Genomic DNA, 57671 nt, shown 5'->3' on the forward strand with positions numbered 1-57671 from the left:
ATTTTCTTTACTGTTTCTCTACTAATATCCACAGGTGTTAGATAATTCTGCTGCTTTTTTGTAACTTACATCAGTAGATTTATCTAAAATATCTCCCTTTAAATTCCCCTCAACTCTTTCGTATTTCTCTATCCCCAATAATTCATCTAAAATATATACATAATTATTTTCATTTATATTTTTATAATATGCCCTTTCAAATTCTAATTCACCAAATTTAGTAATTAAAGTTCTTTCAACTTTTCCTTTATGAACATGGTATTTTCCACTTCTTTCAGGAGATTTTTTAATAATACTATTTAATTCACTAATTATTGCTTGAATAGTTTTAATACCAATATCATTAACCATTTCTCCAACTGAATCTACAATATCATCGAGGTTTCCTTCGCCTTCAAGAACTCTTATTATATTTTCTTCAATTTCACCCTTAACTTTTCCTGCTATTAATTGTATAATATTATTCATAGAGAATATCCTCCTTTTTTGTGATTTCGACGATTACATTATATCAAATTGAGGATTATTCTCTATATTTTTTTGTTTATTTGTCCAACAATTATTTTACACTAAGCTATAATTCCACATCAATATCTACCAATATGGCATCAGTACCAATTCTAACTATATTTTTCCAATCTATTACCATATCCTTGTTTTTCCCAAATACCCCCAGTATCTTTCCGGGCCCTGGTATTATCACCCCAATCACCCTGCCATTTTCTAAATCTATTTCAAAATCATATATAAGGCCTATTTTTGCTCCATCTCTTATATTGATTACCTCTTTTTCTCTCATTTCTGATAAATTTATCATTACCCCACCCCTTTCCATATATATTCTATATTATATATATTAAAATTCTTATCTTAAATATTCCTAATATTTAGTGGGGTAATGTTCTTTATTATATTAGCTTTCTCATCTGCCTTAATGCATTCTTTTCCAATCTTGAAACTTGAGCTTGTGAAATTCCTATTTCTTCTGCAACCTCCATCTGAGTTTTCCCTTCATAAAATCTAAGATTTAGTATAAGCTTCTCTCTTTTATTTAATCTATTTATAGCATCTCTAATAGCAATTCCCTGAAGCCAAACTTCATCTTCTGCCTTTTCATCTTTAACCTGATCCATCACATATATTGCATCCCCACTATCATGATAAATGGGTTCAAATAAAGATATAGGTTCTTGAATTGCATCTAGGGCAAAAACTACTTCTTCCTTTGGAAGATTTAACTCTTCTGCTATTTCAGTAATTGTGGGCTCCTTTAGATTTTTATTTACCAATTGATCTCTGGCCTGCAAAGCTTTATAGGCAATGTCTCTTAATGATCGACTTACCCTTATGGAATTATTGTCTCTCAAATATCTTCTAATCTCACCTATGATCATTGGCACTGCATAGGTAGAAAACCTGACATTTTGACTTAAATCAAAATTATCTATAGCCTTTATTAGCCCAATACAACCTACTTGGAATAGATCGTCTACATTTTCTCCCCTTCTATTAAACCTTTGAATAATACTTAAAACCAATCTTAGGTTACCTTGAATAAATTCTTCCCTCGCTTCCATATCTCCAGCTTTTATTTTTACAAATAATTTCTGCATTTCTTCATTTGTGAGTACTGGTAATTTTGAAGTATTTACCCCACAAATTTCTACTTTATTTATATGCACCGTCTTCATTCCTTTCCTCATGTTTTGCCCCTTTTCATATAAAATTATTGCCTCCTTTATTTTTTTTATTCAATTTTCATCTGGTAAAACCATCCATTTTTTTATTGGTTATTCGATAATATTTATAAGTCAATTTAGATTAAGATAAATTAGTATTTTCCCATAGGGGATAAAAAAACAAGACAGAAGTTAACCTTCTGTCACATTAGTCTTATCATTTCCTTTTTTAATCTTTTGATTATTCTTTTCTCTAATCTAGATATATAAGATTGGGAAATACCTAATATATCCGCCACTTCTTTTTGTGTTCTTTCTTTCCCATTCCTGAGCCCAAATCGCAACTCTACTATGGTCTTTTCTCTTCCAGAAAGCTTATCTATCGCTTGATTTAATAATTCTTTATCCACCTCTTCTTCTAAAAACTTAAAGATAATATCTCCTTCAGTTCCTAAAATATCTGATAATAATAATTCATTCCCATCCCAATCCACATTCAAGGGTTCATCCAAAGAAACTTCAGACCTTAATTTATTGTTCCGTCTTAAATACATGAGAATCTCATTTTCAATACATTTTGAGGCATAAGTAGCTAATTTAATGTTTTTATCAGGATTAAAGGTGTTTACCGCCTTAATTAGGCCGATAGTCCCTATTGATATCAAATCTTCGATACATATACCTGTATTTTCAAATTTCCTTGCAATATAAACTACCAATCTTAAATTCCTTTCAATTAGAATACCTTTGATACTATCATCATATTTCAATCTCTTTAAAAAATAACTTTCTTCTTCGGGCTTTAATGGAGGTGGAAGAACTTCTCCACTCCCTATATAATAAATGACATCCAATAATCTAAACTTTATTAACACCTTGTAAAATAATAATTTAATCCTAATCAGTACTTTTTTCAAAACCTCTCCCCCTAACCTAATATTTCCGGATGTAATAACCCATTATATTGTTCATCTGTTGCTAATTTATCGTTATATATAGCAACAATTATATCTTCTGTGAATTTCTTCGTTTCATTAGCTAAATAGACCTTTATGCTATCTGGTATAAAACCAATTAATATACCATTGTCATTTCCTAATGATTTAAATGGAATCAGTCTAAGTTTAATTTCATCTCCTATCTCTTCCATAATTTTTGCAATGAAGTTTAAATCTAAATCTTTATTATCCATATAAGCTTTATTGACTAACTCTGGAAGTATTGTTTTTAAGGCGTTATACTCTGCAATAATTACTGGCTTTTGTGAAATTGGTTCCTTCAAAGAATTGCCCGTATCGATTAATGCAATTAAATCGGTTTCTTTACTATTTAAACTTATAGTTATATTAGTCAAACAATTTTCCTTATTGATCCTAATTAAGTAATTTTTTATGATATTTCTAATTAGAATAATTGCCAATCCTATGCCCAATGTTAAAAATTTTATCAATTCTTTAGAATTCTTAAATGAAAATTTTACTATTGTAAACTTATTGCTTATTATATAAAAAATTCCAATTACTGTGCCAGCAAATACGAAAGATGTTAAATAGAAAGCTGATAACTGTTTCAAAAAAAGATTAAATTTTTCTGGATTAAAAGCTAGAATGATCATTAAAACAGAAATAGAAAATTTAATTATAAACTTCCCCATAAATCGCAAATTAGGGAAAAACACCACTAATGTATAAAGAGAACCTATTGTTGCAGCAATGAACAACCTTAATTTGCTAGTTTTAGTTCTTGTAATCTTTTCTGTAACATATAATATAATGTAATTGATTATAATGTTTTCAACTAACAGGTATTCAGCATATATATACAATAGAATACCTCCTCTTTTATGAAATTCTTATACTAAAAGCTTATTCAATAAATATCCTATTTATGTCTATTATATATAATCCTTAAGTAAAAATTTGTCATTATTTAATAAACAAAAAAAACGTATCTCAGATTTGAGAAACGTTTTTTGACAATTATTTTGTAATATTTACTTATTATTTTTCCTTAAAAAAGGTGGAATATCCAAATCATCCAGTTGGAAGTCTTTAGATGCAGCACTTTCTTCTTCAAAGGTAAACTCCAACATTTGATCTGCTCTTCTCCTTCTTTCTGCATCAAATCCTGTCGCAATTACAGTTATTTTTATTTCTTCTTTTAATGTTTCATCTATCCCAGCACCAAAGATAATATTTGCATCCTGGTCGACAGCCTGTCTAATTAAATCTGCTGCTTCATTGACTTCAAATAACCCTAAATCTTCCCCTCCGGTAATGTTTAATAGTACGGCTTTGGCTCCATCTATTGATGTTTCTAATAAAGGACTCTTTATGGCTTGTTTAGCAGCATCAACGGATCGATTTTCACCAGAAGCCTTACCAATTCCCATATGGGCTATACCCTGATTGTACATTATAGTTTTTACGTCGGCAAAGTCTAAATTGATTAAATTGGGAACAGCTATTAAATCGGATATACCTTGTATTCCTTGCTTAAGTACTTCATCAGCCATTAAAAAGGCTTGTACCATAGTGGTTTTCTTTTCAGCCACTTGGAGTAATCTATCATTTGGTATAGTAACTAAAGTGTCTACTTTAGTTTTTAATTCTTCTATACCTTTTTCAGCATGCATTAGTCTTCTTCTTCCTTCAAAGGTAAAAGGTTTAGTAACAACTCCTACAGTAAGTATTCCAAGCTCTTTAGCAACTTCAGCAATTATAGGAGCAGCTCCTGTACCCGTGCCACCACCCATACCTGCTGTAATAAAAACCATATCAGCACCCTTTAAAGCCTCTGTAATTTCATTTCTATTTTCTTCCGCTGCCTTCATACCTATCTCTGGATTTGCCCCGGCACCTAATCCCTTGGTAAGTTTTTCTCCAATTTGTAATTTTTGCTCAGCTTTCGACGAATAAAGGGCTTGTCTATCCGTATTCACTGCAATAAAGTCAATTCCTCGAACACCACAATCGATCATTCTATTTACAGCGTTATTTCCCCCACCACCTACTCCAACCACCTTTATCTTTGCAAATTCTTCAACATCCACATCAAAATCAAACATAGAATTAACCCCCTTATAAATTAGTTACAACCTTCCATTACCTTAAATATTAATAAATATAAAAAACTATTAAAATCAATAGTATTCGATTATACTCGTATTTATACTAGAGCTATCTGGTCATTCTTGATTCTTAAACCTTCTCTTAAACAAAATACGTCTGATGCTTGCAAAGTTTTCAAACAACCTTCCCCCAAAAGTAAAGATTGCCGCATAATATAATGGGACTCCAAGTCTATCTCCAATATAAGCTAAAAAGGCAGCTAAAATAGCGTTTCCAAAAAAACCAGACATAAAAATGCTTAAATCAAATTTGTTCTCTAGATTAGCCCTTATCCCTCCAAATACGGAATCTAAACAAGCGAGAATAGCTACTGAAATATATAAAGAGTATTGAACATTGTAGGTATATGGCAATATAAGACCTATTGCTATACCAATTAATATACCTATTGAAGCGAAAAACATATTAATCACCTTCTTTTGATGGTTTTGCATATTTATAATTGAATCTTCCATTATATTCTGGAATTATAATATTATCTTCCATAGTGGTTTCAATATTTATTTTATCGATAGTTTTTAAGGCATAACCATAGGTATTAGGAGCATTTATGGCAGCATTTAGCAATTTAGGTTCACCTATGGCTTTAATATAAAATGGTGTTGCCACACTCTTCCCATTTATCCTAATAATAGGTCCCCCACATTTTATTTCTGATATGGACAATACTCTCTGGTCATTTATACTTATAGCTTCAGCTCCAGCACCTCTTAAATCGTTTATTATCCTTAAAACATCTGCATCATGGATTATATCTAAATCATATTCTTGTCCAAAAGCTTCTTCTGACAAATTATCCTCCATTTTGATTATTATACCTGGCCCTTGAACTTTTTCAAACCCTGCAACCACTTTATTCTTATCCAGTTCAGATATTAGAATATCGATAATATTTTCATCACCATTAGCTATGCTCTCCAACATCTTAATTTGTTCATTTTTATCCTCTAGCATTATTTTAAATTCATCAATTTCTTTGTTCACCATATTTATTTCGTTTCTAGTAGCTTGTATTGAACTTAATGTAACTGGCGCAAGGCTAGGTATGCTTTGTTTAAATTGGATAGCTATAAAAATGCCCAAAAGAACAGAAAAAGCAAAAATTACTAAACTGTATTTATTTATCCTCTTTATCTTCCTCTTCATATAAATCACCCAAATTTTAATTGGTCTCTTCTTCAACAGGTTGTGAATAAACAAATTCTATTAATTTTCTATATTTTGGTATCCTTATATTCTTTTCTTTAGCCAAATGCACATTATAATCATAATATTTCAATGTCCAGACAATACCTCTCTTAATGGATAACGCTGATTCTAAAGTTTCCGGATTCCCAATGGCTTTAATAACGATTGGGGAGTTTATAGAAACTCCATTTACTTCTATATGATCTCCTGCCCTTTCTATTTCAGTAAATGCTGTATATCTTTGGTCATTAATGGAGATAGCCTCTGCCTCTGCTGCATTTAAAACGCTAATAGTTTGCAGGATCAAATCTAAGTCATCTACTATACTATACTCGATACCAAATTGAACATCAGCAGGTGGCTCTTGAATCTCTAAGACTATTCCAGGGCCCTCTAAATCAACATAGCCTGCCAAAATCCTATACTTCTCTAAATCTTTATATAGATTCTCAGCATATACGTTGTTATCAGCTTCTCCTTTTTCATATTGCTTTATCTTGTTTTCGGCCTCATCTAAAGCTTTTATAGCCGCATCCCTTTCCTCTTGAGCTTTTTTTAAATCTATAGCCAATTGTTGGGCTCTTTGAGTTGGCAAAACTCCCTCACCAACAGTTTTATTAACAGTTTTAAACTGTATAGCTAAAATGATACCTAAAAACAAGGAAACTAACGTAATTGCCAATTGACCATTTGTCTTTTTCATACAATTCCCCCTACCTGTCATCCGTCACCACTATTGGATTGTCGCCTTTGTTTAATAATATCTTTTTTACATTTATATCCTTTTCATCAATATCTTCAAGTATATTATTTAGGAAGCTTAACTTATATTTTACATTATTTAAAGGTCCAAAAGCAACCTTAATACCATCTTTTAATTCAATCATTGTATTATTATTATCGGTAAAATTTATATATTTCATTAATGATAAAAGGTTTGATTGTTGACTATAAGCAATAAATTCTTCTATTCCTTCCCTTTCCAGTAAAGAATATAGATTACTCCCTAGCTCAAAATCCTCTAATTTTAAGCCAAATATTTGAGGTAAGCTCGCCTCTTCAATTTTCTTTTCTACTGCCAATATATAGCCTTCCTTATCTACATAAACGAAAGACCCTATATAAGGTATTACTGCAATTTCTTTTCTTTCATCTATCTGAATAATTATCCCCTTTGGCAGCTTTCTCTTTATCCTAGCTTCTCTAATATAGGGTAATCTTTCTAAGCTTTCTTTGCCTTTCTTTTTATTTATTTTAAATATGTTTTCTCCCTTATTACACATCGATGCCTTTATCACTTGATCATAACTAGTCTTTTTATTCCCAACTACCTCAATATTTCTTATACTAAAGAAATTAGTTTTGAAAGCAAATAAATAAAGTAATATTAATATCAAAACAAATAAAAGAAATTTCAATATTCTCTTTCTCTTTTCTACCCTTCTTTTAGAATTTTTCCTCTTTTTCATCTGATTACCCACCTATTCGCTTGTCCTAAGTCCAGAAAGCAGCAAAAGCTGCTATTAATCGATTTTCTTAATATCAGCACCCAATTCTCTTAGCTCTACGTGGAAATTCTCATATCCTCTTTCAATATGGTACATATTTTCCACCTCAGTAACTCCCCTTGCTGCTAAACCTGCTAGTATAAGACATGCTCCCCCCCTTAGATCCTTGGCAGCAGTCTTTGCTCCTGTCAACTCTTTTACCCCTTTGATTACAGCTACCTTTCCAAAGATTTTAATATTAGCACCCATCCTAGTCAATTCTTCTGCATGTTTAAATCTATTCTCAAAAACTGTCTCTGAGATAATACTAGTACCATTAGCAATACTTAATAAAGCCATCATCTGTGCCTGCATATCTGTAGGAAATCCGGGATAAGGCAATGTTTGAATCATCTCTATTGAATTTATTTGTTTCGGTCCTATTATTTTTAAAGAGTTATTATCATTATATATTAAACAACCCGCTTCCCTTAATTTTGCAATAACCGCTTGTAAATGATCAATGATAATATTTTTTACAACTACCTCTCCTTCAGTTATAGCAGAAGCTATCATATAAGTTCCTGCTACTATTCTATCTGGCATGGTATTATGAGTAACATTATTTAACTTATCCACCCCATCAATGATGATTACACTGGTACCAGCACCATTTATCTTTGCCCCAGCCTTATTCAAGTAGCTTTGTAAATCGATTATTTCAGGTTCCCTTGCTGCATTGCGAATAACAGTAGTTCCTTTAGCTTTTACAGCTGCCAACATGATATTTTCTGTTGCTCCTACACTTGGATAATCAAGTTGTATCTCGCAGCCTTTTAACTCATTAGCCTTACAATATATAAATCCATGGGACTCTTCTATCTCTGCACCTAACTCTCTTAAAGCTTTAAGGTGCATATCAATGGGTCTAGGCCCAATTTCACAACCTCCTGGATAAGAAATTATTACTTCACCACATCTAGATAGCATAGCTCCCATAAGTATTATTGATGATCTCATTTCCCTTACTAAATCCTCAGGAATTTTATGATTATTTAAAGGTTTTGAATCAACCCATATCATTTTATCCATCTTTTTTACATTACATCCAAGAGATAATAGTATTCTCTCCATAACTTCTACATCTCTAAGTTCTGGAACATTAAAAATTGTACTTTCATTTGCTCCTATAACGGTAGCAGCTAATATTGGTAAAACCGCATTTTTTGCACCAGAAATGCTAATTTCTCCAGTTAATCTGTTGCCACCAGTAACAATTATTTTCCTCATTATCGCACCTCCAAATATGACTATATAGACGTATATGACTATATTATGCATATTATTTGGAAGTGTGACAAAATAGTTATTTAGTTAATCCATCTATTATATTGACAATCCTATCTACTGCATCTAGTTTTCCTAAGGCTTTGCTTTTTTTACTCATATCAATAAGTTTATCTTTATCCATAACAATCATATGGATAGTTTCATTTAAGACCTCTCCCGTTAAACCCTTCTCTAAAATTAAATAGGCAGCACCCTTCTCTTTGAATACTTTCGCATTGTATTCTTGATGGTTTTCAGCAGTATATCCCTTTGGTATCAAAATGCTAGGAACACCAACGGCGGAAATTTCTGCTAAAGTAATAGCTCCTGCGCTAGTTATAACTAGATTTGCAATATTAAGTCCTTTAGGAATATCATAAAAATATGGCAAAATTCTTATATTATGTTTAATATCTAATTTTTCTTCTTTTAACTTTTCCATGAATCCATCATAAAATCTCTTACCTGTCACATGGATAATTTGTAAATTCTCATTTGATATATTTTTTTTAATCACATGAAACATAGCATCATTTAACTTTTTTTGGCCACCACTACCACCAAAGGAAAGTATGAAAGGAATATTGGGATTAATACCTAAATCCATATAAGCTTGTTTCTTGTCGATATCTATTATGCTTTTCCGGATGGGATTCCCTGTCAATATGACTTTTTCTGGATATTTAAAATACTTTTTTGACTCCTCAAAGGTTATAAGAACCTTATCTACATATCTAGCAAGAATTTTATTGGTTATACCTGGGAAAGCATTTTGTTCATGGATTATCGTAGGAATCTTATTTTTACTTGCAATATATACCACTGGTCCACAAACATAACCTCCAGTGCCAATTACTATATCTGGATTAAACTCATTAATTATCTTTTTTGCATCTGCAAGACCTAAGAACAATTCCTTAATGGCTTTAAATGAATCTAGATTAATTTTTCTAGGCATTCCCATAACTCTGATGGTTTTAAAATCAAAGCCTTCTTTTGGCACTAACTCACTTTCAAGTCCCATCTCTGTGCCCACATATAAAATATTCGCTTCCTTATCCCTATTTTTAATCTCCCAAGCTATTGCTAGAGCAGGATATATATGTCCTCCGGTTCCCCCTCCTGTAATTAAATATTTCATAATTTCAACTCCTATCTAATTTTACATGTCTTGATATATTTAATAGAATGCCTACCGATGACATATAAAGAATCAATGATGTACCTCCATAACTTACGAAAGGAAGAGGGATACCTGTTGTTGGTATTGATGAAGTAACTACTGCAATATGGATCAAAGATTGGACTGTAATCAATGCCACTATGCCTGTAGCTAGTAAACATCCAAATAAATCTTCTATATTTAAAGCTATCCTAATTCCTCTCCATATAAGTACCATGAATAATAGGATCACAGTGAATCCACCTAAAAACCCTAACTCCTCACCAATAATTGCAAAAATAAAATCATTATACGGTTCTGGAATATAAAAAAATTTCTGTCTACTCTTTCCTAAACCTAGACCAAATAATCCACCAGAACCTAAAGCATATAAGGATTGAACTGCCTGCCAGCCAGTATCAGCTTTATCAGCAAAAGGGTCTAAAAATGCTGTTAATCTTCTCATCCTATATTCATTTTCATCGCTAGTAATCGCCATCACTAAGCCAACAGAAGCCCCTATTATCATTAATAAAAGATGACTAGCCTTCATTCCTGCTACAAAAAAGATACTCACTAAAGTCATACCTAGAGTCACAGTTGTACCCAAATCCTTTTGCAAATAGATCATCCCGCAGGATAGACCAATAATTATCATAGTGGGAATAGTTGTTTTTTTAAAATCTTTTATTAGGTCCTTCCTCTTAGATAAAAAAGCTGCTAAAAATATAATTGAGCCTAATTTTATTACGTCTGAAGGCATAAAAGTTGTAAAGCCTAAATCAACCCACCTCCTGGCACCTTTTTTTACAACTCCTAAAGGAGTAAAAATGAGAAGACCACTAGCTAAAGAAATAAAATATATAAGCCTAGACATCTTTTTTATGATTCTATAATCAAAATTCATGAAAAAGAGCATGGCAATTAACCCTAAACCAGCTGCAAATATTTGTTTTTTTAGAAAATAATAGCCGTCGTTCATCCTTATGCCTTCTGGCCAAGATGAACTAAAAACCATAATTATACCAATAAACACAAGGAGTAAAGTTGCTAAAAGTAAAGTAAAGTCGCAAGCCCTCTTTCTAACTTTTTTAGCCATTTTATTCCTCCTTTAAGTCATATACTGCTTTTTTAAAATCATTGCCCCTCATTTCAAAACTATTATACATATCCCAGGAAGCACAAGCTGGGGATAATAATATATTATCTCCACTTTCAGCTAGCCCATAACTTTTTATGACGGCTTCTTCCATGTTATCTACAATATATACATTATTAAACCCATATTTTAGAGCTGTATCTTTAATTTTCTCCTTAGTTTCTCCTAACAATACAATGGATTTTACTTTACCCTTAAAGGATAGAATAAAATTGTCAAATTCACTTCCCTTGTCATGACCTCCTGCTATTAGAATAATGGGAGATTCAACTGCCTCTATCGCTTTTATGCTTGCTTCAGGATTAGTACCCTTAGAATCATTGTAAAATTTAATTCCATCAATTATATCTACATATTCAATTCTATGTTCTACACCAGGAAAAGTTCTAAGTACTTTTTTCATCACATTTATATCTAATCCCATTATCCATCCTATAGCAACGCTAGCAAGAACATTTTCTAAGTTATGTTTGCCAAGAATTTTTATCTCGTTAGTCCTTATGACCTTTTCAGCTTTGTCCCCATCATCTATTACTACATATCCGTTTTCTATATATATTCCCTTTGAAAGTTTATTATCAACGCTAAACCAGGTTAAATTAGCCTTTATTTCATCTTTCATCCCCTTTAACAATGGATCATCATAATTGAGAATGGTGTATTCGTCTTCTGCCTGATTGAGGAATATTTTTTTCTTTGCCTTAATATAATTATCTAGGGTATTATGCCAATTTAAATGATCCGGCGTAATATTTAATATCAAGCTTATTTTGGGATTGAACTCTACAGTGTTTTCCAGTTGAAAGCTACTAGCTTCAACAACAAATACATCTTCCTTACTAGAATTTACAACATCCCATAAAATTCCCACTCCAATATTGCCTGCCACATGGGTGGTAAATCCTGCTTTATTGAAAAATTGTCCAACTAATGTAGTCGTAGTAGTTTTCCCATTTGTACCTGTAATGGCAATAAAATTGCTATTCGGACTGATCCTATAAGCCAACTCTAAATCAGTAAGCACTTCAATACCTTTTGCCTTAGCTTTTTTAATAATATCCAAATTAGGCGGTATTCCTGGGCTTTTAACTATTAAATCAATATGGTTTAATGGAACATCATTAGTTCCTAAATAAAAATCTATATTTAAATTTTCGATTTGAGAAATATTTTCTTGTAATTCCTCTTCCTCTTTTAAATCGCTAATTATTATTTTAGCTCCTAATTTATTTAAAGCTTTTACAGTGGATACTCCACTAATCCCTAGACCTAATATTAGTATATTTTTATTCTTTAAATTCATATTCACACCTTACTTTCCAATTAGTTTAAACTTGCCACGCCTATTAAACATAACATGACAGTAATGCTCCAAAATACAATCACTACTTTGGTTTCTTTCCATCCTTTTTGCTCAAAATGATGATGAAGAGGACTCATCAAAAAAACCCGCTTCTTTGTAAGCTTATAAGAAACAACCTGTATAATTACAGATAAAGCCTCAGCAAAATATATACCTCCCACTATCGGGATCATCAAAGGTAAATTTAATAATATAGCAATGGCGGAAACAGCACCACCTAAAGCCATAGAGCCAGTATCCCCCATAAAAATCTTTGCAGGATAAGCATTATATATTAGAAAGCCAAGACAGGCTCCAGTTAAAGCAGCCGAAAATATAGATATACTATCCATTCCCCAATTAAGAGCAACTAGCCCAAAGAAAGATAGAACTATTAAGGTAACTCCTGAGGCTAATCCATCTAGCCCATCTGTCAGATTTACGCTATTTACTGTGCCTACAACCACGAATGCTATAAAAGGTACATATAGGATTCCTAAATCCAAATATCTATTACTTAAAAAGGGAATAATAATCTTAGTACCAAGCATAGAGGTATTAGATTGATATATGGCTAACAAAGTAGCCAGTATTACCTGCCCAATTAGCTTTTGATAAGCCTTTAATCCTAAAGACCTTTTATTTATGATTTTCATATAATCATCGACAAATCCAATTAGTCCAAACCCAATAGTCGATATCAATAGTACATACATATCGCTATTCAGCAGCCCTGAACTTAACGTAGTTATTAGCAAAGCAATTATTATTATTATACCTCCCATGGTGGGAGTCCCCGATTTAGATAGATGAGTTTTTGGTCCGTCTTCTCTTACATTTTGACCAATATTTAGTCTTTTTAATATTGGTATTATAATAGGTCCTAATATGACAGTTATTATAAAGGCTATAATAACGATTCTAACAATATCTATATATTCAACCATTTATTTTCTCCTCTCTCGTGTCTATTGCTGTTATTTATCTAAATTTTTCAATATGTCTAATACTATTTGTTTTTCATCAAAGGAAATAATTTTATCTTTGATTATAGTATAGGTTTCATGACCTTTTCCAGCTAATAATATTATATCCTTTGGTTTAGCATTTAATAGAGCAAATTCTATTGCCTCTTTTCTATCAGTGATGGCTATATATTTTCCTTTTGCTTTTTCTACTCCTACTATGATATCCTTAATGATTTCATCTGGGTCCTCAAATCTTGGGTTATCTGAAGTAACTATACACAAATCCGCATGTTTTGCCACCGTTTCCCCCATAATTGGTCGTTTTGTCCTATCTCTATTACCACCTGCTCCAAAAATAACAACCTTTCTTCCCTCTGCAAATTGGTCTATAGTAGTTAAAACCTTCTCTAGTCCATCAGGGGTATGGGCAAAATCTATTATAACGCTAAAATCTTCATCTACTGGAACAATCTCAAACCGCCCTTTAATTCCAACCACCGATTCTATACCCATCTTTATAGAGGGTAAATCCACATTATAAGCGATACCACAAGAGGCTGCTGCCAATGCATTATATACGTTAAATCTACCCAATAAGTTTAAATTAATAGGAACGGAACCTTTTGGGGTATTTAAAGTAAAATTTACCCCCTTAATATGACAATTTACATCTGTAGCATATACATCCCAATTCTTTTCTATGCCATAGGTTATTATGGGTATAGAAATATTGATATCATCTAACATCCTCCTGCCAAAGGGGTCATCTCCGTTGATTATATTATATTTTTTTGTTCTATTAAATAGTTTTAATTTGCTATTATAATAATTTTCCATAGTTATATGGTAATCCAAATGATCTTCAGTTAAGTTGGTAAATATGCCTACTTGAAAATCCATATACTCTACTCTTTTTAAGTCTAAAGAATGGGAAGACACTTCCATGATACAATACCCAATATTAACGTCTACCATCTTCCTTAAATGTTCCTGTATAGTTAAGGATTCGGGAGTAGTATTTTTAATATCTACAACATTATCATCTATTATGGAACCTAAAGTTCCAATTAATCCTGCCTTTTCATAGTTCTTATCAAAAATGCTTTTTATTAGATATGTAGTTGAAGTTTTTCCATTGGTACCTGTTACACCTATTAAATCCAATTCCTTAGACGGTTCACTAAAATATTTAGAAGAAAATTTAGCTAAAGCTTCAATGGTATCATCAACTTTTATTAATGTAATATCATCTTTATCTATTTTAACATCCTTTTGTACTACTATACAATTGGCCCCTTTTCCTATGGCCTCATCTATATAGCTATGCCCATCTACGGTAAATCCTTCAATAGCTATAAACATATTGTCTTTAGATATCTTTCTAGAATCATGTTGGATTCCTTGGATATCAATATTTTTATTACCTTTTAAAATCTCACATTTATAACCATCTACTATAGTTTCAAGTTTCAATTTTACCCCTGCTTTCATTCTTATTAATATAATGAATTAAAAGGCAACTTTAAAAGTCGCCCTTAATAATATTACTCTTTCGTATCAGAAAATTCAACTTTAACATTATAATTTATATCAATTTCTGTACCTGGCATTGGATCTTGATCTGCAACTGCACCTTCTCCTTTAAATTCATATTCTAACCCTAATCCATCCAATATTTTAATTACATCTTCTCTAGTTTTTCCTTTAAGATCTGGCATAATTATTTTATCTTCCCTTTTATAATCTTCATCTAAATATAGATCAATTATAGAACCTTTAGTAACTTCACTGCCTGGCAGTGGAAATTGATCTATTACCATAGAGTCTTCAATAATATTAAAAGATTCCGTTGTATATTTAAACCCTAATTCAGATAATACCTTACCAGCTTCATCAATTTTCATATTTCGCACATCTGGGACTTTTTCAATATATTCAAATTGCTCCTTTTCTTCCTCAGTAAATTCTGGTTTGATCTCAAGGTAGGATAGGGTTTCCTCTATTATCTTAGCTGCTACAGGTGCAGCAACACTACCTCCATAATAAACACCTTCAGGTTCATCTACAATAACCAATACAGCTATCTTTGGATTAGAAGCTGGTGCCACTGCAACAAAAGAACCAATATACTTCCCAGGTGCATACTTCCCATCTATTATTTTTTGGGCAGTCCCAGTTTTTCCAGCAACCTTATATCCTGGTACATAGGCATTAGCACCAGTACCTTTTGAAACGACTCCTTCCATCATATCTAGCATTGTTTTAGAGGTATTCTTAGATATGACTTGACGTTTAACCTCTGGTTTGTTTTCTATTACAACATTACCTTCATTATCAATTAACTGGGATACTAGCCTTGGTTTCATAAGATTACCCCCATTAGCAATAGCTGAAACCGCGTTTATAAGTTGTATAGGGGTTACGGCTATTCCGTGACCATAGGACATAGTAGCTAAATTGACTTCCTTTATAACATCTACATTAGCAGGTATTATACCTCCTTGTTCACCAGTCAACTCTATATCGGTTTTTTCTCCAAATCCAAATGCTTTAATATATTTATAAAGTTTTTGTTTACCTAATTTTCTTCCCAAGTCTACAAAAACAACATTACAGGAATTTTCCACACCTTCTCTTAAAGTTTGAGCTCCATGAGGATTATACCACCTGGCACATTTTAATACCACTCCAGGTATATCTCTTATAAAACCATTACAGTAAAATTGAGTATCTACATTCACGACATTCTCTTCTAATGCTGCAGCAGCTACCACCAATTTAAAGGTAGAACCCGGTTCATAAGCATCATTAATAGCAAAGTTACGCCACATATCATACCATTTTTTTTTCACTTCTTCATCAGATAAACTTTCCCATTCTTTTTTCTCTTCTTCATTTATTGGTTCCCTTGGGTTATTTGGATTATATTGAGGTAAAGTTGTCATAGCTAATATATCTCCAGTATCTGGCTCCATAACAATTATAGAGACATTTTTAGCCTTGGTAGTTATCAAGGATTCCATAGCAGCCTTCTCGGCAAAATGCTGTATGGTCTCGTCAATAGTTAAAACTACATTTAATCCATCTTCAGCATCATAAATTCTTTCCCCATCATAGGGCATTTGCCTGCCTCGTGCATCTTCCGTTTTTACCCACCTACCTGGAGAGCCCGTTAGATATTTATCATAAGTCTTTTCAATACCGTATAAACCGTAATTATCTATATCAGTAAAACCAATAATATGACTTGCAAAATCTTCATAAGGATAGAATCTTTTGTTATCATCTACAATTTCAATTCCGGATAATTTTAAATTTCTTAAAGTCTTGGCTTCTTCTTTGGAAATCCATTGTTTTATTTTTTCCACATTGGTTTTTTTAGTAATCTTTTCATGTACTATCCCTTCATCCATTTCCAAAACTTCTGCTACCTGCTTAGCGGTATTTGCTGGATCTTTAATATCAGCAGGGCTAGCCCATACTGTATAGGAACTAACGGAAATAGCTAATTTTTTCCCATTCCTATCATAGATTATACCTCTTTTGGATTTTATTTCTATGCCCTTTGTCCATTGTTCTAAGGCTCCTTTTTTCAATTCTTCCCCTGTTGCAATTTGAATATACCCTAGCCTAACAATAAGGGAAAGAACCACTATTGTAACTACAATAAATATAAATATCAACCTTTTTTTTGAGACATTACTAGGTACTGTCAAATTAAACCCTCCTAAATAAACTCAGTACCAAATTGAAAACATTTTTAAATTGTTGTGCAATAGTAAATTCATCTGGCTCATTTAAATTATCTGAAAGAGCTAGTTCATCTACATCTAAATATACTATCTGTTCTTCTGTTGGATAGTCCATGCCAAGTTTTACTACTGCATCTTCCTCTATTTTAGAAGAACTCTTTATTGCTTCTAGTTCAGCAACTAGAATTTCCTTCTCCTTTTCCAATTCTATTTTTTGTTTCTCTAACTCTGTGATCTCCAACCTTATCTTAGTAATATTAGCGTACCTGTATAAAATAAACAAAGACAATATTAATCCAATCATTGCAATACCCATTAATGCTAATCTATATAGAGCCTTAGTCCTTTTCTTTCTTTTAACTACTTTTTTGTTTCTACTTTTTTCTGTTCTACTCTTTTCTGGGTAATAATCATATTCTTTTTTAACTACTAACAATTTATTCCTACCCCCTTTGTTTTAGAACTTAAACCCGTTCAGCAATTCTCAACTTTGAACTTCTAGCCCTAGGATTCCTTTCTATTTCTTCTGTATTTGGTATTATGGGTTTCCTTGTAATTATTTGAATCTCTTTTTCCTTATCACAAACACATATTGGAAACTCTGGTGGGCATATACAGTCCTTGTTTAATTCCTTAAATTCCTCTTTCACAATTCTATCTTCCAAAGAGTGAAAAGTAATAATACATAGCCTCCCGCCTTTGTTAAGCAATCTACACATGATAGGTATGCTCCTTTCCAATACATCTAATTCTTTATTTACTTCTATCCTAATAGCTTGAAAAGTTTTCTTAGCAGGATGGTGCCCTTCCATTCTAACCTTTTTAGGTATGGCTTTCTTAATGGTATTTACTAAATCTAATGTGGTATCAATAGGTTCCACTTTTCTTTCCTCTACGATAAATTCTGCTATGCGTTTAGCCCATCTTTCTTCTCCATATTCCCAAATAATTTTCTCTAATTCTATCTGCGAGTATTTATTCACTACATCCCATGCAGTAAAATCTCTGGTCTTGTCCATTCTCATATCCAATGGAGCATCTTTATTATAAGAAAAACCTCTTTCTTCCTGGTCTAATTGATGGGAGGATACTCCTATATCCAATAAAATTCCGTCTACCCTTTCAATTTCTAAATCCCTCAATATATCTTTAATATTTACAAAGTTGTTATGAACCAATAGGGTTTTATCAGAATAGTTCTTTAGAACTTCCCTCGCCTTTTTAATCGCGTTCAAATCTTGATCAATCCCAATTAGTTTGCCTGTTGTCAACCTTTTTGCTATTTCTAAAGAATGTCCTCCTCCCCCTAAAGTTCCATCTACATAGAAACCATCCTTTTTTATATTTAAACCATCTATTACCTCTTTTAATAATACAGGTATATGTTCAAATTCCAATTTTTTCACTCCCCTATATTAGATGCCTAATTCCGCCATTTTTTCAGCAATACTATCATAACTTAAGCTATCATCCTCATTGTAAGCAGTCCATTCTTCTTTACTCCATATCTCAATCCGTGCAGCAACGCCTATAATAATAGCATCCTTAATTAATTTGGCATGTTCCCTCAAATTACCAGGTATAAGTACTCTTCCCTGCCTATCTAATACACATTCGGTAGCTCCCGCAAAGAAAAACCTAACAAAGGCTCTAGCATCTCTATTGGTAAGTGGTAATGATCTTAGCTTTTCTTCAAGCATTTGCCATTCCTCTATAGGATAAACAAACAAACAGTTGTCTAGACCCTTGGTCATAATAAAATTTGAACCTAGATCTTCCCTAAATTTCGAAGGCATAATTACCCTACCTTTATCATCAATTGTATGTTGGTATTCTCCTATAAACATACCACTCACCCTTTATGTTTTTTATTACCCCACTTTGTACCACTTTACTCCACTTATTATTAATTCTATACCATTTCATTAATTCCTGCCATAGTTTTAAAATAATTTCTTTATTTTAATAGTTCTTAGGTACTATTTTTACATATTGTTTCTTTTTGTATTATTATTTGACAATTTCTTTATTCTTAAGCAAAAACAAAAAAAATAGGGGTTTCCCCTATTTTTATATAAGCTTATCTTTTCTCCTCTTTTTTAAATAATAAATCCCTAAAATCACTGATAGTAGGCTAATTAGCTGTGCCACTCTTATGGGTCCTAGCATTAGACTATCAGTTCTAAGCCCTTCCACAAAGAATCTGATAATAGAATATAATATCAAATATAATAGAAATACTTCTCCCGTAACTTTCGCTTTATTCCTCCTGTACCATAAAAGGAATAGAAAAACAAAAAAATTACCCACAGATTCATATAAAAAGGTAGGATGGACTTTCACCCCATCTATGATTATTCCCCAAGGCAAATCGGTAGGTGTACCATAGGCTTCTTGATTTATATAATTACCCCATCGCCCTATTGCTTGACCTAGAATTAAACTTGGTGCACATACATCTGCTACTGTCCAAAAGTCTATATTCTTTTTTCTAGTAAATACTACAGCTACTATGACAGCAGCTATAATTGCACCATGGATAGCTAGGCCTCCACCTCTAAAATGGAATATTTCCACTAGGTGGTCCTTATAATAGTCCCAGCTAAAAATAACATAATGTATTCTAGCACCAATTAGGGCTATTGGTATAGCGTATAACAAAAGGTCTATCATGGTATCTTCATCAATTCCCATTCTTTTAGCCTCTCTCAGTGCTAAAACAGTGCCTATAACTACTCCAAGAGAAATTAAAATACCATACCACATTACCTCTATACCAAAAATTTTAAAAGCTACTGGATTCATCTTAGTCACCTTCCCTATGATTATTGATATAGTTAGTATAGCATATAATTTCTCATTTACCCATAAAAAAACCATATAAAAATATATTTATAAAAAGGATACCTTTTTTCAAACTTATGTAAATCAAGTTCTTTTGATAATATCTCTTAAGGTAAAACTTACCTATTCTTTATAAAAATTTTATTTAAAAGAAGCTTGAAAACTTCTAAGAATATAAATGGTATCTAAAGTAAACATATTAGCAGCTTTAATTATTTCATCTCTCGTCACCTTATCAATATCATCTAAAATTTGACTATATCTTCTGTTGTCTTTAGTTAGTACCTTGTCAAAGAAAAATTCAGATATTAATAGATTGTTTTCTTTAATAGATTCAATAGATTGTTTAATAGATTCTTTTGAAATATTAATATCTTCTTGACTAAACTTTCCATTTCTTATTCGATGTATTTCATTTCTAATGGCTTTTATAACCTTTTCAATATTTTTGAATTCAATCTCACTATCTATTAAAATAAAGGATTTATATTTATACACCTTTGAATCAATACTGTTAACAATACCTTTAAGTTCCTTTAGACCTTTTAATAGTTTAGAATTAGGTCCACTACCTAATATTTGGTTTGTAATTAATAACCCATTGTATAGAGGATTTTCATAAGGGATTCCCGTTCTATATCCGATTACCAACCTACTTTTCGCTATATTCCTATCTTCATAGATCATATTTTTAGTCTGTATTTTTCCAGTTATATACTCCCTTTCAAATTCATAAATATTTCCTTTTTCAAAATTAAAAGCATCCTTTAGATAATCTTCTATATATCCTTTATATTCACCAACAAAAAATACTTCCATAGAACTTTGTGATAATATTTTAAGATATTGTTTATATAATGTATTATTATCTATACTATCTAAATCTTCTATATAGCCTAAAGGAAAAAGGCTATACTTTTCATTTTTATACATTTCTTCAATACATCTAGAAATGGAATAATATTTTAAATCCCTTTTCTTTTCCTTTATCAGTCTTTCCAAAACTTCTTTTCCCTCTTCTATATGTTGAGAACTAAAGACACCTTCCTTTAAATAAGGATTAAATATTATAGATTTTAAAAGATCTATCATTTCCAATATATCATTTTTATCCTTAATAGGATTAGGTTTTGATCCTTCTATAGTAAATCTAATTATTTGTTTTTCTCCCTTTTTATCTATATTTACACTCAGTTGGGGGTATAAAATTCCTTCTGTTGAATGATGAATAGCCATATTTGAATTCAATTCCCTCAAACCTTTTTTTAAAACTAAAGGTATTAAAGCATTTTTAGTTACCTGTTCCCTATCCAAAGGTAGTGTAAAATAAACGCTAAGTAGATTAGATTTAGATTCCTCCATACTAATTATATTTAGATTTACCCCCTTTGTAATATTGATTCTTTTAGACATTAAATTCATACAACATACCTCCTTGATCTCCATATTTTACATATAATAATCACACTTAATATAATTGTTATAAATAAAAACCCGGTCTTATGACGGGTTTTTATTTATTCCTTCTTTAATTTTTCAATAATCCTATTTATCTCCTTTACCTGCTCATCATAGGGTTTGCCATTCATCAAAGATAATATAACATTTTCAATTTGATCAAAGTTCTTTTTATTATCTGTTATTAGCACCTGTCTTATCATCGTATCATTTTCTAATACTGTATTTATTATCATTTCCTTCATATCATCTGTTAATTTAGAACCATCTGCCACCTCTATTCCAATGGCTACCACATCATTAAATATGATAGATGTAGCATTATCTATACCATATAGATTTACTACTAAATCTGAAATATTTTCTGAACGGATTAAAATATCCTGGTCCTTTCCTCCAACATCCACGATTATTTCTTCTTCATTTTCTTCCCCCACTCTGTCTTCCTTAACACATCCAGCTATAACACTGACCATAATCAATAAGATCAATAATAGTTTTATTAAGAATAAATTTCTCCCTCTCATTAACTAAACCTCCTCTCACCATATAGTTTTTCAATAATAGAAAAATTTATTACAAAAACCTTAATAGAATTAGTATTAATCTAATATCCTATTAATTTAATCTTACTTAGTGTTGAATTCAACTATTATATAATATATAATAGTTTTTGTTCAAAGTTTATGGATTGTGAAAGGAAGATTTTAATGAAATTAGGAATTGTTGGACTACCGAATGTAGGAAAAAGTACTTTGTTTAATGCACTAACATCTGCTAAAGCAGAAGCAGAAAATTATCCTTTTTGTACTATAGAACCCAATATTGGCATAGTATCTGTTCCAGATAAAAGACTAGATATATTAGCTAATTTAGTAAAACCTGAAAAAATAGTTCCTGCTACTATAGAGTTTTTCGATATAGCTGGTTTAGTGAAAGGTGCTAGCAAGGGAGAAGGACTGGGAAACAAGTTCTTATCCCATATTAGGGAAGTGGAAGCAATAGTCCATGTAGTTAGATGTTTTGAGGACGAAAATGTAACCCATGTGGAAGGAAAAATTAGCCCAGTAGATGATATTGAGATCATCAACTTAGAACTAATGCTCTCTGACTTAGAGATAATTAACAATAGGCTTCATAAAGTTGAAAAACTAGTTAAAGGAGACAAAACTTATAATAAAGAATTGGAATTATTAAAAATTCTAAAAGATTCCATAGAAAAAGAACAACCTTTAAGAAGTATTGATTTTTCGGATGAAGAAACCATATTGCTGAAAAACTTTAACCTATTATCCTTGAAACCCGTATTGTATGTTTGCAATATATCTGAAGAGGATTTACTACAGGGTGAAGATAATGAATATGTTAGATCTGTTAGAAAATATGCATTTGAGGAGAATTCCGAAGTAATTGTGGTTTCAGCAAAAATTGAATCTGAGATATCTCAATTAAATAGAGAAGAAAAAAAAGAATTTTTAGCGGAGTTAGGTTTAGAAGAATCGGGATTAGATAAGTTAATAAATGCTAGCTATGACCTTTTAGGCCTTATGAGTTTTTTAACCTCTGGTCCTAAAGAAGTAAGAGCTTGGACTATTAAAAAAGGTACTAAAGCTCCTGAAGCTGCAGGCAAAATACACTCAGATATAGAAAGAGGTTTTATCCGCGCAGAAGTTGTTAACTATAAAGATCTTATAGAATGTGGTGGAACTGCACAGGCAAAAGAAAAGGGACTTGTACGACTGGAAGGAAAAGATTATATAATACAAGATGGGGATGTGGTACTGTTTAGATTTAATGTATAAAACCGAGGGAAAGTTCATCCCTTGGTTTTATCTATTAATGGATCTTGCCATCCTTCTATAGGTATGCCGCTTCCCTTTAATTGCTATAGAATATATCATAATATTTTCAGGAGTGGCCATTCCTGGAGACATACCGCAATCACCTATGTGGTGAATATCCGTACCTGTCATTTTACTGTTCAATGCTATATTTCTGATAGTCCATTCATCAGCACCCTCTTGGGAGGTACCAATAGATGTCATGGCTAATCTTCCAAAGGAATGAACGTAATCGACTAGTTCTTTGACATAATCAACTGTCATTCCTGGCACAGTTCCTGGTGCAGGTATTAAAATTATATCGCTACCTGCTTTAATAAAATCCTTCACTAGTTCCTTGTTTATTATATTGGCACCCGCTTCTTCTATACTACCCGAGCCATGCATTTTACCTGATGCTATAATTATATGGTCTCCCAGAGCATATCTTATCTTATCTATGGCTTCAGCAATCTGCCTGTTAGTAACTCCTGTCCTGGGATTTCCAGTCAATAATACCATATCTACCCCTTGGCTTACTAACTTCTTTACATTTTCAACTGTTGCCAATCTCCCCTTTGGCAAAGTAGTTCTATCTTGGATTTTCACTTCTAAATCCACTGGCTCTAAATTAACCCCTATCATTCGACCTGTCAGTTTTTTTACAGATTCAATTATTTTAGAGGGATCTTCAGCAGGGATTCCTTTTATTATTGGATTGTCTACATCATAGATATTTAATAAAAGCATATCTGAACCAAAAGCAGAAGCCAACTCTACATTGCTTACATCCCAAAGCAGTGGTGGCGCTACACATATTATTTCACTAATTACTGTTCTTCCCTCGCCAGCCTTTATACTCAGTAGTTTTTCTTCTTTATTCATACTTCTAATATCAGATGCGTCTAAATCTAATATCCTTTTTACCATCCCTTTCCACCTCGTTTCTAAATTAAAGGAATATGGTGACTAAAGGTTAGTCACCATATTCTATTATTTTTTGTTTAATAGGTCTAAATTGTTCTTTATCTCATCGGCAATGATTTCAGCTCTAGTACCAATTATAACTTGAACATTATTAGCAGTAGGTTTTAATACTCCTGATGCACCAAGTTTTTTCAATTCTTCTTCTTTAATTAGAGAACTATCATTTACAACTAATCTAAGCCTAGTAATACATGCGCTAACTTCTTTTAAATTATCAACTCCACCTAGAGCATCTATATAGGCCAATGCTGCCCCACTCATTCCCCTTTCCTCTATTAGGTCATCTAGTCCCTCTCCTTCTTCATCTACCCTACCTGGAGTAGGTAAATCTAATTTCTTTATTGCAAAAGAAAATATTAGATAATAGATTAATCCGAATACTAATCCTACAGGAATTAGAAGCCATCCATTAGTAGCCAGCTTCATATAGAGAAAATAATCTATGGCACCAGCTGAAAAACTAAATCCATGTTTAATATTAAGCAAGTATGCAGCGGACAAAGCTAATCCTGAAAGTAATGCGTGAATAATATATAGAGATGGAGCTAAGAACATAAACATAAACTCAATTGGTTCGGTTATCCCTGTCAAAAATGAAGTAAATCCAACGGAAAACAGGGCTCCGCTAACCTCCTTTTTGTTTTCAGGCTTAGCTGTCTTATACATTGCCAAAGCTGCACCTACTAATCCAAACATCATAATTGGATAGAACCCAGCCATGAATATTCCTGCATTTGGGTCTCCTGCTAAGAACCGACCGTAGTCACCAGTTCTACCACCAAATTCTCCAAAGATAAACCAAACAATATTATTGATCACATGGTGCAATCCTACTGGAATTAAAAGCCTGTTTAAGAATCCAAATGCAAATACTCCTATTGCGCCTGCTCCTATCATCCAATTTGCTGCTGCATCTATTCCATTTTGAATAGGTGGCCAAATGTATCCAAATATAAGTGCTAAAATAATACAAATAAAACCTGTAACGATGGGAACGAATCTTTTCCCTCCAAAGAAACCTAGCCAATCTGGAAGCTTAATATCATGATATCTATTGTATAAGTTCCCTGCAACTATTCCTGCAATAATCCCTCCAAGTACTCCCATATTTATGGTTTCGTTAATAACATTTGCGCCTGCAGTTAAAACAAAGTAACCTGCAGCACCAGCTAACCCTGCAGCTCCTCCATTATCAAAGGCAAGGCCTACTGCTACACCTATGGCGAATATTATTGGAAGGTTGCCTAATATTGCATCCCCTGCTGCAGAAATAAATGGAATATTTAGCACATCATCCTGACCAAGTCTTAGTAATATACCAGCAATAGGTAGGACAGCTACTGGCAACATCAAGGCTCTTCCTAATTTTTGCAATTTCCCAAAGAAACCTCTCATTGAAAATACCTCCTTTAATTATATTTATTAATAATATAACCTCTATCCTCCTTTCTATTAAAATAAAAAAGCATAAGCAATTTAATACTTAATATTTGTATTAAAAAGCTCATGCCTGATCTTAGTCAGTAACACGCTTGGTTTCATAATTTGTTGTCTCTTTAATTCTTTCTATGTGTAGGGCCATATACCCGATTTCATCATCTGTTATAAAGATATTTTTCTCTTTATTTATATATACCCCAATTTTTTTTGCAATATCATAAGAGGCGCTAAATCTTTCTTTTATTATGTCCAGCAATGGATTTTCTATATATTTTCCCTTTTCCATCCTATTAATACTGGCCCTTAGGTGGTTTATTACTCTACTGTATATTAAACCGCTATTATCCAGTTTAACAGATAGTTCTTCTTCAATTATATTGACTAATGATTTCAAAAACTTAGTATCTTTTATGGTTTCGATTACCATTTTACTCTGTCTTGCTGAGTGAATGTGAAGAGCTATAAATCCAATTTCTGATTCAGAAATGAGAATCCCTAATCCATCTTTGATAATCTCTGCTGCTCTTTCCCCTAGTCCATATTCATTAGGGTATAAGGCCTTAATTTCATAGATGAAAGGATTATTTATAGTCAATCCCATTTTTATCCTATCTAATGCAAAACCAATATGATCTGCTAAAGCCACATGTATATTAGAATTTAATGGCCCCAATTCTCTTTCAGCTAAAGCTATAATTTCCTCAGTTAAACCTATTACTTTTCTATTAATATCTTTCACTAGTTGGTTATATTTAAGTTTGGTTTTTTCATCAAAAGCTGAAAAGGATTTTTCTATTTCATCCTCTCCTAATCTAACCCTTTTGCCATCCTTCTTGCCAAATCCAATCCCTTTCCCTACTAGTACTACTTCTTCTTTACTTGTCTCGTCTATAGCAATAACAACATTATTGTTTAGAGATTTGGTAATTAAGTATTCTTTTTTAGCTCTCACAATTTCACCTCCTTGCGTTAATGACTACAAGAAGAGTTGCTGAAAAAAGGCATAAGCCTATAAGTAGTCAAAAACTACTTATGTAGGTTTATGCCTGAAACTCAGTAACACGCCTATAAATTATTTATTTATATTTAAATTATATTCCCTATACAACTATAAGTCAAGCATAGTTATATTTTATAATTTACTATTATGCTTGGATCTAACACCCTGAAAGTAAAGGATTCTGTAATGAAGAATCTAACTTTCTTATTATCATTATATTGATATCCAATAGATAGATCCTCACCTATAGTTAGTTCTAAATCTTCGTGATCATAAGGTACTAACAATACTCCATCTACAACATGGCTATAGACAATTTTATGCCCAAGAAGATCTTCTATCCTTCTTTCTAATGGATAGCCCGTTTCCTTAGATATAATTCTCCTATAAGCTTCTTCTCCGACTATTAAAGTAAAGGGACCTTCTTGATACGCTTCCTTAAGCTTTATCAAACCCTTTGTAATGGAATCCATAATAGAATTAGGATCATTACCAAAATTTAAAATCTCTCCCTCTGCTGACTGAACTAGCCCTTTTATATGTGCACCTTCCAGACCATTATATACTGCATTTTCTTCAAAAAGTGCCATCTTTTTAGCCGCTTCTTCTAAAGGCTCATAATCAATATCCTTTGCGCCTCGGGTTATATTATCTAATTCCCATCTTTCCATTTCAAACTCAATTCTTGCTTCTGTTAAAGGCAAGACGTTATAGACTCCATAGCAAAGATCTCCATCTTCTTTTATATCCTCTAATCTTCCATTAGTTATTACATTGAAATCTCTGCCTTTAGGTCCTTCTACTTTAACTACCTTTCTTGCAGAAAGATAGGTTTTAAAAACTTCCATAAGTCTGTCTTCTATTTCTTGCCAAGCTTCTTTAGTTATTGGTGCAAGTTCTCTGTACAACATTTCCATTTCACTCCCTTATTTTAAATCCCCAACATTTAATCCAGATTTTCCTTCCATCTCTTCCTCTTCAGTTTCTCTACCCATTGCCTTTTCTTCGATACCAGCAATAGGTCCTTCAGTAAATAAGTAAGTTCTTAATTCTTGGTCCCACACAGGCATATTTCTTCTTAACCATTCTAATGTCATACATACATGTTCAATTTCTTCATCCCTATTGTGGGCCATAATAGCTTTTAATTCTTCATCATTAGAAGCTACAACTCTTTGATTATACCAATCTACAGCTTCTACTTCTTCTTTTAAACTATTTAAAGCCCTAACAATATCCTTAGCCTTCTCATCTAATAACTCTACCGGTTCATGATATTGACTCATTAAACATTCCCTCCTGTACTTTTATGCTATATTAATATTACCCAATAACTTCTAAAATAATCACTAATTAAACATAAGAGGGATTACCATTAGGTGTTTTAAAATTAAGAAAATCTTATTAAAATTCATTTAATGAAGTTAATTTTATGATGAAGCTATACTATCCAATAAATTATAAGGAGGGCTTCTATCGAAGCGTTTTTAGGGAAAATTTTCTTGAAACCAATTTATAGAAATTTTCATATTTATTAATATTTTAACAAGTGGCAACTTTCCTATTCCTTATAAAAAAAGCTAAATAGTTAAATAGTACTACTTAGCTTTTAACAAAATAATATTTATTTAGCTCCTTTAACTATATTTACCGAAGCACTAGCCCCAATCCTTGAAGCTCCTGCATCTATCATAGCCATTGCAGTTTCGTAATCTCTTATTCCTCCAGAAGCTTTAATTTGTAATTTGTTCCTTACAATTGTTTTCATTAATTTAACATCCTCTGTGGTGGCACCACCAGTGCTAAAACCAGTAGAAGTTTTCACAAAATCCGCACCAGCTTCCATTGCCATTTCACAAGCTATTTTCTTTTCTTCTTGGGTTAGTAGACAGGTCTCTATTATTACTTTTACAATAGCTTTATTTTTAGCTGCATACACAACAGCTCTTATATCATCCCTAACCCTATCATAATCTTTATTCTTTAAAGCTCCAATATTTATGACCATGTCTATTTCGTTAGCTCCATCTTCAATAGCTTTAGTAGTTTCATAGGCCTTAACTTCCTTAATACTAGCTCCTAAGGGAAAGCCAATTACTGTTGCCACTTTCACCTTTGAGTTCTCTAAAATTCCCTTAGCCAATTTTACATAAAAGGGATTAACACACACAGCTGCAAATCCATATTCTTTAGCTTCCTTGCATAGGTCTTTAATCATATTTTCTGTAGCTTCTGGACTTAGCAGTGTATGGTCAATCATAGAAGCTATCTTTTGCATTAAATCACCCCTACTATTTAATCAATTCCACCAAATCTCCATTTTTCACCCCAGCAGCATTGCCTTCTTCTATGTCCACATGCATTTCTAATGCGAAATTATCCTTTACCCTTACTAAAACATTTTCAAAGACTACAGATCTCATACCTTCAATCTTAACTTTAACTATATCTCCATCCTTAACTCCAAATTTCTCTCCATCTATTGTATGCATATGTATATGCCTCGCTGCAACTATTGTTCCTTCCTCTAGGTTTACTTCTCCTTTTGGGCCAACAACCTTAACTCCAGGAGTTCCCTTTATATCTCCTGAATTTCTAATAACAGGCTTAACTCCAAGTTTAAACGCATCAGAAACTGAAATCTCCACCTGAGTATTACTTCTTATAGGTCCTAAAACCCTGACTCCATTGATTGTTCCTTTAGGACCAACGATATCTACCTTTTCTTCACAAGCAAATTGTCCTGGTTGTGATAGGTCCTTGGTTTTAGTTAATTCATAGTTTTCTCCAAACAAAATATTTAAATCATCTTGACTTAAATGTATATGTCTATTAGACAATGCAATTGGTAATTTAGTGTCCATCCTAATTCCTCCCTCTAAAATTAAGTTTGTCTTCTTCACTAATTATATTAGTTTACAAATAAAAAATCAAACATCTATGATAAAAGCTTGAAAAGGGTATCATAAAAATTTGGATAAGAAATATTTACACATTCATGACCCTTGATCTTAGATTCTCCTTCTGCTCTTAAAGCTGCAATGGATAATGCCATAGCTATCCTATGATCATTATAAGAATTAAGGTTAGCAGGTTCTAAATAGCTTTTCCCCTCAATAATCATCCCATCTAGTTGTTCCCGTACATTTGCACCCATCTTCTTTAATTCCTTAGATATAGCTACTATTCTATTACTCTCCTTATACTTTAACTCCTCTGCACCTTCAATAATAGTAGTCCCCTCTGCTAATGAAGCTGCTACGGCAATAATAGGTATTTCATCTATTAAAGTCCCAACTATATCTCCATCTATTAATGTACCTTTCAACTTAGAATACTTCACTTGAACATCTGCAACTGGTTCATTATTTATATATTTTCTATTACAGACCCTTATATTAGCGCCCATTTTCTTCAATACCTTTATAATGCCAGTTCTTGTTGGATTAATACCAACATTCTTTATAACAATATTTGAACCCTTTATCAAAATAGCTGCAACTATAAAATATGCTGCAGAAGATATATCGCCGGGAATATAGACATTCTTTCCTGTCAAGGTACCCTTAGGATTTACATATATTTGACCTTTTTTGTTTACTACAGGATAGCCCAAATAATTTAGCATCCTTTCAGTATGATCTCGGGTCACTCTCCTTTCAATAATTCTAGTCTGGCCTTCAGCATATAGAGTAGCTAAGAGTATGGCTGATTTCACCTGAGCACTAGCTACTGGTAACTTATAATTAATCCCCTTTAGCTTATCCACAGATTTAGTTACCAATGGAGGATATCTATCTTCTTTGCCTTGAATAAAAGCCCCCATTTCCCTTAAGGGTATTATAATCCTATCCATTGGTCTATAGGTTAAAGACTCATCCCCTATTAAGATTGCTGAAAATTCTTGACCCACTAATATGCCACTTAAAAGTCTCATAGTAGTACCAGAATTACCACAATCAATAATAGAATTAGGTCTTTTAAGTCCTTTTATTCCTACTCCTTCTATATAGACTTTATCCCCTTCCTCTTTAATATTAACTCCCATTTTTTTGAAAGCCTCGACAGTCCTTTTCACATCTTCAGACATTAAAATACCCGATATTAAAGTATCTCCTTCCGCTATAGAACCTATCATTATACTTCTATGGGAAATAGACTTATCCCCAGGAACTATTATCTCTCCTATTAATCTATCTACTTTACCTCTGATAATCAAAACCATCCACCCTTTAAGCTACTAATAATTAATTCTTCATCTATATCATTAAATAAGTCTACTTGTCCTTTACCAGTAGGAAGAACAAAAGTTATTTTCCCGTCCACATTCTTCTTATCATTTTCCATAATTTTTATTAAGCTTTTAATCTCTTCAATATTGAATTTAATCGGCACAATAAGTTTTTTTAGAACTTTATAGATTTTTTCAAAATATCTTTCATCTATTAAACCTAATCCCTTGGCAATATGTGACTCATATATCATACCTAAAATTACTGCCTCCCCATGATTGAATTTATTAAATTTGTAGTAAGCCTCAATACCATGGCCAATAGTATGACCAAAGTTCAGTATCCTTCTTATACCTTCATCATACTTGTCCCTATATACTATATCCTTTTTAATTGCAACGGATCTATTGATTATATTTAAAAGTATATCTTCATCTTTTCTATATATATTTGAAAGATTAATACTAGTAAACTCAAATAGATTATAATCGGCTATTAGACCGTACTTAAATACTTCGCCTAAACCACAGATTATATCCCTATTAGACAGAGTTTCCAAAAATAATATATCTATTATAATCATATTTGGAAAATAAAATGAACCTATAACATTTTTGAGTCCACCATAGTCTATGCCTACTTTACCGCCAATACTACTATCTACTTGAGCTAAAAGGGTTGTAGGAATCTGAATATAGTTTATACCTCTTTTAAAGGTAGAAGCAACAAAACCTGCTATATCCCCTACTACCCCTCCACCCAAACCAATAATTAATGTATTTCTATCTATATTATTTTTTATCAAATTGTCGTAAATGGATAAAACAGTATATATAGATTTACTCTTTTCCCCTGGCGGAAAGGCATAGTTGTTATAATTGTACTCTTTTAGAGCCTCTTGTAAAGAATTATAATAGAGTCTATTTATATTTTCATCGGTTATAATATATAAATTGTTAATCCCTGTATCTTTTAAGTAACCATCTAATTTCCCCAACATATTCTTACCTATTTTTACATTCATATTATCACCTGTTTTTTAAGCTTTCCATATAATTGTTAAAATTTATTTTCATTTCTTCAATACTATCTCCACCAAATTTTAATTTCATTTCATTAGCCAGTATATAGGCAAGCATATTTTCCGCTACTATACTAGCTGAAGGAACCGCACAGACATCAGATCGTTCAAATTGAGCTAACACCTGTTCCTTAGTTTCCATATCAACAGTTTTTAAAGGTTTTTTCAATGTAGGTATAGGTTTCATAACAGCTCTGAATATGATATCTTCTCCATTAGATACGCCTCCTTCAATGCCTCCTGCATTGTTAGTTTTTCTATAATACCCTTCCTCGTCATGGTATATCTCATCATGAACCTGGGAGCCTAATCTGCTAGCTGTGGAAAAACCTAATCCAATTTCAATACCTTTTATCCCCGGAATACTCAATATACTACAAGCAATTTTTCCATCTAACTTTCTATCCCAACTTGCATAACTTCCTAGCCCTACAGGTATATTAGTCCCTATTACTTCAATAACCCCTCCTAAAGTATCTCCTTCCTCTTTAGCTTTCTCTATTTCTGCTATTATCCTTTTCTCTGCATTCTTGTCCAAAATTCTAACAACAGATTCATCTGCTCTTAATAGATCCTCCCTTTTAATATCAGTATAAATTTCTTTTGAAATTTTAATATCTCCGATCTGGATTATATGGCTAAATATATGGATATTAAATTCCATTAACAATAATTTACATATACTCCCTATAGCAACCCTCATAGCGGTTTCTCTAGCACTTGCTCTTTCCAAAACATTTCTACCGCCTTTTTGGTTATACTTTAGACCACCTGCCAAGTCTCCATGACCTGGTCTAGGTCTTGTTACTTCTACCAAATCTATATTAGTTCCCCTATTTCTAATCATGATGGATATTGGATTTCCTGTAGTATAATTCTTATTTATCCCAGATATAATCTGGATTTCATCCTTCTCAATAGCCATTCTACTACTTCTTCCATAACCTTTTTGCCTTCTATTTAGCTCCTTATTTATAAATTCTTTATCAAAAGGTATATTTGATGGAAAACCTTCTATTATGCCTACTAAAGCTTCCCCATGAGATTCTCCAGCTGTTAAATATCTAATCATATCATCACCTTCCATGAAAGAACTTCTACCTGTATAAGGAAGAAGTTTTAAGTATAATAATATTATAACCTATTCTATATAGTTCCTTTCTATATAATGGACCAAATTATATATCCCAATTATTATTCCAAAAGCAATAGATACAAATGACATAATTTTATAATATATGGGATAAGAAACAAAAGAAGAAACCAAGTATAGAACTATTCCCAATAAAATAAATTTATATATCTTATCTTTTCTGTAGAAACTTAATCTTTCTTTAATATTCCCTTTTCTATTCCTATACTTGTCGATTATTAGTTGTTCTATCTCTTCCTTTTTGGGAAATTCTTTAGTTTCTTTAAGCATCTTCTTTATTTCAACAAAATCAACTAAAAGATAATCTGTTTCATCTTTTACCTCATCTGTAAAAGAAGAGTTGGTTACAAGAATTCCCTCTTCAATTTTTTTGTTTTTCATCTCTTCAATATAATGCTCTAAATCCTTCAGAGAAACTTTATTTTCTAATGAACTTTTAAAACATTTGACTCCATAGATTTCTCCATTAACTTGGCCAATAAAGTTAATATGGCTATTATATTCAAAAAAATTAGTATTATAATATTTTTCGAGCAAATCTTTTATATATATTAGAAAGTCTCGATTACCATATTTGGCTATTTCATTAATAATCTGTTTATTTGCAATATCCTCATTTATGTCCTTTATCTTCCTATATCTAGTCCGACCTTTCCAAAGTATCAAAGTTATAATAAAGAAGCCAATTAATATTGAAGTAAGTACTAAGGATAAAATTATTTTTTTAGTAGAGTTGTAAATAGTAATTGCAAAAAATAAAGCTACAGCCAAGATTACAAAGATCCAATCCATTAAAGATGCATGAATGCTTTTCCCGTCTTTCATCCTGTTAGTATAATAACTATTTAGTATAATCTGTCTTCTAATACGTCTAAAATAATCCTTAAAATTTAATAACAATCCCTCCATTATAGTCCTTTCCTTTCTTCATCAATATATAACCAACTATTTGTATTATTGCCAATGTTAATAAAAAAAATAATATAATTCGGATGAATATACTGATAAAGAATTCTTCTGGCAACATCTGTATCAATAAATCTGTACTAGGATTCAATAACCATAGTTCGTTATCGAAAAAAATTAGATGGAAATAAGTAAAATATCTATTAAAATCTATCAAAGACGCTATAAATAGTAGTAAAAACACTCCCCACCATACAAAGGTTCCATAAAATAATGCATTTCCTAAGCTTTTGCCTTTCCTGTATATAATAAAAAGTATCATTGCTAATAGAGATAGAAAAAGTGAAATATTTTTCAATAGGAAACCGCCCTTAAAAAGTAATTGTACATCTTCCATATGCTCAATTTCCTTATCGTTAAAATAAGGTTTTAGAACTTGTCCATCCAATCCTTCTCTCAAGTATTTAAAAATCACTATAGTTATTTCTTCTAATTCTTCAATAGACCTTCCTGTTGTATCTGTAACATTGTATTTTTCATAGGAATCTATATATATGTTCTTATTGAATGTATTTATCTCAATACTTAACAATAAAAGGTAAAAAGGCAAAACTATTATCAATATAGCCATTAGCATTCTTTTCAAAATAATCCCCCCTTATCTTTATTATGCATTTTATGGATAATAAAGTCTATAAAAAAAGATTGAAAGATTACATTCTTTCAATCTCTTCAATTTATCCCATGGCTTTCTCTAATCGATCTAAATATTTAATGGGAAACATTCTTAGCAGTTCTTTATACTGTTCAACGGTAAGACCTTGTACTGTAGTATATATCTCTATTTTCCCATCTACATCGGCTTTTCTGAATCTTTCTTTTATTGATTCAAAGGTTTGGTTGACTACCATATATTCACTCCCTATATTCCTTTTTATATAACACTTATGAAATTATTATGTTTAAAGAAATATATTTTATACGGAGACAACCTTAATTTTTGTTACAACTCTAAATCATCAGGGATTTCCCAATTATGATAGATATCTTGAACATCATCATTATCTTCTAATACTTCTATTAGTTTTATCATGTTCTTAATATCATCATCATCATTTAACCCTGTTGTATTTTGAGGCAAAAATCCTAATTCTGCTACTGCAAATTCATAGCCTACTTCACTTAACGAATCCCTAATTTCATTAAAATCTTCTGGACTGGTAATGATTTCATAACCATCATCATCGCTGCTAAAATCTTCAGCACCTAAATCGATTACTTGAAGCATCAACTCTTCCTCATCTAATTTATCATTTTTTTCTATTGCTAAAATTCCTTTTCTATCAAACATAAAAGAAACACAACCCGATTGGCCTAAATTACCACCAAATTTATCAAAGGCATGTCTTATATCAGAAGCTGTTCTATTTCTATTATCCGTCAAACAGGATACAAATACTGCTATTCCTCCAGGACCATAACCTTCATATATAATATCCTCATAGCTATCGGCTCCCAATTCTCCACTGCCCTTTTTAATTGCCCTTTCAATATTGTCATTTGGCATATTGGCAGCTTTAGCCTTTTCAATAGCAGCTTTTAAAGCTGGATTATATTCAGGGTCTGCTCCCCCTTCTTTTGCTGCCACCATTATATATCTACCTAGTTTTGTAAATTCCTTAGCTCTTCTGGCATCTTCTTTGCCTTTTCTATTTTTAATATTACTCCATTTAGAATGACCTGCCATTTTAACTTCACCATCCTTAAATTATTGCTAATCCATTTTAACACAATATTGAAGATTAAACACTATAATTATTAATGTTTTGATAAAAAATTGGTGGAAATTTCCTCTTGTGTTCACTCGTCCTATTCATTTTTTCAATCTTTTCCACTATATTTTCAGGACCGGTATTATTTACAATATAATTGTCTAAAATATCATAACCAAATCCCATTTCATCTTCATCAGTTTGATTTTCCCACAAACCTGCTGTTGGTGGCTTTTCAATTATTATTTCAGGAATATTCAAATACCTAGCCATTTTCCAAATATCAGTCTTTGTAAAGGAGGCTAAGGGTAATAAATCTACTCCACTATCACCATGTTTGGTAAAATAACCAATAGTAAACTCACTTTTATTACTAGAACCCACAACCAGGTAATTGTAATTTTGTGCAAAATAGTATAATGTAGTCATCCTAAGCCTAGGTTTTATATTGGCCAAGGCTAGCTTATTAGTGAGTTTAATATTTACTGATTGGATAAATTGGTCATATACTTTTGAAAGATCTACCCTTTCAGTTTTTAAATCCAAACTTTCTGCAACCAGTAGTCCATGCTCTTCATCTATTGGATTGCTATGACAAGGCATAATAATCCCTAAAGAACTCATTGGAAAAGCTTTTTTAGATAATCCAGCCACTACTGCAGAATCAATACCACCACTTAACCCAAATACCAATCCTTTTCCACCGGCTTCTTTTACTTTAATTTTCAACCATTCTATAAGATCCTCACAAACTCTTTCAAGATTTTCCATCTTACTACCTCCAAGGTTTACACTTTTAAGTATAAGTTATGTATTTATGGTAAGATTAATAGTTAATAACATTAGATATTTAAACCTAATTAATTATACCATAAAGGAGTCGATTATGCATTCAAAACCTATTAAGTTGATTGGATTAGGATTAATAACAGGCGTGGTCAATGGATTGTTTGGCTCTGGTGGAGGAACCTTAGTAGTCCCTGCTCTAGTGTTTTTACTTGGAATAGAAGATTATAAAGCCCATGCAACGGCTATCTCCATAATACTACCCTTGTCACTAATCAGTTCCTTTGTTTATTTAAAAAATAAAATAATAAGGTTAGATATTTCATTAATTGTAGTATTAGGTGGAATTTTAGGCAGTGCTATAGGTGCAAAGCTACTAAAAAAAATTCCCATACCAATACTTAGAAAAATATTTGGCAGCCTAATTATCTATACTGCCATAAGGATGATAATTAAATGAAATTGTTCATAATCGGATTTTTTTCTGGAATAATTAGTGGTATGGGTATTGGAGGAGGTACCATTTTAATCCCTTCCTTAGTTTTTTTTAGCTCGTTAAAACAGCAAGAAGCCCAAGGAATAAATCTAATAGTGTTCATACCTATAGCCCTAGTAGCCCTAATCATCCATACTAAAGAAAAGAATGTAGATTTTAAACATGCTAAATGGATTGTTTTAGGAGGCATTGGTGGTGCTATTATTGGTTCAATTATAGCTATTAGAACAAACTCAGATTCCCTTAGAAAATATTTTGGTGTTTTTCTTCTTATCATTGGAATATATGAGTTTTTCAAAAAGAAATAGGTCTAAAAAGACCTATTTCTTCTCAAGTTCAATTAATGTGGCTAAAACACAATCATCATAGAGGATTTTAAAACCTAGATCTTTAGCTTTTTCTATTACTACATCGTCAAAGGTGCCTGGTTGAAACCATATATATTCAATCCCCAGCTCTTTAGCCTCAGCTAAAGTATTTAGACTAATTTCAGGATGCACAACTATATCGATTACATCTATCTTTTTTGGCACTTCTTTCAAATTTGAGTATATCTTTTCTCCGTAAATAGAATCATAGTTAGGATTGATACCGTAAGTTTCATAGCCGTGGTCTATTAGTTTTCTCCATATTTTATATCCGTACTTTTCCTTATTTGGAGTTGCTCCTACTACAGCCCAAACTTTTTTATCTAACATCTCTTTTTTCACCATAAAATCACCTCAAGATTTTTTTACCCAATGGGCCTATGTTTATTTAGGTTATTTTACCCTTTTCCCATTCTTCATGGATACATACTCCTCACCTTCATATTCAATAACTACATTTCCACTGGTCATATCAGTAATAGTCTTTTTAAAATAGCTCACTTCCGAAAATTTAATATAAAGATAAATATTTACTGCATCATCATATACTATGTCATCTATTAAATAACCCTTGGTCATCAGATAATTTTCGATAGTCCCATATACAGTATAATCTATTCTAACCTTTAACTTAGTATGGAGTACCTTATCTATTATTATTCCTGCTTCCAACCCAATTTTTGCTCCTTTGGTATAGGCTCTTATTAATCCTCCAGTCCCTAGTTTAACGCCTCCAAAATATCTTGTAATAACTACTGCCACATTCCTAAGATCTTCTTTTTTAATAACTTCTAATGCAGGTATACCTGCTGTTCCAGAAGGCTCTCCATCATCGCTAAAACGTTGTACATTACTGTCTTGACCAAAAACATAAGCATATACATTGTGGGTTGCATCCCTATGTTTAGTTTTTATCTTTTCAATGAAGTTTAAGGCTTCTTCTTCTGAATTAATGGGCATTGCATATCCTATAAACCTTGATTTATTAATTATTATTTCGTCTTCTCCGTATCTATGTATGGTTCTATAAATATTATACATCCTATATCTCCTTTCGTTTATAAATCAAGTAAAAGAATAAATCAAATTTAAAAGAATAAATTCCTATCTACTAAAAATCTTCCTATCATTATCCGTTAACATTATATCATATATTAACTCTATAATTCACTCTTTCTAGTGTAATACAGTAAAAAGCAGACTTTACAGATTAAAGCCTGCTTTTAACGCTATACTCCTTTATGCATAAATTTGGTCCATTTCATAATCTTTAAACTCAAGATATTTTTTGTAGGATAGACTTACTAAGGATTTATCCTGACTGTAAGTAATCATTTCTATTGCTTTATCTACTGGATAAAATCCTCCTTCTTTAAAACCTTCTTCTTTATTTATATTATAATGATCACCTAGTGATTCCATCACATACCAAATGATAATATTACATACTGCTTGTTTTCTAGACAAAGAAAAAAATTCGTAACTAGTTTCTCCTGCAGTAGAAACGATATTAGCATCTACGCCCGTTTCATACTTAACACGGCTAATGGCCGTTTCTGTTGGAAGAGAACCGTTACGAATTTTCCCTTTAGGTAATACCCATTCATTTTTTTCATTTTTTAAAATCAAAACTCTATCTCCGCTAAAAACCACACCACCTGCACAATTTCTAACAATCATAGAAATCAGCCTCCTTTTTTATCTTACTATTATCATACCCAAAATCAATTAATTATTCAATTATTTTTTTGTTTTTGTTGATATAAACTAATTATTTAAATGTTCGAACTATATAAGTTGAATATTTTTCATAATCATTTAAATTAATATTTAATCCTATTTCAGTACCATCTTCTTTATATTCTATATAATTTACTTTATAATTTTCTAAAAAATAGTTAACTAAGGATTGATTATCATAAGGTATTAGCAAAACCACTCCTTTATATTTAATTGGTAAATTATCTTGGATTAGTTGTAATAATCCGTCTAAATCAGTCCCATTTTTACTAGAAATAAATATTTTTTTGTTTACATATCTACTATCATATAATAAATGGTTTACACCTACTTTATCCATCTTATTAAATACCGTAATTATTGGTTTATCCAATACTTCTAAATCTTTTAAAATGTCTACAGTTGTTTGTACCTGAATATCTAAATCCTCATTGGAAGCATCTACAACATGGAGAATCAAATCTGCAAATCTAACTTCTTCTAAAGTTCCTTTAAAAGCCTCTATTAAATGGGTTGGCAGTTTGCTTACAAAACCTACAGTATCGGTTATCAAAAAATATTGGCCATTTGGCAATTGTCCCCTTCTTAAGGAAGTGTCCAACGTGGCAAAAAGCATATCATAAACGAATACTTTTTTGGATTCATCATATTCTTCGCTCATCCTAATAATGTGGTTTAATAATGTAGACTTTCCAGCATTTGTATATCCTACTAAAGCCACTATGGGGAGATTAGAATCTTTCCTCCTTTTTCTTTTAATATTCCTTGTCTTTTCCGCTTCTTTTAAAGCTTTTTCTATTTGATTTATTTCTCTTAATATATGGCGTCTATCCGTTTCAAGTTTTTGTTCTCCAGGCCCTCTAGTTCCAATACCTCCACCTTCTCTAGATAGATAATCTCTAAATCCTACTAATCTAGGCAACCTATATTTAAGTTGGGCCAATTTTACTTGCAATTTGCCTTCCTTAGAAGTAGCCCTATTAGCGAATATATCCAATATCAGATTGGTTCTATCAACTATCTTCTTGTCTATGACTTTCTCTAGATTTCTAAGTTGAGCTCCGGATAGTTCATCGTTAAACACTACTGTATTAATTTCTAGCTCTTGACAATAATTTTTTATTTCTAAAGCCTTCCCTCTTCCAATAAAGTATGCTGGATCTATTCTATCCTTTCTCTGTGTAACCCTAGCAATGACTACACCACCTGCTGCCTTCACTAGTTCTTTCAGTTCGTCCATAGAATTATCTATATCTATAATATCCGTTGCTAATTCTACTCCAGCAATCAAAGTCCTTTCCTTTTTGATATTGGTTTCTACCAATCTATCACCCTTTCAAGTTTATATGGTAAAGTTTACTTAATAATATTATACCATTATTTAACTATATTTAATATACCCTCCTTAGGTACATTTATATATTGTTCTGGTACATCGCCTACTATTATGGTTTCAGCAATAGGTATATTGGTTGTAATCCTTATATTTTCAGATACTAGAGGGACTATAATTCTAATATCAGTAACTACTATGATATATATTCTATGCCTAGTTTGATTTATGCCTGATGATTCAAATTCTGTGGCAAAATCTACTGCTACAGAACCTTGGGGAATTATTTGTACGCTTATACTAGGTAAAGTGATAAGTCTAGTATCAAAAGCGTTGCTCAATGGCACCTTTATATTAGATTGGGATATTTCTTTCAGCTGTTCTTGCACTTCTAGTGCTACTTCAGAAGCTATACTATTCATCAAAATGGTATTAGCCTGCATTAAAGTTACTTTCCCTTCATTATCATACTTAACAAAAATTAAATCATTATAGTTTATATCCCTTTTTATTTTGTTCTTTATGGTATCATTTATAGCTTCGCTAGTTACCGATTTGGCTCTTATTTCTGCAATAGCTATCACAGTAGGTGCAATATTCTTATCGATATATCTATATATGTATAACCCTAATAGTAATAAGGCCATAATCCAAAATATCAATCTTTTTCTTTTTATTATATATAAATAATATTTCACAAAAATCCCTCCTAGTATATAATATATGTATAAAATATAAGTTAAGGATTATAATTAAGGAAACTAAACAAGATATTTTAATTATTCATCTTGTTAACATTCACATATTTGTGTGGTATAATTAATTTGTTTACTACCTTTTTTTAAATTAAGGAGGTATTTTAATGTCAGAGGACAACAAGAAAAAACCAAAGCCTAAATGGAAAAAAAGACTTAAAATTTTCTTTTTAGTATTGTTTTTATTAGCTATTATAGCAGCAGGTGCAGTTAGTGGTATGGTTATTGCCATTGCTAAAGATGCACCGAAGATTAATCCAACAAATATTACTTCTTTATTAAACCAAACTTCTTTTATTCTTGATCAAAATGGTAATATTATTGAAAAAATACAAAATAAAGGATATGAATATAGAACAATTGTAAGTGTAAATCAAATGCCTAAGCATTTAAAAGATGCTTTTATTGCAATTGAAGACGAACGTTTTGAGGACCATATAGGTGTAGACCCAAAAGGGATTGTTAAATCAGCTATAGACAATGTTAAAGCAGGCCATATTGTAAGAGGTGCCAGCACTATCACCCAACAACTAGCAAAGAACCTTTATCTTACATCTGAAAAAAAATGGGATAGAAAAATAAAAGAAGCTTACTTAGCTCTACAAATAGAAAAAGCATTAACAAAAGATCAAATTTTGGAAGCCTATCTAAACAGAATATTTTTAGGCCAAGGTGCTTACGGTGTGCAGGAAGCTGCTGAAACTTATTTTTCAAAAGATGTAGAAGAGCTAACTATTGCTGAGTCTGCAGTTTTAGCTGGAATCATAAAAAGCCCTGCAAAATATTCATTATTTCAAACCCTAAGACCTGAAGATTTTGATAGTGATAAACATATTGAAGTAGGTCAACTGGATATATTAGGTGAAAAATATATTGCAGTCTATAATGAAGAAGCTATAAATCGCCAAAGAATTGTTCTATCTAAAATGTTGGAGCTAGGAAAAATTACTGAAGAAGAATATAATGCTGCCTTAAATGAAGATATCAAATCCAGTATAAAGCCAGGTGAAAAGAAAATTCAAGGAATATCATCATATTTTAATGATTATATTAAAGTTCAAGTTATTGAAGCCTTGATGAATGAATTAGGCTATTCTAAAGAAGAAGCAGAAAAAGAGTTATATACTGGTGGTATAAAAATTTATTCAACTATGGACCTAGAGCTTCAAAAAAAATTAGAAGATATATATAATAACTTTACTGAAGTATTATTGGGGAACCCAGAAAAAATAAAGGGCCCTGCCCTAATTAGCTGGAGATTAAATAAAGCTCAAAATATAGTTGATGAAAGAAATAATATCCTATTTTATAAGCAAGAAAATATACTGGATGATAACTATAACCTTATAATAGAAAAGGGCACCTATGAAATAGTTGATGAAAGGTTAATAATAAAGAATTCAAAATTAGACCCTTATAAAAGCAATGTAGATATAGCCGATTATTATACCATAGATAATCGAAAAAATTTAGTAACTCACAGGATGGGCTCCCTTACACTGCCTGAGAAGGAATTCTCTATAGGAGAAGATAGGTCCATAACTATATCTGATAATTATCTAAAAAACAATTCAGATTTTTATACTATTGATGGAGAAGGCAATCTACTGGTCAATGAAAAATACTTCTACAGACAAAAAGATGGTATAGTCCAACCTCAATCGGCAACTGTGATAATGGATTATAGAACCGGTCAAATAAAAGCATTAGTTGGAGGCCGTGATGTAGAAGGCAATAGAATATTAAATCGTGCTACCTCTTCTGCAAGACAACCTGGCTCAACTATTAAACCATTAGCTGTATATTTACCTGCATTAGATAATGGATTTACTGCAGCTTCACCTATTGATGATATACCATTCTACAGTAATGGAGAACTTTGGCCAAACAACTGGTATACTGGCTATAGAGGTATTCACACTTTGAGACGTTCCGTTGAACAGTCTGTTAATGTAAACTCCGTTAAAACTTTAGAAGCCATTGGAATAAATACTTCCATGGAATATTTAAGTAGAATGGGTCTTATAAATAAAGAGGATCCATCAAAGGACAATTTTATTACATCAGTGGAAAATAAAGCTAGTAATGATGAAAATCTATCTGCCTTGGGACTAGGTGGAATGACAAAAGGGTTAAGCCCATTAGAGATAACTGCAGCTTATGGGTCTATTGCGAATAATGGTATCTATATTAAACCTATTTCTTTTACCAAAATTTTAGACAAAGACGACAATATATTATTAAACAATACACCGAAGGAAACTACCGTTGTTTCACCTCAAGTTGCTTATATAATGTCTGATATATTAAGAACTACTGTATCAAATGGTATTGCAGGAAGGGCTCAGGTGCCTAATATGCCTACAGCAGGTAAAACTGGTACAACCCAAGATAAAGCCGATGCTTGGTTTGCAGGGTATACCCCCTACTATGTTATGGGGCTATGGATAGGCAATGACTCTCCTCAGATTAAATTGAATCAAGGAAGTGCAATGGCTGCCCAACTATGGAAGATTATAATGACTAATGTCCATGAAGGATTAGAAACAAAAAGTTTCGAGCAACCAGCAAATATAGTATCAGTAAATGTTTGTACTCAATCTGGCAAATTACCAACGGAACTGTGCAATCATGATCCTAGAGGCAGTACCGTTAGAAAGGAATTATTTGTACAAGGCACTCAACCTACTGAGTTTTGCGATGCTCACGTGGAAGTGGATATTTGCACTATTACTAATAAAATAGCCAATGAATATTGTCCAGAAGATAGCGTAGCAAAAAGGGTATTTATTAAAAGGGACCCCCCTTATGATCCTTCAAAACACGGAGGGGTAGTACCATCTGATTATCAACATACTGCTCCAAAAGAAGTATGTGACGAGCATAATCAAGATAATTGGATAGATGACTGGTTAAATGATTTAATAAATAATGGAGATGGTGATAAGGACAATGATGAACTAGAAGATAATGATAATGATGATAATGATAATAGTAGTAATGGCAATGGCAATAGCAATGGTAACAATGACAATAATAATAACAACAATAATGGCAATAATGAAAATGGAGATGATTAAAGAGGAGCTTATAATGAGCCCCTCTTTAACTTTTTGTTTTTGGGTTAGAAACTATAGCCATAATATAGCCAAATATAATAGCTGCAGCTATACCCCCTGCCGTTGCCTCCAACCCTCCCATAAAAGCTCCAATAACTCCTTTTGATTTAGCTCCATCAATAGCTCCCTTGCTCAAAGCATAGCCAAATCCAGATATTGGTACTGTAGCTCCTGCTTCTCCAAACTTTACTAAAGGTTCATATAATCCTATAGCGCCTAAAACAACTCCTGCAACTAGAAATATGACCAGAATATGGGCTGGAGTCAGCTTAGTAGTATCTAAAAGGACTTGACCAATTACGCATATAAATCCCCCAACTAAAAATACCTTTAAATATTCCATCCATACCATCCTTTCTATTCAACAAGTTTATCTATGGTAACAGCATGTGCTATCCCTGGAATGGATTCACCTTGCAAAGTAGAAATTGGTGAATGCAATGCCCCAGTGGCAATTAATAACACTCTGTTTAAATTACCCTTCATCATTTCTTTATAGATATAACCGTTAAAAACTACAGCTGCGCATGCACAACCGCTACCCCCTGCATGGGTATCCTGTTCTACACCATCAAATATCTTTATTCCACAATCAGAGTAGTTCTCAGATAGATCATATCCTTCCCTTTTCATTAAATCTAATAATATTTTCTTCCCTACCAATGCTAAATCTCCTGTAATTATCAAATCATAATCATTAGGATTATATCCGGTATCCTTAAAATGTTGGGATATAGTGTCTATTGCTGCTGGGGCCATAGCTCCTCCCATATTATTAGCATCCGTTATACCTAAATCTTTAATCTTACCGGTAGTAATATAGGTTATATAAGGACCATTTCCAGTAGATGACAACACAGTAGCTCCAGCACCTGTTACAGTCCATTGAGAGGAAAAGGGTCTTTGGGCTCCATATTCTAGTGGAAACCTATATTGCCTTTCTGCAGAACTAAAGTGGCTAGAAGTTGCACATACTACTTTGTTAGCAAATCCTCCATCTATTATCATGGCCCCTAAACTTAAAGATTCCGCCATAGTTGAACAGGCGCCATATAAACCAAAGTATGGAATCGCAAGTTGTCTTGCAGAATATGAGGAAGATATAATCTGATTTAGCAAATCTCCGGAAAAAAGATACTCTATATCATTAGGAGACATATTAGCATTTGAAATAGCTAATTTAATTGCTTCTTCCTGTATACGAGCCTCTGCTTTCTCAAAGGATTCCTGTCCCCACATATCATCTTCTAAAATGATGTCAAAATAATCTTTTAGAGGCCCTTCCCCTTCTTTTGGTCCCACGATTGATGCAGTACCAATAATAGACGGAGGATTAGCAAGCTTTACTGTCTGTTTTCCAACGCGCTTAATAGACATAATATCACCTTCCTTTTGAAAGTAATAAATACAGAATTCCAACTATAATCGAACTGCTAACCCCATAAACTAAAACAGGCCCTGCAATACTAAACATCCTAGCTGCTACTCCAAAGATAAATCCCTCCCTTTTAAATTCCATAGCTGGAGAAACAATTGAATTAGCAAAACCAGTAATAGGTATGGCAGCTCCTGCTCCACCTATTTTCCCTAACTTATCATAGAATCCTAGCCCAGTTAAAAAAGACCCTAAAAAAACCAATAATATAGAGGTAGCAGATGTTACTGTCTTCTCATCTAATCCATATTTAAATAATATATTTCTTAAAATTTGCCCAAGAACACATATAAGTCCCCCTACAATAAAAGCGTATAAGATGTTTTTAAAGTAAGTAGGTTTTGGTATCTTTTTCTCCGCATATTTTTGGTATTCTTTATTTGTCATCTTATCCATCTATATTCACCCCTAAACTTTTTTAAATATTAACCAATAGTATAAGGCTCCTACTACTTTCCCAAATATTAATGCTCCAATAATATATTGCAATTCATGTTTAGCTTTAAATTTTTTTGCAAACACGGGTACTACGTTTAGAACTTCTGCCAAGGCTGAAGCAAATAAGCCGAAAAATATACCAATTGTAATACCAACTGGAATAGCAAAAAATTTACTAATACTTAATTTAAAATTTGAAAAATATATAAAGCTAGCAATAGTACCACCTATAGTGATCGAATACTCGTACAGCTTGATATAATCATCTGTATCCGTTGCCTGTGTTGCCCTTGGTACAATTTTTAATAAGGTCAAAAAAGCTGCAGCTGCACTGCCTATCGTAATTCCAGTAGAAGCACCAATTAAAGAAACTAGAAATGCTTTCCCATATTTTCACCGCCTATTATTGAGAATTTTTTTGTTTTTTTAAGTCATTTAATATATTGTCTTCTATATCTTTATCATAGAGATATAGTTCCAACTCCATTGGTCCTGGTTCCTGTCTTCTTCGTTTACTGAAACTGAATATTCTGCTGAAAAATGCAAACATACCCAATCCAGTCCCTAATGATAAAGGAATAGTAAGTATAAGTGGATTATCTTTTTTTACTCCAGTAATTGTAAAATATATCTTTTCCATGGATTTACTCATATTCACATCTTCGTAGAAGTTTACAATGGCTGCTGCAGCACCAAAGAATAAAACTAATATAACAAGAGTAATTTTAAAGAAATTTAAAAGCTTATTCTCTTCTTCTTTGCCCTTTATTTCCAATAAAACATCAGGGCCTCCTATTATTGTAATATCTATATTATCTATGGCTTCCAATACCTTTGTGGTTACCTCATTTCCCGAAATATAATCATACATTTCCTTGTCTTTCCCATTATAAATTCTTATCTTTTCCACCTTTTTTTTAATTCCATCATTATTACAATACACTTGGGCTACATCTTCTATAAATACATGGGTATTTAAATCTACTGAATATTTGGTCTCAAGATTGATATATACTTGTTCTTTATCGATAACTATCACCCTTTATTAAAAAGTTACTCACTAGTTTAGCTCTTTTAGGAACCTCCCTATTAGTTCCTAGTTCTCTATACCATAAAACACAACCAACTAAAAGTAGAATTATTATTAGAACAGACAATATATTTCTTTTATTGTTATGTAATTTTATTTTTTTTTCCATCTAATCACCCCATACTACAATTATTATTCTCTTATATTTATTTTTAATACAAAAAAATAAGGCATTGTTTCATGCCTTAACTAACATTTTTTTCATCTCTTCAATTATTTTCTTCTCTATCCTAGAAACTTGGACTTGGGATATTCCAAGTAGTTCGGCCACTTGAACTTGGGTTTTATCTTTAAAATATCTTAAAATAATAACTTGTCTATCCCTTTCTTTTAACTGGGATAACATTTCTTTTAAAATAATCCTCTCTATCATATCTTTTTCGCTATCTTCTTCTGCACTAATCTTATCAATTAAATAAAGCGGATTCCCTTCATTTTGGTGAATTACATCATATAGATAGTCTGGATGATAAGAAGACTCTAAAGCCATTACAATCTCTTCTTTATCAATATCCAATTCATCGGAAATTTCCTGTATAGTTGGTTCTCTGCCCAATACCTTTGAAAGTCTATCCTGAGTATATTTTATTCTATTAGCAGTTTGTTTCAAAGATCTACTAACCTTAATAAGCCCATCATCCCGTAAGAACCTTTTAATCTCACCTGCAATCATTGGGACTGCATAAGTCGAAAACTTTACATCATAAGAGGTATCAAATTTATCTATGGCCTTTAAAAGCCCAATACTACCTATTTGAAATAAATCATCCATTTCATAACCCCTGTTGGTAAATCCTCTTAAAACACTTTTAATAAGACCCAGATTATGCTTAACCAATTTATCCTTTGCTCCCTTGTCTCCATTTTGAGATTTAATAATTAATTTTATAGTTTCCTCATGGGTCAATAAAATATTATCCCTATTCCCTTTTTCCATAGTATCTACTCCCTATCTGAGAGGCTTTTAAAAGTCTTTGTCATTTTAACTTTTGTCCCTTTACCAATATGGCTTTCAACAATTAACTCATCCATAAAAGTTTCCATAACGGTAAATCCCATACCAGACCTTTCCAAATCGGGCTTAGAAGTATAAAAAGGTTCCATGGCTTTATCTATATCTTCTATGCCTTTACCATTATCTCCGATAATAATCTCGATTTTGTCTTTTTCAATTACTGCCTCAACTATTACCAAACCTTCTCCATATTCATAACCATGAATGATTGCATTAGTAACCGCTTCTGAAACTGCCGTCTTTATATCTGATAATTCTTCTATAGTAGGATCTAATTGAGAAGCAAAAGCAGCTACAACAACCCTAGCAAAGGATTCATTATTGGATTTGCTTAAAAATTCTAATTTCATATAATTTCTTTCTACCATTTTTTCATCCCCCTAATCCTTTATAGCCTCATCAATAGATGAATAGATATTAATAATTTTTAGTAATCCTGACATTTTTAATATTCTATCTATATACGGATTTGTACTAACAATAAAAACTCTTCCTTTTCTTTCCTTACAATTTCTATATCTCCCAATAATAAGTCCAATACCAGAGCTATCCATGAAACTTAAACCCCTTAAATCCAATATTATATTCATCAAATTATTATTATAATACTGTTGATCAATTTTTTTTCTTACATCTTCCGATGTATGATGATCTAACTCCCCCTTTAGTTTAACAATCAAATAATTTTTCAAAATATCCATTGAAAATTCCAATTTATCCCCTCCTAAAGATACTCCCTATATATTTCTACTAGTATACCTTTTTCTCCTTCATAGAAAAACCACTATTTTTGTTGTAAAAAGAAAAAAAGAGTCTTAATACTTATCAAGACCCTTTTGAAAATTCATATTAAATATTCTTACAAGCCAAAACAACCTGACTCAATAATATGGAAGTAGTAACGCTACCTACCCCCCCAGGAACTGGAGTTATTTTATTTACTATTGGGGATAGTTTATCATAATATGCATCTCCACTCAATTTTCCATTTTGATCTAAACTAACTCCAACATCGATAACAATGGAATTTTCATTAAAATATTTTTCATCAAAAAATTTTGCCTTTCCTAAAGCTACAACGACTACATCTGCCCTATTTGTAATTTCTTCTAAGTTTTTGGTTCTAGAGTGACAAATAGTAACGGTGGCATTTTCTTTTAATAACATCATTGCTAGAGGTTTGCCTACTACCATACTTCTATTTACAACTACTACATTTTTCCCTTCTAAAGGTATTTTATAATGCTTTAACATTTCCATGGCAGCCTTAGGAGTACATGGTGCAAATCCATCCATATCTCCTTCAAAAATTCTTTCCAAATTTAATGGATGCATGCAATCTACATCCTTTAATGGACTAATAGTATTTCTGATGATTTCTTCATCAATATGGCTTGGTAATGGTCTAAATACTAAAATACCCGAAATATTATCGTGCTTATTCAATTCCTCAATTAATTCTATTAGTTCTTCCGTCTTAATATTTACATCTCTTTCAAAAACTTTGGATTTAATACCTATATTATCGCAATTTTTTATTATACTTTTTTCATAGGAAACATCCCCTGGATTGTTTCCTAATCTAACAATTGCTAATGTAGGTATTTTATCATGTTTTGCCAGCTCCTCAATATCCTTCTTCATCTTCTCCTTAATCTGAGCAGCCACCACATTGCCTTTCAAAATTTCTGCCATACTCTTGCCTCCTTAAAATATTATATTATTTAAAATATCCTTTCTACTAATAAATTTGTCAATTCTACTTTGAATAATTTACCAACCAGTTAACGATTTTATTATATCATAAAAAGCTGAATAAACAAGAAGCTGTTAGAAGTTCTAACAGCTTTTGTACTTTTGTATTAATTTGGGGTAACTTCCTTTTTTAAATCTTCCTCTTTCACTGATTTGCCAAAATAACTAACAACTCCTATGATAATGGCTGTACCAATCAATAAAATAATTACTGGATGCGCCGAGAAAAAACCTGCAAATATATAAGATATTCCAGCAATAATCGCTACTGTAATGGCATAAGGCATTTGGGTCTTCACATGGTCTAAATGGTCTGCTCCTGAGGCCATAGATGACATGATGGTAGTATCAGAAATTGGCGAACAGTGGTCACCAAAGATTGCACCAGATAAAACTGTTCCTAGTGTAACAGTCATCATATGTGGATCTCCACCACTTTGAACAAAAGCGTAAGCCATTGGAATAGCTAATGGAATAACTATAGCCATAGTGCCCCAGGCAGTACCAGTAGCAAAAGAAATTATAGCTGAAATAACAAATATTATTAAAGGTAAAATAGCAAATGGGAAATTCCCAGGAACTATTCCTATTAAGAATTCGGCAGTCCCTACATCACCTGTTACACTGCCTAATGACCAAGCTAATACTAAAATCATGCAAGCAAACAACATGGATTTTGCACCATCAACCCAAGCATCAAAAGCTTCATCTACTGAAAATATTTTTTGGAAGACTCCCATTCCTATTGCTACAATACTAGAAATTAGAGATGCCCAAAGAAGTACTATACTAGAATCCGCTTCACCAAAACAGGTTCTAATGCCTTCCATTGTGAAAGGATTTACCGTTTCTTCTAAAAGAGTATACCCATTGTACCACAAACCAAAAAAGGCAATCATGATTAAAGTAAGAATTGGTACTATAGCGTTAGAGGCTTTATATTTAATATCCTTCCTTATTTCCATCTCTGTAATTTCATCACTAGTCATTGGCTTTGCACCATCGGCAATTAATTTCCCTGTAACTCTTGCTCTCTTTTCAGCTTCATACATAGGCCCATAGTCCTTTTCAATTACCAATAATACTAAAAGAAAAATTAATGAATAAATACAATAGTAGCTATAAGGTATAGTTCTAAGAAATACACCGTAATAATTGGCATCGATGCCTAAACTTTGGTAAATATTCCTAATAACCCCAATTTCATAACCAACCCAGGTCGATATCAGTGCAAGCCCTACAACTGGAGCAGCTGTGGAGTCAATAATATATGAGAACTTTTCCTTTGAAATTCTATTTTTGTCGGTAAGAGGTCTCATAGTTGGTCCAACTATTAGAGTATTAGCATAATCATCGAAGAAAACAAACACTCCCAATAAATAAGTATATAGCTGAGCAGATCTAGGGTTCTTTATCTTCCTCCCCAACGCCTCAGCTACGGCAATGGTTCCCCCCATCTTATTTACTACTCCAACCATTCCTCCTATAGCTAATAAGAAAATGATAATTGCTGCATTCCAAGAATCGGCTAAGGAACCAATTAGATAATTATCCATAGTTCTTAAAAAACCATAGAAAGGGTTCCAGCCATTTAACATGGTAGCTCCTATGAAGATTCCCAAAAATAAGGATACTAATACTTGTTTAGTTACAAATGCTAGAACAATTGCCAGCAAAGGTGGTAAAACTGACAACCATCCAAAATTAGTAGCTTTCTCTTCCTCTGCAAAAGCTGGAAAAGCTAAAACTAAAATTAAAAACAGCACTAGAATGATGGTTTTAAATCTGTACATTTTTATACCTCCTTATAAGATTTTATTAATAATATTTATAAAACCGCCCTCCTTTCTTAAATTGATAATTATAAGAAAGTTTTTGAATATAAATAAAACAGTAGCATCGTAAATTCTAATTACTGGTACTACTGTTGTCGTTATAATTACAATTTATAAAACCATTTATTTAATTATATTACATATCCTTCCCACTATCAAGAAATGTTACAAAATTATTACAAAATTTTAAATATTAAATATTATCAATCTTTATTAAGCTAAATAATTTAATACTATTCTATTTCTTAGTTCCTATCTCCGGTTCTACATGTACCATACAATGTTTAACATCATCTATGCTTTTTTCAATTAAATCGTGCACCTTTTCTGCAATTTCATGGCCTTCTATAACTGTAAGAGTTCCATTTACCAAAATATCCACATCCACATATATTCTATTTCCAAATATTCTAGTCTTTAAATTTTTAATATCTTTTACACCTTCTACAGAAAAGGCCAGTTCCCTAATCTTTTCGATAATTTCATCATCTGCTGCTTCATCTACTAATCCCTTTATGGATTGCAGGTATAAATCTATTCCTACCTTTATGATAAAAAGGCTAACTATAATTGCAGCAATAGGGTCTAATATCCTAAGACCCATTCTAGCTCCTAATATTCCAACAAAAGTTCCTATTGAAGACATAGCATCCGTTCTATGATGCCATGCATCTGCCTCCATTGAAAAACTTTTAACTTTTTTTGCCGCCTTTATTGTATACCAAAACATACCTTCTTTGGTGATAATTGATATAAGGGCGGCAATAAGAGCTATTGTACCAGGTGTTTTAATTTCACCAGTTATCAATATTTTAATGCCTTCATAACCAATTAAAATTCCAGTAACAGCCAAAAATATACTCAAAATCTTAGCAAAAACAGGTTCGTATTTTTCATGGCCATAAGGATGGTTTTCATCTGCTTCCTTTGATGATATTTTTAGTCCTAGCAGTACAACTAGAGTAGTGAGTACATCAGATAAGGTGTGGACTCCATCAGCTAGCATAGCACTACTCTGACCTATAACCCCAGCAATAATTTTGGCTGCAGATAAAACAATATTTATAATTATTGTAATTATCGAAACCTTTACCCCTAATTCATAATTTTCCATATAATTCCCTCCATAGTAATATAGTATGCTATAAATCAATTTATTATCAAACTAAATAGTATTAATTGATAATTTATATAACTATCATTATATACCCTTAATATCAGTAAATCCACTATTTTCTCTAAATAGAAGTTCTTATCATTTGATACTAATTATAGTTTTCTATTCATGAAAACTAAAAAACTACTGAACGATTTGCCCAGTAGTTTCCATAGAAATATAGACTCTATCTCCTATATTATAATCATTTTGTCCATCATTATTTTTTTGCACTCTATAGATTTGAGATTTTGTTTTAATTTTATAATGGATAAATGAGCCTAAAAACAACTTTTCTTCAATAACTCCTTCTATTTCCCCTTTCTTTGAATCAATAATAATTTTCTCTGGTCTAATGAAGTCTAAATTTCCATTTCTACTTTTAATTAAATTAGACCACCCGATAAAATTTAATACAAATTCAGTTCTAGGATTATTATAGACTTCCTCTGGTGTTCCTATTTGTTCTAGCCTTCCTTTATTCATTATCAATATTCTATCAGCAATAGATAAAGCTTCTTCTTGATCATGGGTTACAAAGATCATTGTAATATTAAATCTCCTTTGAATTGCTTTAATCTCATCTCTCATCCTTATCCTTAATTTGGCGTCTAAATTTGATAAAGGTTCATCTAATAGTAATACTTTTGGATTGATAATTAATGATCTAGCTAAAGCTACCCTCTGCTGTTGTCCTCCACTTAGCTGGGTTACTTTCTTATTTTTTTCTTTTCTTAATCCAACTATATCCAAATATTCTTCTCCTTTAATTAACGCTGCTTTTTTAGAAAAACCTCTAAATTTTAATCCATAAACAACATTTTGTATTACCGTCATATGTGGAAAAAGCGCATAAGATTGAAATACAGTAGATACAGGCCGTTTTTCTGGAGATAGATATGTTATATCTTCACCATCTATATATATTTCACCAACTTCAGGTTTTAAAAAACCACCAATAGTCTTTAAAACCGTAGTCTTTCCACAGCCACTAGGTCCTAATACGCATATAAGTTCACTTTTATTTACTTCAAAACTCAGATTATCTACTGCTGTCAAATCCCCAAATTTTTTAGTTAAATTATCTACCTTAATAAACATTTTTTTCCTCCAACAAGAATTTTGAAAAGATAATATTTACAACTAAAGTAATAAGAATTAGCATACAGGCAATTACCGACCCTATCCTATACTTACCACTTTGTATAGCATCAAACATTACAAGGGTAGCAAGTTTCTTCCCAGGATACACTAAAAATATTATCGAGCCTATAGTAGTCATAGTTGCAGTAAAGTTGTTGACAAAAGATATTAAAAATGCTGATTTTGACATAGGAGTTATTACATCTTTTAATATATATATATCATGAGCTCCTAAATCCTTACAAGCCTCTGTTACTTGAGGATTTATTTGGGAGATAACTGCACTACTAGCCTTTGTAGGTAATGGCAGCTGTTTAAAAATACAATTCAAAATTACTATTAAACCAGTTCCTGTAAGTTCTAATGGATATTTATTAAAAGCTAAAATATATCCTAATCCAAAAAATGTTCCTGGAATAATATAAGGCATTGTAGAGATAAAATCTATAATCTTCATTCCTTTAATCTTTCTAATTTCTAAATAATAGGAAATTAAAAAGCCTATAATACTTCCAACAACACCAGTAATCAAAGAATATATAATACTTCTTAAAAAACTTCCCGAAATATAATTTTTAGATTCTTTTATATTATCGAAAGTAAAATACATGGTTCCAAATCTTTGTTTTGTCATAGCAGAAATAAAGATAGATAGATACTGCAAAATCATCATAGTTAAGAACAAATATGATATTATCTGTAGTAACCTAGGAAAAAATCCTTCTATTCTGAGCATAGTTTCATCAGATTCTTCACGAAAATTAGTTCCTGTTATAATATTGGAATCCTTTAAAAATATTCTATATAAAATAAAAGCTATAATTGCAGGTATAAATAATAATATACTAATAGCTGCAGCCATAGGTAAATTCGAATAGGCTACTACATTTAAATAGGCCTGAGTAGCTAATACGTTAAAGGAACCCCCTATAATAATGGGCGTGCTAAAATCTGCTAAAGATCTAACAAAAGTAAGCAACCCCACTATAATAATCCCGTGTCTCATCAATGGTATAAGAATCTTTGAAATAGTATGGGATGAATTCCCTCCTAAATCCAAAGAACTATTAAATAGACTTTTATCTATGCCGTTAATAACTCCAATTAACATCAAAGCATTTAGTGAAGTAAATCCAAGGGATTGCATAGCTACTATTCCTTGCCAACCATAGGTATTAGCAGTAAACCCTAATATATTATGAGTAATAAAGCCCCGCCTACCAAATAGAGATATATAGGCTAAGGAAGAAACAAATGGGGGTGATATCATAGTCAACATTAAAATTGTAGTAAGTATTTTTTTATACTTACTATTAGTAAAGCTAATATATATAGAAACAGCTATCGACAAAAGGGTGGATATTAAAGTAGTTAATATTGCAACAAAAAGGCTATTTTTAAGTAACATAATATTTTTATTTAATAAACTCTTATAAATATCTAATGTAAACTCTCCATTAACAATAAAGCTTTTGCTAATTACAGATAACATTGGATAGAAGATAAATATTATAACAAGAAATAAGATTGTTAGAAGTATCAGTTTATCAATAAAATTTAAAAAATGGGTACCTATTTTATTAGATACCCTATTTTTTTCTATTTTCATATTATTTATCACCTACAAGTTCTGACCATCTTTCTAGTATTGGCTCCCTATCCTTACCAAAGGAAGACAAATCCTGTTTAATAAATCTTTTTTCTGGTACACCTAAATCATACCCTTCTACCCCTGGTTTAACCATTTGTGCCCCATCTTTTCCATCTATTTGTGCAAGAATTTGTTGATTTTCTTTTGAAAGCATAAAATCTATAAAAGCCTTGGCTCCTTCTAGATTTTGACTATTTTTGAATATGGCAACCCCTTCAGGTACCCATGGTATACCATCTTCTGGGAAAACCACTTCAACATTCTGCTCTTCTTGAAGGTCAAAAGCTGATTTGTCAGCAGGAATAATTCCTATAGCAAATTCTCCTTCCATAGTCTTTAATTGAGGATCCTTGCCTCTCTTAGCATAATAAGGAATATTCTTATCTAATTCTTCAAAAAACTTCCAGCCTTCTTCTTCCCCCATCATTTGCAACAGCCCATTTACCGCTGCATAATTTGTTCCTGAAATAGCTGGATTAGACATTATTATTTCATCTTTATAAACTGGATTGGTTAAGTCTTTCCAACTGGTTGGCATAGGAAGATTATTTTCTTCCAAAATATCCTTGTTAACTAGTAGTCCTACAATAGTCAGTCCTTTCCCAATCCAATACCCTTCAGGATCTTTAAATTCAGCAGGTATATCTTCGGATTCCTTTGATATATAGGATTCAAGTAATCCTTCTTCCTTGGCCTCCATAAAAGCATCTAAGCCTCCACCAAACCATATATCAGCCATAGGTTTTCCTTCCTCTGCCTTTACTCTTGATAATAGTTCTCCAGATGACATAGATATAAACTCTACTTTAATTCCAGTCTCATCAGTGAATTTGTCAAAGAATTCCTTATAAGACTCAGAAGTAGCTACAATGTTTAAGGTAGTACCTTCTAGATCGGCATTTTCCCCCTCATTAGCTATTTCTTCTTGTATTTCTCCCTCATCATCAGATGCCTCTTTTTTTTGACAAGCAGCCAGTGATAAAATCATTGAAAAAATTAATAATAAAATCAAAATTTTACTAGTATTTTTCATGTTTTTTTCCCTCCATTTCTGTATTTCCTCAAACATTATAACATAATATCTTATAAATAAGTTTTCCATTAAGATATTTTATAATTATCGTCAAATTATAGTTTTTATCTATACAAGATTATTGCAGCTGATTTTATGGTATCATCTAATTAGTATTAAAAATGGAGGCAAAATAGAGATGATAATAGATACTCATATACACGAAAACAAATACTCATCAGACAGTTTTATCGATTTTAAAAAAGCCATAGATATGGCAAAGCTTATAGGACTTGATGGGATATGTATAACAAACCATGATAATAACGATTTAAGAATGGATCTAGGTGATTATGTAAAGATTAACGGAGTATTAGTAATAGTTGGTGCCGAAGTCCTTACTCATCAAGGAGATATATTAGTTTTTGGTTTAAAAGATATTCCGAAGGAAAAGATGCATGCTGAAGAACTTCTTAGATTGGTAAAAAAACATAAAGGAGTAGCCATTGCCGCCCACCCTTTTAGAAATAATAATAGAGGATTAGAAAATCATCTACATGAAGTAGCTGACCTATTAGACGGTGTTGAATCCTTTAACGGAAGCACCTACTCTTACCATAATCTATATGCCTATGCAACAGCTACTCAGTTAGG

Annotated in this window: 62 protein-coding genes (1 of these 62 running past the window's edge); 5 read left to right on the top strand and 57 right to left on the bottom strand. The window is 31.9% G+C overall.

Features of this window, described 5'->3' with window-relative positions:
• Positions 1–21: 21 nt before the first annotated feature.
• The 23 genes from CUL_RS0109220 to CUL_RS0109330 form a co-directional block, all read right to left on the bottom strand.
• Positions 22–468, bottom strand: coding sequence for a UPF0236 family transposase-like protein (locus CUL_RS0109220; protein WP_025641317.1), 447 nt, complete (start codon positions 466–468; stop codon positions 22–24).
• 106 nt (positions 469–574) lie between these two features.
• Positions 575–817 carry a YlmC/YmxH family sporulation protein gene (locus CUL_RS0109225; RefSeq protein ID WP_005585883.1) on the bottom strand — a complete coding sequence of 81 codons (243 nt, stop codon included), beginning with the start codon at positions 815–817 and terminating at the stop codon, positions 575–577.
• Between the two features lie 91 nt (positions 818–908).
• Positions 909–1703, bottom strand: a complete 795-nt coding sequence (sigG, locus tag CUL_RS0109230) for an RNA polymerase sporulation sigma factor SigG (RefSeq protein WP_330216554.1) — start codon at positions 1701–1703, stop codon at positions 909–911.
• 179 nt (positions 1704–1882) lie between these two features.
• Complete coding sequence (gene sigE, locus CUL_RS0109235) at positions 1883–2596, bottom strand: RNA polymerase sporulation sigma factor SigE (RefSeq protein ID WP_005585887.1); 714 nt, start codon at positions 2594–2596, stop codon at positions 1883–1885.
• Between the two features lie 11 nt (positions 2597–2607).
• Positions 2608–3504 carry a sigma-E processing peptidase SpoIIGA gene (gene spoIIGA, locus CUL_RS0109240; RefSeq protein ID WP_025641321.1) on the bottom strand — a complete coding sequence of 299 codons (897 nt, stop codon included), beginning with the start codon at positions 3502–3504 and terminating at the stop codon, positions 2608–2610.
• Positions 3505–3672: 168 nt separating this feature from the next.
• The gene (ftsZ, locus tag CUL_RS0109245; protein WP_005585891.1) at positions 3673–4746 is read right to left on the bottom strand and encodes a cell division protein FtsZ; all 1074 of its coding nucleotides are present in this window, start codon (positions 4744–4746) and stop codon (positions 3673–3675) included.
• Between the two features lie 120 nt (positions 4747–4866).
• Entirely contained in the window at positions 4867–5214 is a 348-nt protein-coding gene (locus CUL_RS0109250; RefSeq protein ID WP_005585893.1) for a small basic family protein, read from the bottom strand.
• 1 nt (position 5215) lies between these two features.
• A complete protein-coding gene (locus CUL_RS0109255) occupies positions 5216–5956 on the bottom strand; it encodes a DUF881 domain-containing protein (RefSeq protein WP_005585894.1) in 741 nt (246 codons plus the stop codon).
• 16 nt (positions 5957–5972) lie between these two features.
• The gene (locus CUL_RS0109260) at positions 5973–6701 is read right to left on the bottom strand and encodes a DUF881 domain-containing protein (RefSeq protein ID WP_005585895.1); all 729 of its coding nucleotides are present in this window, start codon (positions 6699–6701) and stop codon (positions 5973–5975) included.
• 10 nt (positions 6702–6711) lie between these two features.
• Positions 6712–7467, bottom strand: a complete 756-nt coding sequence (locus CUL_RS0109265; RefSeq protein ID WP_025641325.1) for a cell division protein FtsQ/DivIB — start codon at positions 7465–7467, stop codon at positions 6712–6714.
• Positions 7468–7521: 54 nt separating this feature from the next.
• Positions 7522–8775: a UDP-N-acetylglucosamine 1-carboxyvinyltransferase gene (gene murA, locus CUL_RS0109270; protein ID WP_005585897.1), complete on the bottom strand. Its 1254-nt coding sequence runs from the start codon at positions 8773–8775 to the stop codon at positions 7522–7524.
• A gap of 76 nt (positions 8776–8851) precedes the next feature.
• Positions 8852–9955 carry an undecaprenyldiphospho-muramoylpentapeptide beta-N-acetylglucosaminyltransferase gene (murG, locus tag CUL_RS0109275; protein ID WP_025641328.1) on the bottom strand — a complete coding sequence of 368 codons (1104 nt, stop codon included), beginning with the start codon at positions 9953–9955 and terminating at the stop codon, positions 8852–8854.
• Between the two features lie 4 nt (positions 9956–9959).
• The gene (gene ftsW, locus CUL_RS0109280) at positions 9960–11075 is read right to left on the bottom strand and encodes a putative lipid II flippase FtsW (protein ID WP_005585899.1); all 1116 of its coding nucleotides are present in this window, start codon (positions 11073–11075) and stop codon (positions 9960–9962) included.
• Between the two features lies 1 nt (position 11076).
• A complete protein-coding gene (murD, locus tag CUL_RS0109285; RefSeq protein ID WP_005585900.1) occupies positions 11077–12438 on the bottom strand; it encodes a UDP-N-acetylmuramoyl-L-alanine--D-glutamate ligase in 1362 nt (453 codons plus the stop codon).
• Between the two features lie 20 nt (positions 12439–12458).
• Positions 12459–13424: a phospho-N-acetylmuramoyl-pentapeptide-transferase gene (mraY, locus tag CUL_RS0109290; protein ID WP_005585902.1), complete on the bottom strand. Its 966-nt coding sequence runs from the start codon at positions 13422–13424 to the stop codon at positions 12459–12461.
• 30 nt (positions 13425–13454) lie between these two features.
• Positions 13455–14918: a UDP-N-acetylmuramoyl-L-alanyl-D-glutamate--2,6-diaminopimelate ligase gene (locus CUL_RS0109295; protein WP_025641330.1), complete on the bottom strand. Its 1464-nt coding sequence runs from the start codon at positions 14916–14918 to the stop codon at positions 13455–13457.
• A 71-nt stretch (positions 14919–14989) separates the two neighbouring features.
• Positions 14990–17161, bottom strand: coding sequence for a penicillin-binding transpeptidase domain-containing protein (locus tag CUL_RS0109300; RefSeq protein WP_025641332.1), 2172 nt, complete (start codon positions 17159–17161; stop codon positions 14990–14992).
• Position 17162: 1 nt separating this feature from the next.
• On the bottom strand, positions 17163–17633 hold the full coding sequence (locus CUL_RS18010; RefSeq protein WP_005585904.1) for an FtsB/FtsL family cell division protein: 471 nt from the start codon (positions 17631–17633) through the stop codon (positions 17163–17165).
• Between the two features lie 28 nt (positions 17634–17661).
• Positions 17662–18594, bottom strand: coding sequence for a 16S rRNA (cytosine(1402)-N(4))-methyltransferase RsmH (rsmH, locus tag CUL_RS0109310; RefSeq protein WP_005585905.1), 933 nt, complete (start codon positions 18592–18594; stop codon positions 17662–17664).
• An 18-nt stretch (positions 18595–18612) separates the two neighbouring features.
• Positions 18613–19044, bottom strand: a complete 432-nt coding sequence (mraZ, locus tag CUL_RS0109315) for a division/cell wall cluster transcriptional repressor MraZ (RefSeq protein ID WP_005585906.1) — start codon at positions 19042–19044, stop codon at positions 18613–18615.
• A gap of 223 nt (positions 19045–19267) precedes the next feature.
• Positions 19268–20002, bottom strand: coding sequence for a prolipoprotein diacylglyceryl transferase (gene lgt / locus CUL_RS0109320; RefSeq protein WP_025641335.1), 735 nt, complete (start codon positions 20000–20002; stop codon positions 19268–19270).
• Between the two features lie 180 nt (positions 20003–20182).
• A complete protein-coding gene (locus CUL_RS0109325) occupies positions 20183–21463 on the bottom strand; it encodes a M16 family metallopeptidase (protein ID WP_005585908.1) in 1281 nt (426 codons plus the stop codon).
• A gap of 95 nt (positions 21464–21558) precedes the next feature.
• On the bottom strand, positions 21559–22026 hold the full coding sequence (locus CUL_RS0109330) for a YhcN/YlaJ family sporulation lipoprotein (RefSeq protein ID WP_005585909.1): 468 nt from the start codon (positions 22024–22026) through the stop codon (positions 21559–21561).
• 183 nt (positions 22027–22209) lie between these two features.
• Between CUL_RS0109330 and ychF the strand changes: the two genes are divergently transcribed.
• Complete coding sequence (gene ychF / locus CUL_RS0109335) at positions 22210–23301, top strand: redox-regulated ATPase YchF (RefSeq protein ID WP_005585910.1); 1092 nt, start codon at positions 22210–22212, stop codon at positions 23299–23301.
• 27 nt (positions 23302–23328) lie between these two features.
• On the opposite strand, the gene CUL_RS0109340 is transcribed toward ychF, so the two are convergent.
• The 15 genes from CUL_RS0109340 to nadE all read right to left on the bottom strand — a co-directional run bounded on the left by CUL_RS0109340 (position 23329) and on the right by nadE (position 36661).
• Positions 23329–24249, bottom strand: a complete 921-nt coding sequence (locus CUL_RS0109340) for a DUF7916 family protein (protein ID WP_005585911.1) — start codon at positions 24247–24249, stop codon at positions 23329–23331.
• Positions 24250–24312: 63 nt separating this feature from the next.
• On the bottom strand, positions 24313–25701 hold the full coding sequence (nagE, locus tag CUL_RS0109345) for an N-acetylglucosamine-specific PTS transporter subunit IIBC (RefSeq protein WP_025641338.1): 1389 nt from the start codon (positions 25699–25701) through the stop codon (positions 24313–24315).
• A 121-nt stretch (positions 25702–25822) separates the two neighbouring features.
• Positions 25823–26698, bottom strand: coding sequence for a PRD domain-containing protein (locus tag CUL_RS0109350; RefSeq protein WP_005585915.1), 876 nt, complete (start codon positions 26696–26698; stop codon positions 25823–25825).
• A gap of 173 nt (positions 26699–26871) precedes the next feature.
• Complete coding sequence (locus CUL_RS0109355) at positions 26872–27657, bottom strand: family 1 encapsulin nanocompartment shell protein (RefSeq protein ID WP_051403550.1); 786 nt, start codon at positions 27655–27657, stop codon at positions 26872–26874.
• A gap of 15 nt (positions 27658–27672) precedes the next feature.
• Positions 27673–28032: an encapsulin-associated ferritin-like protein gene (locus CUL_RS0109360; protein ID WP_005585917.1), complete on the bottom strand. Its 360-nt coding sequence runs from the start codon at positions 28030–28032 to the stop codon at positions 27673–27675.
• A gap of 338 nt (positions 28033–28370) precedes the next feature.
• Complete coding sequence (gene deoC / locus CUL_RS0109365; RefSeq protein WP_025641343.1) at positions 28371–29024, bottom strand: deoxyribose-phosphate aldolase; 654 nt, start codon at positions 29022–29024, stop codon at positions 28371–28373.
• A gap of 13 nt (positions 29025–29037) precedes the next feature.
• Positions 29038–29610: a phosphate propanoyltransferase gene (gene pduL / locus CUL_RS0109370; RefSeq protein ID WP_005585919.1), complete on the bottom strand. Its 573-nt coding sequence runs from the start codon at positions 29608–29610 to the stop codon at positions 29038–29040.
• 74 nt (positions 29611–29684) lie between these two features.
• Positions 29685–30971 carry a 3-phosphoshikimate 1-carboxyvinyltransferase gene (aroA, locus tag CUL_RS0109375; protein ID WP_005585920.1) on the bottom strand — a complete coding sequence of 429 codons (1287 nt, stop codon included), beginning with the start codon at positions 30969–30971 and terminating at the stop codon, positions 29685–29687.
• Positions 30962–32002, bottom strand: a complete 1041-nt coding sequence (aroB, locus tag CUL_RS0109380; protein ID WP_005585921.1) for a 3-dehydroquinate synthase — start codon at positions 32000–32002, stop codon at positions 30962–30964. Before aroB ends, aroA begins: the two co-directional genes overlap by 10 nt.
• Before the next feature lie 4 nt (positions 32003–32006).
• Entirely contained in the window at positions 32007–33131 is a 1125-nt protein-coding gene (aroC, locus tag CUL_RS0109385) for a chorismate synthase (RefSeq protein WP_236616452.1), read from the bottom strand.
• Positions 33132–33200: 69 nt separating this feature from the next.
• Positions 33201–34121: a restriction endonuclease gene (locus tag CUL_RS0109390; RefSeq protein WP_005582036.1), complete on the bottom strand. Its 921-nt coding sequence runs from the start codon at positions 34119–34121 to the stop codon at positions 33201–33203.
• Positions 34096–34755 (bottom strand): TIGR01906 family membrane protein, encoded by a 660-nt coding sequence (locus tag CUL_RS0109395; protein ID WP_035143135.1) that lies wholly within the window; start codon positions 34753–34755, stop codon positions 34096–34098. The genes CUL_RS0109390 and CUL_RS0109395 overlap by 26 nt, the downstream gene beginning before the upstream one ends.
• A gap of 100 nt (positions 34756–34855) precedes the next feature.
• Complete coding sequence (locus CUL_RS19295; protein WP_005582038.1) at positions 34856–35029, bottom strand: hypothetical protein; 174 nt, start codon at positions 35027–35029, stop codon at positions 34856–34858.
• Positions 35030–35121: 92 nt separating this feature from the next.
• On the bottom strand, positions 35122–35865 hold the full coding sequence (locus tag CUL_RS0109405; protein WP_005582039.1) for a YebC/PmpR family DNA-binding transcriptional regulator: 744 nt from the start codon (positions 35863–35865) through the stop codon (positions 35122–35124).
• Positions 35866–35920: 55 nt separating this feature from the next.
• Complete coding sequence (nadE, locus tag CUL_RS0109410; RefSeq protein WP_005582041.1) at positions 35921–36661, bottom strand: NAD(+) synthase; 741 nt, start codon at positions 36659–36661, stop codon at positions 35921–35923.
• Between the two features lie 46 nt (positions 36662–36707).
• On the opposite strand from nadE, the gene CUL_RS0109415 reads away from it, so the two are divergent.
• Both CUL_RS0109415 and CUL_RS0109420 read left to right on the top strand, forming a co-directional pair.
• Positions 36708–37136, top strand: coding sequence for a sulfite exporter TauE/SafE family protein (locus CUL_RS0109415; RefSeq protein WP_005582043.1), 429 nt, complete (start codon positions 36708–36710; stop codon positions 37134–37136).
• Positions 37133–37480: a sulfite exporter TauE/SafE family protein gene (locus CUL_RS0109420; protein ID WP_005582045.1), complete on the top strand. Its 348-nt coding sequence runs from the start codon at positions 37133–37135 to the stop codon at positions 37478–37480. The genes CUL_RS0109415 and CUL_RS0109420 overlap by 4 nt, the downstream gene beginning before the upstream one ends.
• A 12-nt stretch (positions 37481–37492) precedes the next feature.
• Here the strand turns inward: CUL_RS0109420 and CUL_RS0109425 are convergent, their stop codons facing one another.
• The 5 genes from CUL_RS0109425 to yunB all read right to left on the bottom strand — a co-directional run bounded on the left by CUL_RS0109425 (position 37493) and on the right by yunB (position 41311).
• Complete coding sequence (locus CUL_RS0109425; RefSeq protein WP_005582047.1) at positions 37493–37885, bottom strand: CoA-binding protein; 393 nt, start codon at positions 37883–37885, stop codon at positions 37493–37495.
• 48 nt (positions 37886–37933) lie between these two features.
• A complete protein-coding gene (locus tag CUL_RS0109430; protein WP_005582049.1) occupies positions 37934–38581 on the bottom strand; it encodes a YigZ family protein in 648 nt (215 codons plus the stop codon).
• A 198-nt stretch (positions 38582–38779) separates the two neighbouring features.
• Positions 38780–39220 carry an NUDIX hydrolase gene (locus CUL_RS0109435; RefSeq protein ID WP_005582050.1) on the bottom strand — a complete coding sequence of 147 codons (441 nt, stop codon included), beginning with the start codon at positions 39218–39220 and terminating at the stop codon, positions 38780–38782.
• 91 nt (positions 39221–39311) lie between these two features.
• A complete protein-coding gene (hflX, locus tag CUL_RS0109440; protein ID WP_025641354.1) occupies positions 39312–40604 on the bottom strand; it encodes a GTPase HflX in 1293 nt (430 codons plus the stop codon).
• Positions 40605–40657: 53 nt separating this feature from the next.
• The gene (yunB, locus tag CUL_RS0109445; RefSeq protein ID WP_005582053.1) at positions 40658–41311 is read right to left on the bottom strand and encodes a sporulation protein YunB; all 654 of its coding nucleotides are present in this window, start codon (positions 41309–41311) and stop codon (positions 40658–40660) included.
• Positions 41312–41475: 164 nt separating this feature from the next.
• Between yunB and CUL_RS0109450 the strand changes: the two genes are divergently transcribed.
• Positions 41476–44448, top strand: coding sequence for a penicillin-binding protein 1A (locus CUL_RS0109450; RefSeq protein ID WP_005582054.1), 2973 nt, complete (start codon positions 41476–41478; stop codon positions 44446–44448).
• Positions 44449–44473: 25 nt separating this feature from the next.
• Here CUL_RS0109450 and spoVAE read toward each other — a convergent pair whose 3' ends face one another.
• The 14 genes from spoVAE to CUL_RS0109525 form a co-directional block, all read right to left on the bottom strand.
• Positions 44474–44830, bottom strand: a complete 357-nt coding sequence (gene spoVAE, locus CUL_RS0109455; RefSeq protein ID WP_025641356.1) for a stage V sporulation protein AE — start codon at positions 44828–44830, stop codon at positions 44474–44476.
• A gap of 14 nt (positions 44831–44844) precedes the next feature.
• Complete coding sequence (gene spoVAD, locus CUL_RS0109460; RefSeq protein ID WP_005582056.1) at positions 44845–45864, bottom strand: stage V sporulation protein AD; 1020 nt, start codon at positions 45862–45864, stop codon at positions 44845–44847.
• Positions 45865–45868: 4 nt separating this feature from the next.
• Entirely contained in the window at positions 45869–46318 is a 450-nt protein-coding gene (gene spoVAC, locus CUL_RS0109465) for a stage V sporulation protein AC (RefSeq protein WP_005582057.1), read from the bottom strand.
• Between the two features lie 12 nt (positions 46319–46330).
• Positions 46331–46675 carry a stage V sporulation protein AB gene (locus tag CUL_RS0109470; RefSeq protein WP_005582058.1) on the bottom strand — a complete coding sequence of 115 codons (345 nt, stop codon included), beginning with the start codon at positions 46673–46675 and terminating at the stop codon, positions 46331–46333.
• An 88-nt stretch (positions 46676–46763) separates the two neighbouring features.
• A complete protein-coding gene (locus tag CUL_RS0109475; protein WP_005582059.1) occupies positions 46764–47399 on the bottom strand; it encodes a stage V sporulation protein AA in 636 nt (211 codons plus the stop codon).
• 229 nt (positions 47400–47628) lie between these two features.
• Positions 47629–48387 carry an RNA polymerase sporulation sigma factor SigF gene (sigF, locus tag CUL_RS0109485; RefSeq protein ID WP_005582060.1) on the bottom strand — a complete coding sequence of 253 codons (759 nt, stop codon included), beginning with the start codon at positions 48385–48387 and terminating at the stop codon, positions 47629–47631.
• 5 nt (positions 48388–48392) lie between these two features.
• Complete coding sequence (spoIIAB, locus tag CUL_RS0109490; RefSeq protein WP_005582061.1) at positions 48393–48833, bottom strand: anti-sigma F factor; 441 nt, start codon at positions 48831–48833, stop codon at positions 48393–48395.
• A 12-nt stretch (positions 48834–48845) separates the two neighbouring features.
• Positions 48846–49178 carry an anti-sigma F factor antagonist gene (gene spoIIAA / locus CUL_RS0109495; RefSeq protein ID WP_005582062.1) on the bottom strand — a complete coding sequence of 111 codons (333 nt, stop codon included), beginning with the start codon at positions 49176–49178 and terminating at the stop codon, positions 48846–48848.
• 136 nt (positions 49179–49314) lie between these two features.
• The gene (locus tag CUL_RS0109500; protein WP_005582064.1) at positions 49315–50160 is read right to left on the bottom strand and encodes a bifunctional 5,10-methylenetetrahydrofolate dehydrogenase/5,10-methenyltetrahydrofolate cyclohydrolase; all 846 of its coding nucleotides are present in this window, start codon (positions 50158–50160) and stop codon (positions 49315–49317) included.
• Positions 50161–50327: 167 nt separating this feature from the next.
• Positions 50328–52013 carry a Na+/H+ antiporter NhaC family protein gene (locus CUL_RS0109505; protein ID WP_025641360.1) on the bottom strand — a complete coding sequence of 562 codons (1686 nt, stop codon included), beginning with the start codon at positions 52011–52013 and terminating at the stop codon, positions 50328–50330.
• A gap of 280 nt (positions 52014–52293) precedes the next feature.
• Entirely contained in the window at positions 52294–53169 is an 876-nt protein-coding gene (locus CUL_RS0109510) for a cation diffusion facilitator family transporter (RefSeq protein WP_005582066.1), read from the bottom strand.
• A gap of 186 nt (positions 53170–53355) precedes the next feature.
• Complete coding sequence (locus tag CUL_RS0109515; RefSeq protein WP_025641362.1) at positions 53356–54312, bottom strand: ABC transporter ATP-binding protein; 957 nt, start codon at positions 54310–54312, stop codon at positions 53356–53358.
• Complete coding sequence (locus CUL_RS0109520) at positions 54302–55963, bottom strand: ABC transporter permease (RefSeq protein ID WP_005583705.1); 1662 nt, start codon at positions 55961–55963, stop codon at positions 54302–54304. The genes CUL_RS0109515 and CUL_RS0109520 overlap by 11 nt, the downstream gene beginning before the upstream one ends.
• 1 nt (position 55964) lies before the next feature.
• Positions 55965–57038 (bottom strand): ABC transporter substrate-binding protein, encoded by a 1074-nt coding sequence (locus tag CUL_RS0109525; RefSeq protein WP_005583707.1) that lies wholly within the window; start codon positions 57036–57038, stop codon positions 55965–55967.
• Positions 57039–57216: 178 nt separating this feature from the next.
• Here CUL_RS0109525 and CUL_RS0109530 point away from each other — a divergent pair, with 178 nt between their 5' ends.
• Positions 57217–57671 carry the 5' portion of a PHP-associated domain-containing protein gene (locus CUL_RS0109530; protein ID WP_025641365.1) on the top strand. 223 nt of this gene lie beyond the right edge of the window, so 455 of the gene's 678 nt are visible here — the first part of the coding sequence; its start codon is at positions 57217–57219; its stop codon lies off the right edge, out of view.

The sequence above is a fragment of the [Clostridium] ultunense DSM 10521 genome, assembly GCF_000511955.1.
In the GTDB taxonomy this organism is placed as follows: Bacteria; Bacillota; Clostridia; order Tissierellales; family Tepidimicrobiaceae; genus Schnuerera; species Schnuerera ultunensis.

Excerpts from the sequence above, each read along its gene's own strand:
- CUL_RS0109220 (WP_025641317.1), bottom strand. The coding sequence starts at position 468 with ATGAATAATATTATACAATTAATAGCAGGAAAAGTTAAGGGTGAAATT.
- CUL_RS0109225 (WP_005585883.1), bottom strand. The coding sequence starts at position 817 with ATGATAAATTTATCAGAAATGAGAGAAAAAGAGGTAATCAATATAAGA.
- sigG (WP_330216554.1), bottom strand. The coding sequence starts at position 1,703 with ATGAGGAAAGGAATGAAGACGGTGCATATAAATAAAGTAGAAATTTGT.
- ftsZ (WP_005585891.1), bottom strand. The coding sequence starts at position 4,746 with ATGTTTGATTTTGATGTGGATGTTGAAGAATTTGCAAAGATAAAGGTG.
- CUL_RS0109250 (WP_005585893.1), bottom strand. The coding sequence starts at position 5,214 with ATGTTTTTCGCTTCAATAGGTATATTAATTGGTATAGCAATAGGTCTT.
- CUL_RS0109255 (WP_005585894.1), bottom strand. The coding sequence starts at position 5,956 with ATGAAGAGGAAGATAAAGAGGATAAATAAATACAGTTTAGTAATTTTT.
- CUL_RS0109260 (WP_005585895.1), bottom strand. The coding sequence starts at position 6,701 with ATGAAAAAGACAAATGGTCAATTGGCAATTACGTTAGTTTCCTTGTTT.
- CUL_RS0109265 (WP_025641325.1), bottom strand. The coding sequence starts at position 7,467 with ATGAAAAAGAGGAAAAATTCTAAAAGAAGGGTAGAAAAGAGAAAGAGA.
- murA (WP_005585897.1), bottom strand. The coding sequence starts at position 8,775 with ATGAGGAAAATAATTGTTACTGGTGGCAACAGATTAACTGGAGAAATT.
- murG (WP_025641328.1), bottom strand. The coding sequence starts at position 9,955 with ATGAAATATTTAATTACAGGAGGGGGAACCGGAGGACATATATATCCT.
- ftsW (WP_005585899.1), bottom strand. The coding sequence starts at position 11,075 with ATGGCTAAAAAAGTTAGAAAGAGGGCTTGCGACTTTACTTTACTTTTA.
- murD (WP_005585900.1), bottom strand. The coding sequence starts at position 12,438 with ATGAATTTAAAGAATAAAAATATACTAATATTAGGTCTAGGGATTAGT.
- mraY (WP_005585902.1), bottom strand. The coding sequence starts at position 13,424 with ATGGTTGAATATATAGATATTGTTAGAATCGTTATTATAGCCTTTATA.
- mraZ (WP_005585906.1), bottom strand. The coding sequence starts at position 19,044 with ATGTTTATAGGAGAATACCAACATACAATTGATGATAAAGGTAGGGTA.
- lgt (WP_025641335.1), bottom strand. The coding sequence starts at position 20,002 with ATGAATCCAGTAGCTTTTAAAATTTTTGGTATAGAGGTAATGTGGTAT.
- CUL_RS0109325 (WP_005585908.1), bottom strand. The coding sequence starts at position 21,463 with ATGAATTTAATGTCTAAAAGAATCAATATTACAAAGGGGGTAAATCTA.
- CUL_RS0109330 (WP_005585909.1), bottom strand. The coding sequence starts at position 22,026 with ATGAGAGGGAGAAATTTATTCTTAATAAAACTATTATTGATCTTATTG.
- ychF (WP_005585910.1), top strand. The coding sequence starts at position 22,210 with ATGAAATTAGGAATTGTTGGACTACCGAATGTAGGAAAAAGTACTTTG.
- CUL_RS0109340 (WP_005585911.1), bottom strand. The coding sequence starts at position 24,249 with ATGGTAAAAAGGATATTAGATTTAGACGCATCTGATATTAGAAGTATG.
- nagE (WP_025641338.1), bottom strand. The coding sequence starts at position 25,701 with ATGAGAGGTTTCTTTGGGAAATTGCAAAAATTAGGAAGAGCCTTGATG.
- CUL_RS0109355 (WP_051403550.1), bottom strand. The coding sequence starts at position 27,657 with ATGTTGTACAGAGAACTTGCACCAATAACTAAAGAAGCTTGGCAAGAA.
- CUL_RS0109360 (WP_005585917.1), bottom strand. The coding sequence starts at position 28,032 with ATGAGTCAATATCATGAACCGGTAGAGTTATTAGATGAGAAGGCTAAG.
- deoC (WP_025641343.1), bottom strand. The coding sequence starts at position 29,024 with ATGCAAAAGATAGCTTCTATGATTGACCATACACTGCTAAGTCCAGAA.
- pduL (WP_005585919.1), bottom strand. The coding sequence starts at position 29,610 with ATGGACACTAAATTACCAATTGCATTGTCTAATAGACATATACATTTA.
- aroA (WP_005585920.1), bottom strand. The coding sequence starts at position 30,971 with ATGGTTTTGATTATCAGAGGTAAAGTAGATAGATTAATAGGAGAGATA.
- aroB (WP_005585921.1), bottom strand. The coding sequence starts at position 32,002 with ATGAATGTAAAAATAGGTAAGAATATGTTGGGGAAATTAGATGGTTAC.
- aroC (WP_236616452.1), bottom strand. The coding sequence starts at position 33,131 with ATGATTAGATATTTAACAGCTGGAGAATCTCATGGGGAAGCTTTAGTA.
- CUL_RS0109390 (WP_005582036.1), bottom strand. The coding sequence starts at position 34,121 with ATGGAGGGATTGTTATTAAATTTTAAGGATTATTTTAGACGTATTAGA.
- CUL_RS0109395 (WP_035143135.1), bottom strand. The coding sequence starts at position 34,755 with ATGCTAATGGCTATATTGATAATAGTTTTGCCTTTTTACCTTTTATTG.
- CUL_RS19295 (WP_005582038.1), bottom strand. The coding sequence starts at position 35,029 with ATGGTAGTCAACCAAACCTTTGAATCAATAAAAGAAAGATTCAGAAAA.
- CUL_RS0109405 (WP_005582039.1), bottom strand. The coding sequence starts at position 35,865 with ATGGCAGGTCATTCTAAATGGAGTAATATTAAAAATAGAAAAGGCAAA.
- nadE (WP_005582041.1), bottom strand. The coding sequence starts at position 36,661 with ATGGAAAATCTTGAAAGAGTTTGTGAGGATCTTATAGAATGGTTGAAA.
- CUL_RS0109415 (WP_005582043.1), top strand. The coding sequence starts at position 36,708 with ATGGTAAGATTAATAGTTAATAACATTAGATATTTAAACCTAATTAAT.
- CUL_RS0109420 (WP_005582045.1), top strand. The coding sequence starts at position 37,133 with ATGAAATTGTTCATAATCGGATTTTTTTCTGGAATAATTAGTGGTATG.
- CUL_RS0109425 (WP_005582047.1), bottom strand. The coding sequence starts at position 37,885 with ATGGTGAAAAAAGAGATGTTAGATAAAAAAGTTTGGGCTGTAGTAGGA.
- CUL_RS0109430 (WP_005582049.1), bottom strand. The coding sequence starts at position 38,581 with ATGTATAATATTTATAGAACCATACATAGATACGGAGAAGACGAAATA.
- CUL_RS0109435 (WP_005582050.1), bottom strand. The coding sequence starts at position 39,220 with ATGATTGTTAGAAATTGTGCAGGTGGTGTGGTTTTTAGCGGAGATAGA.
- CUL_RS0109450 (WP_005582054.1), top strand. The coding sequence starts at position 41,476 with ATGTCAGAGGACAACAAGAAAAAACCAAAGCCTAAATGGAAAAAAAGA.
- spoVAE (WP_025641356.1), bottom strand. The coding sequence starts at position 44,830 with ATGGAATATTTAAAGGTATTTTTAGTTGGGGGATTTATATGCGTAATT.
- spoVAD (WP_005582056.1), bottom strand. The coding sequence starts at position 45,864 with ATGTCTATTAAGCGCGTTGGAAAACAGACAGTAAAGCTTGCTAATCCT.
- spoVAC (WP_005582057.1), bottom strand. The coding sequence starts at position 46,318 with ATGGATAAGATGACAAATAAAGAATACCAAAAATATGCGGAGAAAAAG.
- sigF (WP_005582060.1), bottom strand. The coding sequence starts at position 48,387 with ATGGAAAAAGGGAATAGGGATAATATTTTATTGACCCATGAGGAAACT.
- spoIIAB (WP_005582061.1), bottom strand. The coding sequence starts at position 48,833 with ATGGTAGAAAGAAATTATATGAAATTAGAATTTTTAAGCAAATCCAAT.
- CUL_RS0109500 (WP_005582064.1), bottom strand. The coding sequence starts at position 50,160 with ATGGCAGAAATTTTGAAAGGCAATGTGGTGGCTGCTCAGATTAAGGAG.
- CUL_RS0109505 (WP_025641360.1), bottom strand. The coding sequence starts at position 52,013 with ATGTACAGATTTAAAACCATCATTCTAGTGCTGTTTTTAATTTTAGTT.
- CUL_RS0109510 (WP_005582066.1), bottom strand. The coding sequence starts at position 53,169 with ATGGAAAATTATGAATTAGGGGTAAAGGTTTCGATAATTACAATAATT.
- CUL_RS0109515 (WP_025641362.1), bottom strand. The coding sequence starts at position 54,312 with ATGTTTATTAAGGTAGATAATTTAACTAAAAAATTTGGGGATTTGACA.
- CUL_RS0109520 (WP_005583705.1), bottom strand. The coding sequence starts at position 55,963 with ATGAAAATAGAAAAAAATAGGGTATCTAATAAAATAGGTACCCATTTT.
- CUL_RS0109525 (WP_005583707.1), bottom strand. The coding sequence starts at position 57,038 with ATGAAAAATACTAGTAAAATTTTGATTTTATTATTAATTTTTTCAATG.